The sequence below is a fragment of the Frigoribacterium endophyticum genome, from assembly GCF_011759585.1.
Taxonomy (GTDB): Bacteria; Actinomycetota; Actinomycetes; order Actinomycetales; family Microbacteriaceae; genus Frigoribacterium; species Frigoribacterium endophyticum.
On sequence record NZ_JAAOYV010000002.1, the window covers coordinates 1,141,578 to 1,196,697 of the forward strand.

Consider the following 55,120-nt stretch of genomic DNA (forward strand, 5'->3'; position numbering starts at 1 on the left):
TCTCCAGCCGCACGGTCGTCGTAGTGCCCATGGCACTGGCATTCAAGCTGACCTCCCCATCCTCGAGACAAGTCCCTCAGGCCGTTGGTCGAAGCGAGCATCGCGCAGTCGGGCGCGGCAGCATGGCGCGTCGACGGCCAGGCGTAGGGGGCATTGCCGGCGGGCGGCGCGTAAGTATGGCTCACAGATCGAACATTCGTCACCGCGTCTCCTAACCAGGTGATGGTGGTGTCGGTGGTGATGACGGCGGCCTTACAGGGCCTCGTCGCGTCCAGAGTTGGTCTGCTTCAAATGCCGCCGAGATCAGTGTCGGCTGCTGCTTCGAGCGTCGACTCCTCCGCCGGCGTGCTGCCCGACCCGACGTTCATTCCAGCGTCGAAGGAGTCGGTAGGGCCGGAACCTCTGCAGCCCCTAACGCAAGAGGTGCGACGAAGGCGCCTCCTCCGACGTGCTTCGACACCGCGTCTGCGTCGTGAATCGAACCTGCGACGAGCAGCGTGGATTTTGCGCGTGCGACGCTCTCTCTGAAGTCCTTCGCTCGGGCTCGACGCGGACGGCGTGGCACCGCGACCACAGGAGCGGGCGGCTTCAGTTGGGCGCCGGCGCTTCGCGAGCTAGCGCGTTCGCCTCGAGGCCGATGCGTGAGGCATCATCAGAGGATGGACCGCCCCAGGGTGGTCGAGGTAGCGAACGAGGCTAAGACAGATGTCCGGACGGCCATGGCGGCGCTTCGTCGCCTCGGCGTCGAGGTGGCTGGTCCGACGGTCCGCATCGACGGCGATGTCGCCGATCAGCTGCGGATCGCCCTCGGCCGTCCCTCGACCGCGGCCATAGACCTTGTCCCGCCAGCCGACGTCCCCGCGAGGAAGCTGCCGATGCCGATCGACACCGAGGCCGCCGCGGCCCACGGAGCGCCCAACCAAGCGGCCGAAGTCTCGGCAGCAGGGCATCCTCCGGTCGGAACGCGTTGAGGCTCTGAAGGCGCTCATCCCGGGACTGTACGCAGCCCTTCAGGGTATGGAGGCGGGGTCGCTGCCCGACTCGCCCCTATTGGTCTTCCACGACGGAGAAGCGACCCCGCACTACGGCGTTAGGACTCTGAGCGGTGATTCGTGGCGGCCGCCGGCCGGCAGTGGACCGAGCATGAACACCCTGCTGGATCCCCTACGAGCGCTCGACCGTCACTACGTCGCGAAGGGGTGGACCCCACCCAACGTCGCCATAGCCATCGACGTGACTCGACGACGTGCTTGGCATGGGCGCTCGCTCGCCGCCGTCCGGAAGAACGAGACGGGGCACTTCGACCCCGTTACGTTGCGGGCCCTCGCCCTGGCGTCGACTGGGGAGGCTCCTCGGCTGGCTCGCCGAGCACAGCTCTTCGCCCCTTCCCACGTCCCGTTCCTGCGCGACGGCATCAGCAGCCCCGGCGATCGCCCCGAGGAGACGTTCTTGCTGCACGAAGAGCTCCTCCGGCTCGCGGTGACAGCTTGGACGGTGACGAGCAGCTCGACCCCACGCCCGTCCACATCAACGGTCTCTGGACCTTCGCGAGACCCGTCATTATGCGCCGCCCCGACGGCTCCGACCGCCACGTGCGCGCTGTCTGGTACCGACAGGGCCAGGTCGTCTGGCAGATGCGGACGTACGCGGCCGGCGTGGGCAACGACCCGAAGGAAGTCGGGGAGCGGCTGGTCGGCACTCTGCCCTTTGCCGCGGTGTGGGACGAGGATCGGCCCGAGCAGAAGCTCCTGGCGGCCGTGTGGGCCCTCATGGCACAGGGCGGCGTCACGGAGTCAGAGCGAGACGCGGGACGCCAGGATGGGCACGCCGGGGCGCTGCCTCGCGAGTCGCTCGTCGTCGTTCGAGTGAAGGCGGGGACGGACCACGCCAAGGCGTACCGTGCGGACGAAGGCGTCCCGGGGGAGGCTCGGCCGGCGTGGAGCGTCCGCGGACACTGGCGGAAGCAGCCGTACCCGTCCCTGGGCTACGACGAGGCAGGCGACCCCGTCACCAAGCTCATTTGGATCGCCTCCTACACGAAGGGTGACGAAGCGGTCGGCAGTCGCGGACGACAAGACCATCAGCATCCACGCGTGAGATCTCGTTGAGGAAGCACTCGATGGGTCCGTGTACCCGCTCGTACCTGCAGGCCCGGGTACATCTCTCCACCTCCTCCGAACCGCACCGGTCCGGGGAGGTGGCGCTCAGAACGACCATAGAGAGCTCACCAGCCTGGGTACACCTCGGGTACGCCCCGATCGGCAGCAGCATGCGGATCGGGGCGTCTTGTACCTGGTGTACCTAGCCCTCGAGGCAAACCTTGTAAGGGGACCTTAACTGTTCAGATGCTGAACACGTCAGGACGGCAAGGAAGAGCAAATACCTCTAGTAAATCTTTTTTGAAATGAGTGGGTACACCAGGTACGCACCCTTAAAAAACTGCGTGTTTCCGGACCGAGCGGTGTACCTGCAGGTGTGCCCGATGAGCCATATCGAGCGATACACAGCAGGTACAGTTCCGCTCATAGTCGAGCTGAACCGGTGTTTCGTCCCTGTCGGCGAATGTCCCCCTCAGATGTGTTCTCGGGGGCAGCTCTGCTGCTCCGTTGCGAACAGTGCTCACACCGGCAACCACTTCGAGAACATGCGCTCCGCGGCGGTCCCACTGGGGCGCTCCGGCGCTCCTGCAGGTGGGGACCCGCGCGCAACTACCGCCTGCTCGGAACCACTGAGCCGCGGCTCTTGGGGCGGAAGAGGATGCGGCGCTCGTCGTCGCGGTAGGTCGCGAGGATCTCTGCGCAGTTATGGCAGCCGCACGTCGCGGTGAACCGCGGGAACAGCCGACGGACGTCGTCCGTGTCCAGTCCCGGGTGCGCCGTCACATAGGCCTCGATCGCCGCGGTCCTCTCATGCGGGGTGGTCGGCTTCGGGCTCGTCAGTGGCGGTAAGCCGAATTGCTCCGGGCTCGCGACTGGCTGCGCCGCCTCGAACAGGCGGAGCTGCTCGGCACGCTGGCGCCGGAAGACCTCCTCACGCTCTCGCTTCTCGGCGGCCGCCTGCGCCTCCCGTGCGCGCAGCGCATAAAGCTGGGCTGCGTCACGGCGCAACCCGCCCAGATCACCCACCTCCTCCGGGGTGAATCGGCGCCGGCTGTTCTTCCTGCCTGCAAGATGTTCGACCACATCGTGTGTCCCGTAGAGGCCCTTCCTTGGCGCGCACCAGTGCGATTCCGCAGGCGTCACGTCGAGCACGACAGTGCGGCTGGCGCAGCTGTCGCTGGCCCGGTGGCGGTACAGCCACCACAACTCCGTCGGGGCGATCTCAGCGGCGCAACGGGGGCACCCGAACGTCGACGGGACACCAGGCAACCGGTCTCGCCAGATGGCGAGCGGCTCCGTGGCCTGGAGGCGAGCTGCTGCAGTTGACGGTGCTGCGCCGGGCGCAAGCTCGGCACCGGAGGCCCACCAGGCGCAGCGATCGCAGGAGATCATCCTGCAGGGATCGACATCCCAGACGATGGACCGCGTCTCGCAGGCGTCGCAAATGTGCATTCCCCAGCGGATGGTCCCGGTCACCGTCGCTGGCGGAGTCGGTGACCAACGAAGGGGGCCCTCGAGGACGGCGTGGAGGAACCTGGCGAGGGGCACCTCGGCCGAGGCTCGTGATCGGACGGACACTGCCAGCTCATCAGCCCGCGGGTCGACGCGGAGGAGCGGGACGCCCGGCAAGTGCTCCGTGCTCGCCCTGGCGGTCAGCCAGAAGCACTCGATGTCGTCTCGTTCGTACCGCGCCTGACGCTCGCGGTAGCGCTCCGCGTCCTGAGATGAGATCTGCACCTCGAAGGCCACCTGGCGACCAGCCTTCTCGACGAGCACGTCGGCAATCCAGGACCCGTCCGGAGCCCGCACCTCAGCCCTGGCCGTCCATCCGAGCGCTGCAGCCGCCTCGACGACCGCGGCCTTGACGCGGAGGTGCTCCTTCGTCTCGCCCTTGTGTCCAGGCTCGCAGAGGACCTTGTGAGCGAAGAACTGCGTGCCGAGCTGGGACGTTTTGACGATCGCCGTCTCCCCGCAGCTGAGGACCGGTCGTGGCCGGTGCTCCTTCAAGTCGGCCCAGGCGCCGGGCGAGAGCATCGGCGCCAGCAACGACCGATCGCCCAGGAACGCAGTCAACGGCACATCAACCCCCTAAGGCCCCTAATTTCAAGAAAGCTTGATGCCGTTGGCTGAGCGCTTCTCGCCATCGCACCCTCGAACTTGTCACTTCAAGGGTCTGCGATCTGGCCCTTGGTAAGCCTCAATTATCCCGATTGGGCCTGCCGAACCGTGCCTTAGTTCCCTGGCCTTTTAGCAACTCTTTTCGATCTAGGGCTGTCTACTTATGTGCCGACAAGTCGTGCCAGCGTCAGGAACAGCGGTGCATCTATGTCGGGGGACAACGCCGTGCCGCATCCGCGGATAACCGCGCCGTCAATCGGCAACTCGATGGCGACACGCCGCAAGTCCATATATTCATTCCCACTCGTTAACGAGCAAGATCATGGGTTGGCAGCGATACGGTTGCACTGACATCCGGTTGCGACTGGCACCATGACCTTCATGTCACGTGAAGCAGACAGCCGACAGGATCAAAAAGCGCTGGAACTCTTGAGAGCGCTTCGCGACCTAGAGGCCGATACTGATTACCTTCTCGACGGTCTTCTAGCGTTCGCCCGCAGCCTCGAGCCGGTGCGACGACCTCCGTCCGACGATCCAAACCGGGCCTTCCTCGTATCCTCAGGCGCCTTCACCGAGCATGAACTGGCCGAGGCTGAGGCCTCAGTTGCGCGCGGCTCGCTAGAACTGAGCGCCATGGAATGGTGGCTGACCGCCGCGGCGGAAACGTCTTCCTTGGAGGACGCGGCCACATTCCTCCGTCTCACGATGGATGAGATCGAGGCTGCCGTTCGTGAGGACCGTCTGATGGCCGTCGATATAGCCGGCGAATTGCGAGTTCCGATTTGGCAGTTCAACACGCGACCCGTCGGCCGCACACTGCCGCATCTCGAATCCATCATTCCGCTCCTCCGGGATTGGGACTGGCGGACGGCGGGCCGATTCTTTGCGACTCGCCAGGAAGACCTTCTAGGTCAAGGGCGCAAGAGCCCGGCATCTTGGCTTGAAGACGGCGGAGATGTTGGGGCGGTCATATCACTCATCAAGCACCTACACCGCTGGTGACGCCGTAGGCGGGAGGTCGGGCATACGAAGACATTGCTCCGAGATGGCTCGACGAACGACGGACGACCACCTGATAATGTTGATTATGTCAGTTCTGGGACAGGTGCTGGCAGACCATGAGGACAAGGACATCGATACCCTCGGCCCATGCCGCAACTGCGCTCCCTCATCGAGGGCATAGACGTCTCCCCATGGCCGAGCATGAAACTGAACCGGGCTAACGAACTTTTGGCCACGCTCTTTGGCCAGGTCGGAGTCTGGAACGCTTCCCGTTCCTTCATGGCACCAGTTCAAGTCTCTGTGGATCGCCAATATGTCGAACTGCTAGCGCCTCGCGGAAGTCGTCCTCCAGCTGACGAGTGGGCCCTCGCCCTGGGTGACGCAGTTCACAACGCACGGTCAGCCCTGGATGGGCTGGTTTGGGATCTGGCGCATTTAGACGGCGGAACGCCGAAGCGACCTCGGTCCCTGGCCTTTCCTATCGTGTCTGACGAGCGCAAGTGGCGCGAGGCTGTCGATCGCAACCTGAGCGGCGTGAGTGACATCTTCGTGGAACGAATCAAGGCGGTTCAGCCGTTTCTTCACCCACAGGAAGACGGGGTCGCTTCTTGGCTACATGTACTTTCCGAGCTCGATAACGCCGACAAACACCGAGGGTTGATCGTGGCGGTCCCCATAATCAACGCGCTAAGCATCGAGGGAATGAGCTTGCAGCTCGACATGGCATCCGCGGAGCAGCAAGGATCGTTCCGCGTGGAAAACCGGTTTGATGAGCTGCCAGATGGTGAGCCTCTTGCCCGGCTGTCATTCGGGCGCAGCATCGCAAAAAACTCAGTTGTTCCGGCCGTCGCGCACGTCGAATTTCAACCGTCCGTTCGGTACCGCGACAGCCTGTTCGCCCCGGAACTTATTCGAACGGATGCCCTGGCACATGTAAATGGCGTTCTGTCGTTCCTGAGGACTGGCGTCCAGCCGGAAGATGAGGCGCGAGAAGAAGTGAAGCTAAGCCCCAAACCCAGTGCGGGATAGCCAAGGAGCAACGGAAGTCGACCTGCCCCTTAGATGCTCTACCAACCGTGCAGTAACGCCCACCTCAAGAATTACGCGTCTCGCTCTCGTGTCCAGCCTGTGGCTGATAACGGACCTTATGACCGGCTCCGGCCGGCACCCCTTACCGGGGCGTTGAACGCTTTGCCGTAGAGGCGGTCGGCCTCGTGGTTCAGCTGCGCGACCTCTGAGTCACGAGAGGCGTACCCGGCCATGAAGCCCGCTTCGTAGATGCGGTGTTCGACATCAGTCAGCTCCCACGGATAGACCTCCTCCTCGGGCTCGTCCATAGATGCCGGCGCGTCCTCATCAGTGAGATCCGGGGGCACCTCCTCCAACGCCCAGGTGTCGTAGTCCATCAGTGGACCCGCCTAGTCGTTGATGTCGTCAAGGCCCTGCAGGTGGCTGTCGTCATCGTACTTGTCGCCGTCTGCGGGGTCGTAAGTGGCGTCGTAGATGAAGCGGCCGTGCTCGTTACGAACAGGGCTGGTCCCTTCCGCTGCGGGCCCGGGGGTCGCGGTGCCGGGTGTGGTGGTGTCCGCTCACGGGGTGACTCCTTCGTTCTCGGTGGCGCCGCCGGCGGCGATGCGCGCGATGTGGTCAGGGCGAAACCCGGTCCCGTGGTCGTGCTCGGAAACCACGACCACGGGGGCCCCGAGGTAGCCGAGCTCGCTTTTGACGTAGGCGAGGGCGTTGTCGTTGATGGTGACGTCGACAACCTGGTACTCGAGCCCCCGGGGCCTGAAGGCTCCGGTACGTTGCGGCGCATTGCACGCAGTCCGGTTTGCTGTAGACGGTGATCATCGTGGCTCCCCCCCGGGACCATTGTCCATCTACCTACGGACGAACCGTCCAAGGATCGAGGCTGACGACGCCTCAGATGTGTTCCCGGACCATCGGGACGGCGGCGTCGAGGGTAGGGGTCGGATGTGCGCGGCGGCCCCTCCCCCACGCCCCGCGGTGGCGGTACTGCTCGCACCAACACTTTCTTGATCCGAGACCTCCAGCATTGAGGACCACGAAACAAAAGGGCCCTGGCTCGCGGGGGGGGTGCGGGCCAGGGCCAGAGGGTCAGATGGGGGGATCTGACCCTGCCCTGTCCGAAAACAGGGCGCATTCAAACTACGGGAATAACGCTCGCCCCGTGCGAACGTGCACAGACGTGCGCTTCCGGGACATGCCCGTGGGCGCGCGGCGGACAACGACTGGGCTGCGGCGTAGCGTCCCGGGAGTCGAAGGCGTTTCTTTCGTCTTCTCTGGCCGGTGTTGCTTGCATCCCTGCCCGTGAAGTTCAGGCAACAACATCGGCAGGGGGGCACGGAGCTTGAACGACTTCGTGCCCCTCGCTACGTCCCGGCGCTAGCTTTTCGGCATCCCCGGTTGACGGCCACCGCTTCTGCAAGGATGCGGGCTCTGGCCAAGCCGCATGCACTTCCAGCACAGGCTCTATCGAAGGCCGTGCCCGCAAGGCCGGTCGCGGCTGTCCCGCCGTATGGTCAAGATGTTGGCGCCTCTGTCGCGGGTCCGCCACGGTCAGGGGATGCAGCGGTGGGGTCGACGGGGAGCAGTGTTCCTTGTTTGGGTGGGCGCCCGTCGCCGGAGGAACGGCCCCTGAGGCGGCGTCCGATCCACGGGATCACGTGCTGGACGAAGTGCGTTCGACTCGATGGCGTCTCTGTGGGAGGCAGGTGCTGTTCGGGCCAGGTGGGGGCTGTGACGTTGAGGGCAGTGAGGACTTTGGTGGCGACGCGGTAATGGCCCCGGGTGTTCAGGTGCAATTTGTCGGCGGCCCAGAACTGCGGGTCGTGGAACGCGGTGTCGAACCAGTTGTCGACGACTGTGACGTGGTCGTGGTGTTGCCACGCTTGAACGCCGTGGGCATACCGGTCACCCCTGATCTGGATGAGCCGGCCCAGAGGCAGCTGGTGGGTCATGTTTGCCACGGTGACGAACAGAACGTGAGTGCCGGCGTCTGCTGCTTGATCGATGGCGGCTTTGAGACGCGCTGTGTTGGCCTGGATTGAGACGCGGGGCCGGATGACGTCATTGTTGCCGCCGCTGATGCTGAGCAGGTCAGGTTTCAAGGCGAGGGCTGGTGCGAGTTGTTCGTCAAGGAGTGGGCTGAGGAGCTTGCCGCGGATGGCGAGATTGACGTAGCTGACTTGCTGGGTGGTTGCTGCGGCGAGGCCTTGCGCGACGAGGTCTGCCCATCCTCGAGGTGCCCCGGAGGCGTGTAAGTCGCCGAGGCCTTCGGCGAAGCTGTCGCCGATGGCGGCGTAGCTACGGAATCTGTGAGTCACAGTTTGCCTCGTGGTCTCGCTGGTCGGGGTGTGGCACAGGGAAGTGCCTTATGGGCGGAGGGTGCTCGCGGCGGGGCAGTCGAAGGGGTCACCGCCGGCGGCGAGGCCGACACGGTTGAGGTAGTCGATGACGATTCGGTAGGACTGCAGGAGAGACGTCTGGGTGTAGGGAATCTCGTGGATTGCGCAGTGCTTTTGCACCAGGACGCTGGCTTGACGCAGGTGAGGGCGCGGCATATTGGGGAAGAGGTGGTGTTCGATTTGGAAGTTCAGTCCACCGAACACCGTGGTCATGAGTGCACTGTTTCCGATGTTTCGGGAGGTGAGGACTTGCTTGCTGAGGAAGTCGACTTTGCTTCCAGGCTCGAGGAGGGTCATGCCTTTGTGGTTGGGAGCGAACGATGCGCCCATGTAGAACCCGAAGGCGGCCATTTGCACACCGAGAAACGCGAAAGCCATTCCTAGTGGCAGGAACCAAAGGAGCGCTCCAACGTAGATAAGGAAGTGGGTGCTGATGAGAGCAATTTCGAGGGCCCGTTTGGTGACCTTTTTCCGGGTGAAAAGGGCCCGGTAGGACGTGACGTGGAGGTTCAGGCCCTCGAGGATGAGGAGGGGAAAGAACATGTGTCCTTGGTGGCGGGCGAAGAGGCCGGCGAGACCTGTTCTGGCAGGGTTGCCGGTGGGGGTGAAAATCAACGCGCCGGGGGCGATGTCCGGGTCTCGGCCGGAAGTGTTGGGGTTGCCGTGGTGGCGGGTGTGTTTGTTCATCCACCATGCGTAAGAAATGCCGACAATGCCGGCGGCCAGGACGCGGCCCCATCGTTCGCTGTGCTGCCCTGATTCGAAGACCTGCTTGTGCGCGGTCTCGTGGGCAAGGAAGGCGAATTGGGTGAGGAGTACGCCCACGGCTGCAGCGACGAGGAGCTGGAACCAACTGTGTCCTAGAGCGAACGATCCGGCGATCACGGCGACGAGGCACACCATCAGGGTGCAGAAAAGGATGAGGTAGTAGCCGCGCCGCCGAACCATGAGGCCCGATTGTTTGACTGCGACCAAAAGGGTGGAGTACGAGCTGGTCGGGTTGCTGATGCGTCCTGGGGTGGTGGGCCGGAAACCTGTCGGCGCCGCGGCGCGAATAGTCACAAAATTAGCAGGGGTTGCCACAGTGGCACCTTTACGTTCGGCGAAGCAGAGCACGGCACGAGGCGACACCGGGTCCCCAGACACCCGGCAGGATCAGTCACGACAGCAGCTAAAGCGCGTCCAGACGCTAGGGAAGAAGGCTTACCCAACGGTATCCAGGCACTGTCATCGCTGCGCACCCTGGCGGAGACACGCACCTCCGGATACCCTGTCGCCCGCTTCTGCCTCGCGGGCCTGACTTATCCCGGCTCATGGGAAGTAGGCCCTGGTCTTCACCTGTCTCCAGGAACCCGACCGGTGCAGGTCATCCGTGACACGTGGCGTCCCCCTCGGCGGCTGGCATCGGCTCAGTTCAGGCGAAGATCCGCGCGCAACCGCCGCCATCGTGCGCGGTGCGTCAATTGCGGCGCGGGACCACAAATAACGGTTTCCTGACAGTTCGTCGCGTCTGCTGACGGCGGCAGTATTTTCGTTGATGTTCGACGGTAACCAGGCGTCGAAACCAGGGGGACTGGGTTAGAGCCGAGTTCGCCCGCGGCGGGGCCGCCGCACAGTCACGTTTCGCGATGCCGGCCCCGCCGCCTCTACAACCAAGCCCCCCTGGAGATTCACACTGGGCTTGGGCCCACAATCCCGCCCATTCAGCGGGTGAGTCTTCGCACTTGACCGTCGAGGACGATGTACCCGAACGGTGGCGCCTGGTCCGCAAGTGCTGGTCTGGGTGTCGAGCTCTTCTCGGTGATCCCAGGCTGGGTCGTCGTCGCCGACGGGGTAGCGCTGCCAGAAGTGGCCCCTCCGTCCCAGTGCTCATGTCCATCCGTGCCGTGGGCACACTCGCTGTCCTCGTCAGTGAGGTAGTCAGCAAGATCAAGGCTGAATGGGGTGTCATGCACAACTCCACTGTGCCCGGCGGCGCGACCTATTTCCAGGAGCCGTCACCTGGGTGGGGCAGGGCGTGCGGCCGGGCCGGAGGAACGCGACTCACGCTTTTTCTCGTGCGTAATGTGTTCTGATGCGTGCCCCGGATGGCAAGGGGTGCAAGAAAGAAAGTCCGCGGTCTGGTGGTGGCGGTTTGTTTGTTCACGAGCCCCGGCGGCCGATTCGTTGCCAGGGTCATCACGAGGAGATTTGCATGAGCAACACCACCGGATCCAACCACCCCGGCCGTCTGACGCGCCTGTCCACCGAGACCAAGGCCGCGTTCAAGACCACTGAGTTCATCGCGTACGTCGTGATCCTGATCGGCATGTTCATCGCCGCTGCTGTCACCGACAACGGCGACGACGGTCAGGGCTTTGGCGCCGACCAGGTGTGGCTTTACGCCACGATCCTCACGGTCGGCTACATGATCGCCCGTGGCCTCGCGAAGTCTGGCAGCCGCGAGTTCTTCGACGGCAACGACGACAACCGCGACCGCCGCTAGCACCCACTGCTGAGCTGAACACAAGGAAGGCCCCCCGCTATGCGGGGGGCCTTCCTTGTGTCACCACCACAGACCTGCCGGCAGAAGGCCGACAAGCGATTCGCCCCCGACCTGCTCTCGCGCTACGACTCAGAGGAAGTGGGGCGTGATTTTGTCGGGAACGGGTCATTCGGCGTCGACGGCGAGCTCTTGGAGTCGTACGTGTTTGAGTCCTCGTCAAGGGAATGCCCTGACGCGGCATCAACGAAGCGGGCGCCACCCACTGCCGCTGTGCGGCGGATGAGTTCCTCGACGAGAGCGCTGTCCTCGGGCTCGAGCTCGTCCTCGGGAGCTACTTCGATCATGACCTGGCTTGCGGGACCAAGAAGCAACTGCGCGGTCACGGCGCTACCTTCGTCATCCGCGGTCGGGACCTCGACAATGTCGGTCGTGCCGTTTTGGCCCAGGGCCGCCGCGTACGCCAAAACAGCCTCGGCAATGGCGTCACCCGTCATGACCTTGCTCTCGCCGTAAACGATGTACTTCATCAGTTTCCTCTCGACCTCACGATCCAACCCGTTCTCCGTTCACGAAGTCCGCTCCCCCTCACGTGGCACAGAGCTAAGCCACCCCGCCGGCCCCCGTCTTCTGCACGACCTGGCGCACGGCGCGGCAGCCAGAAGAACACCTAGCGTGCGGATAGCTCATCGTCAACGGGGCGCGAGGCATCGAGGGGAGGGGTTGGGTGAGGACTATGCAGCGCACCACTATGACCGTCAACGACACGGCCTACCTCCTGGCCCAGGACCAAGACACCGCCCGCATTGAGGCGGAGTCGGTCAGCGCTGCACAAGGCGGAGGCGCCATTTTGCACGTCACCGTCGTGGGAAACCGCACATTGGACGTGCTGGTCACCCCCGGAGTGGCAGTGACCTTCGAAACTGTCGACGTCGATGACGATGACCGCGACGACGGAGACACAAACGCTCCCTACGACGTCCCCGACTTCGACGACTCCTACTTCCACCCCGAGACCTCCCCCTAGAGTCCTAACGAACCGCCTCACACGCCGCACCCGGAACAACTAGGCCCCATCAGCCGAAATCTCACCCCGGCTGCGGGAACAACACCACGCTCACAGAGGCCACCAGATACCGGGGGCTCACAGATTCTTGATCGCCACAGTCGCAGGCGCCGCCTCTTCAGCGCCTGTCTTCACGATGAACTTGGCACCCATCGCAGTTTTGACAGTCGACGAGACTGCCTCACCCCACGCATCCTTCGGCGCCTCTTGACGTCGCTTCGGCTGATGCCACCTCTCTAAAGGCGACACCATGGGCTTTCTTCTCTACGACCACGCCACGACTGACATCCGCATCCCGGACCGGACCCTGGCCCACCTTCAAGTCGTCATCGTCAGCAAGCTGCGACGGAACGAAAGTTTTGCGTTCTCCTACGTTCTTGACCCTGAAGCCGGAAGCGGGAGAAACACACTCTGGATGCACCCCGCCATCGGCCTCCGCTTCAGCTTTGAAGGCGTGAAAGTTCCCTCGTTGAACAAAGACTGGCTCCTCGCCCTCACGCAAAGCGCCCACAGCGGCACCGGCCTGCATGTCCTCCCGGAACCCGGTCCTGCCTCAGAGACACAGGTCTCGTAAACCTTCCCCGCAGCTGCGCCGTGAAAGAAGGCGGCATCCCCCGGCACGGGCCTCTCGTATGCCAGTAGCGCCCCGCGCCTGTTCCTGTCAAGGCCCCAGGTGGTGGTGGCGGCAGCCCTTACGTTTAAAGAGCGGGCGCTCTTTGTTGTGCCTGACTCCCCCTCCTCATCGTTGGTGAGTACTTCACCTCACTTATGAGGCCACACATGGAAGGGGCACTGCATGGGCGTTTTCGTTTACGACCGCACAGTCGAACTCGAGCTCGATGACCGCACGCTCGCGCACCTGCAAATCGTCATCATCAACAAACTTCGCCGCTCAGAGAGCTTTGCTTTCTCGTGGAAGACACCCGCGCAAGCAGGTGACGGTCGCAGCAGCGTGTGGCTTCATCCGTCAGCGAATCTGCTGTTCCGGTACGTCGGCAGCCGCCCTCCTCGAATCAACCCCTACTGGATTCAGGCGTTGACGGACTCCGCGAACCAGGGACCCGGACTGCAGGTGGCACCTGAACCACCCCAGCCGTCCTAACCGGCCACACGGAGAAGTACCCAACTGGCCACAACGACACGTGCGTGTTGGAGATGGCCTAGAGAGAATGCGGACATGGCTCTTTCCAATTTTCCTTACGACGACAACGCCATCGTGGACGGCGCCAACGCTGTCACCGCTCTCTCCCAGCAGGTGTCTGGAGTTACGGTTGACTTCCTCACCAATGACGTCTCCGACGCCAGCACCGCGACAGTCACAGCAACTCTGACGTGGGTCATCAGCGCATCTGACGCCGTAGCCATCCTCGACAACGCCCGCCTCACCCCCGCCACCCCGCCCGCACCTCAGTAAGCGCTGATCGCCACCACGGCCGGCCCGGCTGAGCTGTTCTAGGCCCGGGTTCCCGGCAGGAAAGCGGTCAGACCGCGACACGGCCTTGTCCGCCTTCAGGGTGCCCCCTGGTGTGTGTGCAGGTCCATGGGCCAGTCGTGTCGTACGAAAATAGTTCTGATTGTGGAAAGTCAAACCCTCGTTTTGTTTCACCGGTCGGCGTAGGTTGCACTCACGGGCTGGTTACCCGTAATGAATGAAGCATCGGGGATTTCCTGATCGGTTATCCGGTGCTGCCGTTCGGGCCCCACCAAGCCCAAAGGCAGGTGGGGCCTTTCCGCCCTGACACCCACGGGACTCAGCCAGTCCGACCACCTGAACCGATTGGGTCCGGGCCGCGGCAGGTAAATAGCGGCTCTCCAGGTGGGGTGGCCACTCCCCCAGTGCGCGGGTAGACGCAAGCGTTGTGAGGGCATGAGCCTCTAAAACGGCGTGGGCAGTGCTGCTTGGCCTACCCGACCGGCGCACACCGTCCCGAAGCGGTGCCGGGACGAGCAGCACTGCCTCCCACCAGATGCGCCACACGACGCCTCCGTGTAGCCGTCCGGCAGAAGGTCGGTCCACGCGATGGGAGCCAATGTCAACGGGGCATCGAGAAGCGGAGGGCTGCTGTCGTTCCGCGCGTAGCGTCCAGGTATGACTAATTCACAGCCCGACACAGGTCCTGACGCAACTAAGAGCACCGAGGAACTCGCGAAGCCTTCGGAAGTTGACCCGGAAACGGGAACAGACGAGGACGACACCCCAATCGACAACCCCGCCGGCTAACTCAGGCCGCACAAGGGCGCACGCCCTGCATCGGCCCCAGCCGCTCGGCCACACGGCTGGGCCTCGGAGCCTGAAGGAAACGAGATGACGTCCATGGCTAGTGTGAGCCGCTTCATCAACGCACCACCCTCGGCGGTGTTCGACGTTCTCTCCGACGGATGGCTGTTCGCCGGATGGGTCGTAGGTGCCTCCCGCATTCGCCACGTGGACCCCATGTGGCCCGGTGTCGGTTCGAAAGTTCATTACTCAATCGGTGTGTGGCCAGGGGTCATCAACGACTCGACCAGCGTAACTTGCTGGGACCCGTCGCAGCGACTTCAGCTTCGTGCCCGCGGGTGGCCTCTTGGGGAAGCCGACGTCACGCTCTCCGTTCGCCGGCACCGTCGTGGCTCGATTACCCAGATGACGGAACATGCCGTCCGCGGGCCTGCGGTATGGGTACCCAAGGTCCTTCAGGACATCATTATTCGGGCCCGCAATCATGAGGCACTGAAGCGCCTGGGCTGGTTAGCCCAGGGTAAGCACACCCAAGACGCACTCCCCTCGACCTGAAGTCGGCCTCTTAGCGTTGTTGCCTGGCACGGATGGGCGTGCTGGAAGAGCCGCCGTCAAGCCCCCGGGAAAAGTTTCGAGGTGAAGCCCCTGGGGGCCTACCGTGATCGGGTGATGAGGGAAAAGACGATGGAACGGCATGCGGTGATCATTGCGGGGGCAACTTTCATTCTCGCCCAGGGTGCCGACATCGCCGACATAAGAGCGGCAGTTGTTCAAGCAGCGCGTTCCGGTGGAGATCTCGTCGATCTCGTTGTCTATGGCAACGAGAAAGTCAGCGCCCTTGTCACTCCTGGCGTTCCGGTACTGTTCCGCTCTCAGATCGTCGATGCGGAAGATCGAGACACCGGAGATACTGCCCTTCCCTTCACCGACTTCGACTCCTACGAAGCCGCCTTCCCCCTATTTTAACGTCCGCCAAGTCCCGGCGAATCATGCGCGTATCGTGTTACCTCAGGTTGCGCCCGCGCCTACCTCTTCCCCAAAGTAGGCACAAACCAAGGCCCCCCTCATGCCGAACAGCTGGTGGGTCAGCAAGAAGTGCGCCTCTGGATTCGGGTCCAGGGGCATAAGTGCACCGGGAACAAGTTCTCCCGGTGCACCTGTCGCCTCATGAGCTCCCAGCGCACCAACACTCGGGCGCATGCCGTCAGCCCGAGACCACCCATCTGCTCTCTCCCGGGCCTCACTCACGCAACCCCCCACGGAGTTGCTCGACCCTAGGTCGGCAAAAACCCGCCCAGCTCGCAGCCGTGTCGCCGGCGCAACTTTAGCGGGCTTTCGCGATGCCGCAGGCCGGCAAATAGAATGGGGTACAGCCCTTGTGGGGCGTAACGCGGACTGGGGTGGGGACTTATCTGCTCCGATCGGGCATCGTGAATGGAGCCTCATTGGCGTCATTTCGTGACTTCTGGCCTGTTCATCTCGTCTTGTTGCTGCGAGCACACTTCACCGCTGTGCGGCGCGACACATGAGCTGGACCAGGAGACCCCATGCCAAACAGCTACACCCGTGACCCCATCGCCGCAGAGCGCCCCTTGCCCGTCACTCTCGCGAGCACGGTAGAGCCCGTAGCGCCTGGGTTTGTCCGTCACGCGTGGACCGGGACGAACATGGAAGACGCCCGAGCGCACCTCGAAGAGGCCCTCGATGGTCGTCAGTTCAGGGCGCAGCGAGGACGAGAGACGTTTAGTTTCAGGTTCGCCACTGCGGGCGATGCCCGGGCGAGCCTGCAGACGGGGTCGTTTACAGGGCACCTTCGAGGCGTCATTCCCTGGTCCCGGGACTACGTCGTGTCCTGGTTCCCCGTGGGGTCCGTCACGATCAACTACCCCCAGGGGCAACTGACCAGCATCCCGGGGATGCCTTTTCTCACCCCCACCGAGACGTCGTATTCGTTCTCGATGACGCCCCACCGGCACAGCATTGTTCACTTCGATGCCTCGTTCTTCGAGGATGTCGCAGCTACCCGCCACGGTCGAACGGCGCAGCGCATTGTCTTTGACTACGCGGCGACACCCACCCCACAAGCCCTGGCAGCGTGGAAGCACGCGCTGGGTGAGGCAACCCCGCTCATAACCCACCCCGGAACCCCTGCAGCGGAACGCCTCTTAGCCCAAACCACGCTCGCACACGCTCTCCTTGACCTGTTCCCCTGGCAAGCACTGAACATCCCCGCGAAAATTCGCACCGAGCGCACTCAACGACTTCGCCTCGCCGCCGAATATGTGCACGCCTACGTCGACCAAGCCATCACCTCCCACGACGTCGCCACCGCAGCCGACATGCACCCCCGCACCCTGCAGCAGCAAATGAGCACACATCTCGGCGCAAGCCCCACCAGCTTCATCCGGGATGTTCGCCTGGATCGGGTGCGTCTTGATCTCCTCGCGGCTGACCCCGCAACTGCCCGGGTCGCCGAAATTGCGAAGCGCTGGGGCTTTGGCAATCTCGGCCGATTCTCGGCCGCATACTTCACGCGATTTGCTGAATACCCCCGAAACACCCTCGCCCAAGGAGAGAGCGCATGACACCGAGGTCTCCTAGGGGTCAAGATCAGGGCGTGGACGACGTCGACCCTGAAGTGCTCAAGTGGATGACCTTCGATGAGCTTGCCCAACGCCGACGCGACCTCATCCGCGTCTACGACAGGACCCTTCGAAGCGCGACCCCCGACCCTCACGAGGTGCAGCGCCTTAAACGCGCCATCTATGACGTACGAAACGCGCAGGTCGGCCGCGAATAGCGCGTCGAGGCAGCTCGCCCTCTAGTGACCGCGATCACTTTGTCGCCGATCCTCCAGTCTTGGTTGTCCATGCCGCGAATGCTTTTCCGATTTACCTAATCCGCCTTGAGGCGTCTGCCACGATGAGGTCGTACCGATTCACGGCGGTGCACGGCCTCACCCTGGGGCCAAAATCGAAGGTGTACGTCCCGGCAGCGCAGGGCTGCAGAATTGAGTGCCTCCATGCGTCCATGGTCAATCCCCTCTCTTGGGCAGAAACCCACCAACGTCGCAGGTTCCAGGACAGGTCCGCGCCCGGTAGAGCCTGCCCTCGACCTGACGCGATGCGTCCGCCACCGCGCTGCAGTCACGGCATGAGAGACGTATTCGATGCCGAACTGGCGGCCACCGAACCTCTTGATCTTGCGGCCCTCTTCGCGGCAGAAGCCGTCCGTGAGTAACTCAGCGACAGGCCCAGCATCACATTTTGCTGCCGCAGCAGGCCACGCCTATTTCGCTGAAGCGGGGCGCGATTCGCCGGACGGCGCGGGTAGCCTTTACCTCAGCGATAATCGCGTCGCCCCAGTCCGGATCGAGCCATATCCGCGGACTCGGCGCGCCAGCCGCCTTCCCTCCGCTCAGGCCGTCCTTAAGTCACCTGAGGAGTCAGCTTTTACGTACGAGCAGTTCTTGTCCCTGGGCCGGCGCCCTACGGAGGCCCTCCAGGCTTGAGGAGTCTGCATGTGGCCGCCCGGGCGTACGCACTCCACCAGGACAAGCTGCGTCCAAGGCAGAAAGAGTCCACGAAAACATCGACGATGTCCTCTCCCGTAGCTGGGTGACGTTCTAGTTGCGACTTCGATTTGTCGTGTTCCGCATTGCTGATTCGACAAGGGTGGCCACGAGTTCGACGTAGTCAATACCGACCGCAGCAGCCATTCGGGGCATCTGTGACTGCTCGGTGAAGCCCGGCGTGGAGTTGACCTCGTTCAGGACGACGCCGTCGGTGGTCACGAAGGAGTCGAACCGGGCAACGCCGTCACAGCCCAGGGCGTCCCAGAGCGCGCTAGCGGCCCCTGCCACCGCTGCGTGTTAGTCGGCGTCGAGGCTGGCCGGCAGGGTTGACGCTGCGGTGCCGTCGTACTTGCTGGCGCGGTCGAACACGGTGCCTCGCGCCACACCGATCTCGGGGTCGAACCTTCCCGCAGCGTCCCGGTGTGGTCGCGCCAGAGGGCAATGTCGACCTTGCGGCCCGCGAGGAACGCCTCGACGAGCACGCTTGCCCCCTCCTTCGGGGCAATCGTCACGGCCGACGGCAGTTCGGCGAGGTCCGCAAGGCGGGACAGCCCGTTGCTCGAGCCGCCCGCAGTGGACTTGACGATGAGAGGCGGTACGAGGCCGACACCGGCAGCCCGCAAGGCGAGGTCGTCGACGGGTTCGTCACGGCCGATGAGGATGCCGGGCGCTGTTGCGGCTCCGACGGCTCCCGCGATGAGCTTCGTGATCCACTTGTCGCCGGCCAGGGTGCCGGCGCGCACCGGTGAGGCGACGAACGGTGTCCCGGTGCCCAGCTGGCTCAACCCGGTTGACGCCGACATCGAGGCAGCGATCGTCGCCGACGTCGACATGGCGGATCGAGGATCGGAGATACTGCATGCAACGGCGCGTGCGGCTCGGTCAACCGATGCGCATGCACCTGCACGTCGACGAGGGCGTGGCCCGGGACGGTTCCCCGCCCAAGCGCTGGCATCAGGGCTAACCCCCCGAGTGCTACGGGACAACCTCTAGAGACCAGCGGCCCCAGATGGTGGGTTCTGGCCCAGCCCAGGACTGAGGCATCAAGATGCACGCGGTCAGACGCACTTAGAGGGACATTGGTGGTGAAGTCTCGTCCGAGCAGTCGTCGCACGACGTCATCAGCCCTGACATCCTCGCAATCATCTGTAGCTGAGACCAAAAATCCGCTCACGCGGTCGTCCTGACCGGAGGCGCGGTGCCGGTCAGCGGGTCGGCGAGAGCCCCAGCAGCCGGATGACGTCGTCGGCCTCCTGCTCGGGCGTCTGCGTCGCGTCGACGACGATGTGGCGCTCGTCGGCCTGCGGCGGCTCGAGGGTCGCGAGCTGCGAGTCGAGCAGCGAGGCCGGCATGAAGTGCCCGGGGCGCGCGGCCATCCGGCCGCCGATGAGGTCGTTGCTGCCGCGGAGGTAGACGAAGACGACGTCGAGCTCGCGCAGCACGTCGCGGTAGCTGCGCTTGAGCGCCGAGCAGGTGATGACGCCGGGCACGCCCTGCATCGCGTGCTCGATGATCCACGACGAGACGGTGTCGAGCCACGGCGCCCGGTCGTCGTCGTCGAGCGGCACGCCGGCTGCCATCTTCGCGACGTTCTCGTCGGGGTGGAGGTCGTCGCCCTCGGCGTGGTCCCAGCCGAGGCGCTCGGCGACCAGCGCCGCCACGGTCGACTTGCCCGAGCCCGAGACGCCCATCACGACGAGCACGGGGGCGCCCGACCAGCGGCGCGCGGTGCTAGGAACAGGAATCGCACTCGGGGGTGAGGCCGCCATCAGGGAGGCGCCTGTGGTGTCTTTTTCGGAGGTCATGGTCGTCAGATGAAAACGCTGGCGAGCATGACACCGGCGAGGGCTGTGAGGCTGAGGACGCACTCCATCAGGCTCCAGGTCTTGAAGTTCTGGCCCACGGTGGTGCCGAGGTACTCCTTGATGAGCCAGAACCCTGCGTCGTTTACGTGGGACAGGAAGACGGAGCCCGCGCCGATGGCAAGTACGAGCAGTGATGCCTCGGGGGTGGACATGTCGGCAGCGAGGGGGGCCATGATGCCGGCGGCGGTGACTGTGGCTACGGTCGCTGATCCGGTGGCGACGCGCACGAGGGCCGCGACGACCCAGGCGACAAGCAGGACGCTGACACCTGACTCTGACACGGCGTCACCGATGACTGTCCCGATTCCTGTGTCGATGAGCACCTGCTTGAATCCGCCGCCTGCACCGACGATCAGCAGGATGCCGGCGACATCGGGCAGCGATGAACCGAGGGTCTTTGACACTGCTGCCTTGTCCATACCGCCGGCACGCGCGTAGAAGACCATGGCGTAGAGGACGGCCACGGTGAGAGCGACCATGGGGGTGCCGAGGAATTCGAGCAGGTCCACCCAGGTACCGGTTGCTGTGGGCAAGGCCGCCTCGCGGATCGATCGGGCGAGCATCAGCACGACGGGCAGCAGGATGCCGATCAGTGCGTTGACGAAACTGGGTCGCTTCCGGGCCGAGCCCTCGCTGCCGTCCTCCTCTTGTGACAGGAACAGGTCGGGAACCGGCACGGGCGCCCATTTCGCGGCGAGCTTTGAGAACAGGGGTCCCGCGACGATCACGGTGGGGATCGCCACGAGTACGCCGAGTCCGAGGGTTAGGCCTAGGTCGGCGCCGACGGTTGACACGGCGAGCAGCGGGCCGGGGTGCGGGGGGACGAGGGCGTGCATGGCTGAGAGCCCTGCAAGGGCGGGGATAGCGATGCGCATGAGCGGCAGACCTGAACGGCGGGCGACAAGCACGATCACGGGGATCAGCAGCACAAGACCCACCTCGAAGAACATCGGCAGGCCGATCAGGCCGCCAATGAGCGCCATCACCCAGGGCAGCGCTTTTTGAGACGACCGCAAGATGAGCGTGTCGACAATGCGGTCGGCTCCCCCGGAGTCGCTCAGCAGCTTGCCGAACATGGCTCCTAGGCCGATCAGAATTCCGACGCTCGTCATCGTTGAGCCGAACCCGGTGCCGAAGCTCGTGACGGCGTCGCCGGGTGCGAGACCTGCGCCGATACCCACCCCGACCGCCCCTAGCAGCAGCGCGAGGAAGGGATGCACTTTCAGCCACGTGATGAGCGTCACGATCACGGCAATGCCCACCAGGGCAGCGATTATCAGTTGCGCGTCGCTGCCCGAGGGCGTGGGGGCGGCCGTTGCCGCAGGGATGAGGTGCATGGTGTCGCGTCCTTCCGAGGACGCTTCACTGCGACCTCTTCGTCAGGGATTTACTTGCGTACCGACCGGACCAGGAGGCCAAGCAAGCGGCGTGATGCCGCCCATGGATGAGGCCCAGCGATGCGGATCTGTCATCCTTGGATGACACGCAGATCTGAATAATCCGATTAATCAGATTCAGTGAGTGTGCCACAGGGCTACTCCCAGGGCAAGACGGCGACTAGGCACAGGAAACGACGATGACAACGAGGTCTTCTCCCTCATCCCGAGACCGGGGACTGCACTGGCAAGTCATCAATGCCCTCGGGCAGGACATGGTGGCGGGCCGGCTTGCTCCTGGCACGATTCTCAACGTTGAGGCGATGAGCGAGCGGTTCGCTGTCTCTCGAACGGTCCTTCGTGAGGCACTTCGCGTGCTGCAGTCGCTGGGGATGGTGCAGCCACGCCAGCGCACTGGAACGCAGGTACTGCCGCGTGATTCGTGGGACTTGATGAACCCGCAGGTGATCGTGTGGCGTGGCCGTGGGCCGGAGTACTTCACGCAGATGCGTGAGCTGCTCGAGCTGCGACTGGGGCTTGAACCCGTCGCTGCACGCTTAGGGTCGCAGGCGGCCGATGCTCAGCAGATAACGTCAGTGCGCAACGCTGCCCGAACCATGGTTGAAGCGGCCGAAGCTCACGACGGACCGGGTTACCTCGAGGCCGACGTCGCCTTTCACACCTCGCTTCTTCGGGGGTCGGGCAACCAAGTGATTGGACACTTCGCCACTCAGGTTGAAGCAATTCTGCGCACGCGCGTTGAGGAGGCCCGTTACACGATCACTACCTGGACCCCGGCCGCCGCGAGGCAACATCTCGACATCGCCGAGGCTCTCTTGGGGCGCGACGCCGACACTGCGGGCAAGCTCACGGCCGACCTAATCCAGGCGACGATCGATGAATTCGTGATGGAAGCCCCTCGTCCTAGCTGACGACGCCAGTGAGGCAGGTCAGCACCTCGGCAATGGCCCGTTGGTGAGCGCATGTCTCGGGTCTCATCCGGTGGGCGTACCGCGGCGTGAGAGACCAGTCGCTGACCACATAACGGGTCCATTCGTGATGGCTGTCTCGCGCGTTCGCGCGGACGGCCATGCGACGACAGAAGCACTGACGCAGACCCGAGGTGGTCCTTCAGGCGGAGCGTCGGCCACCCTGCGGCCGACGGCGAGAACTGGGCGCCGCCGCGAGGCTGAAGATGCGACGGGAGCACCTCTTCCGTTGGCACCCTGACTCGAGGAGCAACCCCTATGAATAGAACCCGCATCATCGTCGCCGCCTCAGCACTGCTGGTCGCGTCCGGCGTCGCAGCCGTCACGACCGCCGCAGCTGCCCCGTCCAGCCCCGCCACTTCGGTCGAGGACCGGCTCACCGCGGTCGCCACGCCCCTCCTGTCGCAGCAAGCCGATGGCTACCAGGGTAAATGGGCCGTCCAGGGTGACATCCTTGCTGAATCTTTCGAGAAGGACGGCGTGGTGGTCTCCACCGGCACGACGAGCCTGCGGGACGGCCTGGGCACCGACGAGGTTGTGTCGTTTGGGTACGTGGCCGGCTTCGGCGATCCCGACACCGGCGCCCAGCACGCTCAGCTCAGCGGGCAGGCCGGAAGGGACGTCACGGCGGTCCGCGTAGTGAGCGCTTCCGGAACGACGACACCGGCGACCCTCGTCGACGGCATCTGGGCAGCGGTCTGGACGGCCGGCTACTCCTCCGACGAGTACGGCCCGGCTACCCTGGAAGTCGACACGGCCGCCGGCACGACCACCGTGGCGACCGATGAGGTCGACGTGGTCGCAGCCGAGCAGCAGGCAGCCGCCTAGGGCTGAGTGAACCGTCGGACGGGCGGGCCGCACCGGCGGCCCGCCCGTCCCTCACTTCGTGCTGCCGCCCCGGACCGTTCGCTTTCCCGAAGCCCAGCAGATCGGGGGCAAGAACGGTGCCGTGCGCGGTGAGCGAGGCACTAAGGCGGCTGAACGACCGGTGAGACAGCCCGACGCCGTGGACGAACACGGACGCGTCCGGAGGCGGCACAGCAAGTCCCATGCGGAACCATCGCGGGTCGGCAGCCTGGGGAGATGGCGGACGCACACGGGAAGGAGCGGACCGGAACGGGACGAGGGCCTCCTCGGCCGGGGACGAAAATGGCCGACCCGAGCGTATCGGCGCCGCACACTCACACCGTTCCAGGTGTCGCACTGGTCGACGACGGGCGAAGGATCATCGCAGCCGGTGGAGGCGGCAAACTTGTCTCGTGCCCTGCCCCATTCTTCCCCTCCCAGTTCCGTGACCGCCACGCGAGTTCCCCGCGCCCGCTGGCGCGGACGCTCCGTCCTGGTCAGGGCTGTCCGTCTGTGGCGGACCCGTGCCCCGCGCACCTTCACCGAGAAGGTCCGGTACAAGATGCTCCGTGACCATCGCCAGCTCGTGGTGACCTTCGCGGACAAAGCAGCGGTCCGCGACCACGTGGCAACCCTGGGCCACGCCGACCTGCTGCCCCGGGCACACGCCGTCCTCGACGACCCGGACGGCCTGCTCGACCTGGACCTGCCTGACTCGTACGTCGTCAAGCCGACCCACGGCAGCGGCGCTGCCGTCGTCGTCTCGCCCGACGCCCCGGCCGACGCCGTCCTGCCCCGCCCCGAGTGGGGCTGGGTCTACGCCCACGTACGGCCCGGAGCCGCCCACCAGGCCGTGCTGCGCGACATCGCCGCGGCCTGGACGAGCAAGCTGTACGGCCGCGGCCCGAACGAGGAGTGGGCCTACAGCCAGATCCCGCCCCGCGTCATCGTCGAGGAGAAGCTCACCGGACCCGCCGGGGGCATCCCCGACGACTACAAGTTCTTCGTCTTCCACGGCACCTGCCGCTACGTCCAGGTCGATACCGGCCGCTTCGACACCCGAACCCAGGACTTCTACGACGCCGGATGGCAACACCTGCCTCTGAGCGGCGGCCCCGCGTGGGCCGATCCCCCGAAGGAGGCCCCGGACAGGCTCCGAGAGATGGTCGCCATCGCCGAGGACCTGGCCGCCGACACCGACTTCGTCCGAGTGGACCTCTACCTGCTCCCCGAGCGCATCGTCTTCGGCGAGCTCACGAGCTACCCCGCCGGCGGCCACAGCCCCTTCCACCCCGACGAGTGGAACGCCGTGTTCGGCAGCCACTGGACCGTCCCCCGCCGCTACGTCGAGACCTCCTCCCGGCCAAACGTCCCCGCACGCGTACCCGCGCCCCGGCCGTGACGAGACGGCAGTCAGGTCGTGGCGTGCTAGTTGTTTGTCAAGGCCCGGCCTGTGGTGCGCGACGTAGCTACCGTCATGAGTGACCGGCGGAAGGGGCAGCCTCCCGCCGGTCACCCCGCCTCGGTCTGACTGTGCCTGATCGGGATGCACACCAGCGATGACAGGAACGTTCGGACGATGGCCTCGAAGACACGGCCACCGAAGTCAGGGCGCACGTTTGTTGGGCAGATGAGAATCTCGCGGTTGTTCCGTCGGGCAATGACTCTCGACATTGCGCACGTAACGATCTTCATCATCAGGGCGCTGACCTTCAGGACACAGACGAGCCTGTCGGCCCGTTCAGCGCGCGCAGACGCCGCCGTCGCTGCCGCCGGCCTGTCACTCGCAGTGATCGCCTTCCGTCACGACGCCCGGATGCCCGTCGTCGCTGGCCTCCTCCTGAACACCACAGGCTGCGTCGTGACCCTCATGCTGCACGCCCGAAACGAACCTCACTCTCGACGGGCGCCCTGGTCTTGGACCGCGTATCTACTCGTCGGAGGAAATGCCGTGAGCCTGGCCTACCTCGCAGCAGGCTGCGGAACCGACCGACACCGATAGCCAATCCCCTATAGGGCAGGGTTGCCTACCCGCACGAGGCAGTAGCGCCGTGGCGTGGGTGCGTCACTGTGAGACGTCGCGGGCGATGCGGTCAAGGAGTGCTTCGAGGGAGATCTCGAACTCTTCGTCGCTGCGGTCTTCGCTGAGGAGGTTCCGGAGGCGGCGGACCTCGGTGGCATTGTCGAGGGATACGTTCCCGTCACCTTCCGGCACGACCGCCCCGCCCTCGTCGAGCGGTTCTTCCGCGGGGCCAGCTTCAGCCCCGCGGACAACGGATTGCAAGAGGAGCTGGCCGAGGAGAAAGCTGCTGAACGCGCGATAAGCGTCGACCGCAAGAGCATCCGAGAACCCGTTCCTCGTCAACGATCGGAGGAACGTGTCGACGACCTCGATGCTGCGAAGCGGGGGACGCAGCCACGGTGCAGCCGGGTGCCGCGTCGCCACGAGAGGGAACGCCTTTGGGTGCTCCGTCGCGATCTCCCGGACGGAGTGAGCGACCCTCTGCAGGAACTCCTGCCAATGAGCACCTTCTGCCTCCTCAAGGTGGGAGGTGAGCTCGCTCATCAGCGACGCTACGACACCTTCGAGCAAATCCTCCTTGCCGTGGACATACCTATAGAGGGACATCGCCTCGACCCCGAGCTCCACAGCAAGGGACCGCATCGACAGTCCCTGCGGACCCAACCGGTCAATCTGCGCCAGAGCAGTAGCGACGATGAGGCTCCTGCTGAGTCCCGCGCCACCAGGCCGAGTCCCTTTAGTCCGCTCGGTCATGATTACCGCCTCCTGCACATCGGCCCCAGACCCCGGCAGCAACGCACACGAGATCTTTTTCAAGACGCCGTAACCGTATCTCGCCTTACGCTATAAGCTTCCCCACGGCTTACACCGTAAGCCGAGCACGCTCCTCACCGAGCCCTAGGCACCGTTGCCGGGGAAAAAGGAGAAAACCCATGATCGACAGCAGCAGCATTAATGACCTTGCCGGCGCCGACGTTTACGGCACCGACAACGCGAAGATCGGCACCGTGGGCCAGGTCTACGTTGATGAGTCCCAGAACCCCGTCTGGGTCACGGTCCGCACGGGTCTGTTCGGGTCGTCGGAGTCATTCGCTCCGCTGAGCGATGCGACCTTCGACGGCGGCAACCTTCGCGTGGCCCACGACAAGGCGTTCGTCAAGGACGCGCCCCGTGTCGACGCCGACGGTCAGCTCAGCACTGAGGAGGAGGACGCACTGTTCTCCTACTACGGAGACACCAGCTACGCCGCAGCCTCAACAAAGAACGAGCAGCCCCTGTACGACCAGGACGCCGACGTCGCGACCAACGCCGTCACGACCGAGGGCCACGACACGTCGGGCCCGACGACGGACGACGCCATGACCCGGTCCGAAGAGCGCCTGCACGTCGGGACCGAGCGCGTCGAAGCTGGCCGGGCCCGCCTTCGCAAGCACGTCGTCACCGAGCAGGTCACCAAGACCGTCCCGGTCAGCCACGAAGAAGTCACGCTCAGCCGTGAGCCCATCACCGATGCGAACGCTGTCGACGCGCTCTCCGGCCCCGCGCTCAGCGAGGAGGAGCACGAGGTGATCCTCACCGAGGAGCACGTCGTCACCGACAAGGAAACAGTTCCCGTCGAGCGCGTCGCCCTCGGCACCGAGACCGTCACCGAGCAGCGCGAGGTCACCGAGAACGTGTCGCACGAAGAGATCGAGCTCGACAACTCCGGCACCCGCACCACGACCGGCGACGAGACCGTCATCGACCGCGACACCCGCTCCTAGCAACCCCCGGCGGCATCCGCGTCGACCCGAACGGTGCGGATGCCGCCGGCCCCCTAGCCACACCCTCTGTGACACCTGCCAGACCATCTACCCGACATGTGCCCGAAAGGCTTCCCATGGACTTCCCCGCCGCCCTGCAGAACGGATTGGCCACGGTCATCGCGTTCGTTCCGCTGGCTCTGCTGTTCCTGCTCATCCTCGTCGTCGGCCTCATCGTCGCGAAACTCATCGAAAAGGGTCTCTCTCGGCTCCTCACCCGCGTCGGCTTCGACCGTGCGGTCGAGCGCGGCGGCATAAAGAAGGCACTCGCCAACTCCAAGCTCGACGCCTCCGACATCGTGTCGAAGATCATCTACTACACGCTGGTGCTCTTCGTCCTCCAGTTCGCCTTCGGGGTGTTCGGTCCGAACCCCGTCAGCGACCTCCTCGCAGGCATCATCGGATTCCTGCCCAAGTTCATCGTCGCGATCATCATCATCGTCATCGCCGCAGCGATCGCTGCTGGCGCCAAGGGACTCATCCAGAACACTCTCGGCGGCCTCTCGTACGGGACGGCGCTTGGCAACATCGTCGCCGTGTTCATCCTCTTCATCGGCGTGACCGCAGCCCTCGAGCAAATCGACATCGCCACGACGGTGACGACGCCGATCCTGATCACGGTCCTGTCGATCATCGCGGGTGTGATCATCGTCGGTGTCGGCGGTGGGCTGATCAAGCCCATGCAGCACCGCTGGGAGGCGATGCTGACCAAGGCCGAGGAAGAAGCACCCAAGATCCAGCAGCACGCAGCAGCCGCACCCTCTGTCACCAACCAGGCCAAGCAGGCGGCAGACGAGGCGAAGAAGAAGGCGTCGACCACGTCGGCTCGACGCTCCAACTAGCTCCTCGGAAGTAGCGACGGCCCCGCTCCCCTTGAGCGGGGCCGTTGAGCATCAGGCCCGCCATCCCAGACGTATCTGCACCGCACCCACCACGACTTGGACGTGTCCATGACTTCACCCTCGGTTCCTACGCCGCCCCGCCCGCAGGGCACCCAAGAGGTCATCCTGAGCGAGGAACACGTCGTCGTCTCCACGGAGAGACGCGTGACCGAACGCGTACGCCTGCAGCGCGTGATCGTGACAGAACAGCGAACGATCACAGTCGACGTGAGCCACGAAGAGATGCGCCTCGTCCGTGAACCCTTCGGCCCCGACGCCGAACCCGGAGCGGTGCCGGCGGTGGCTGATCGACAGCCCATCGTCATGGTTCTCCACGAAGAGCGAGTCTCGCTCGTTCGAAGCATCGTCCCGGTCGAACGAGTCACCCTTTCCGTTCGTGACGTCACCGAAACGACGACGGTCACGAAAAGCGTGCGCCGGGAAGAGGCATCCGTCGACGTCGATTAGCAGGCCTCGACTCGCCTCCCAGATGCTGTCGAGCCTCCTTCGCTGGCCCAGCCGCAGAGGCGATGACGGCTACTGCCATTAATTTTCGGCTCGGCAGAAAGCTCGAGAACATGCACCAAGACCTCAGAACTACCCTGCACGACCTCGCCTTGGGCGTCCCCGGCGTGGATCACGTTTACCCCACGGGAAGACATGAACTCGTGCGCGTCACCCGCAACGGCACAGAACTGCACATCGGAATTAGAGTCGGGGTGGCCGCCACCCATACGGCGCCTACCGTCGCAAGGAACGTCAGTCTCACCACTCACGCATTCCTGCGAAGGTGCATTCCCGACCTGCTAGCCCACGTCAGCGTGACTGTCGCCTCCGTCGGCCTCCGGGCCGAGTAGCTGACACTTCGATCGATCAGCCCCAGCGCGAACACCTGCACCTTCGTTCACTTGGCCCCAGTAAGCGGTCCTGACCAGGCCGGCCTCGAAGTGTTCGGTGATGTCCCACCTGAGGCACGACCCGAACGGGGTCTGGACGAGCAGACCTCGGGGTGCTCGGATGAGGCAGTGATGGAATCAACCGACGGCGCGCACGACGCAGTTCCTGTCAGCCATGACACCGAGACTCGTGTCCGCATCGTGACGGCCGTGATTACGGCGTTCCGCACCAAGGCGTTCCACGAGACCACCTCTACCGTCGTCGCCGACATCGCCGGCCTCCCCGTCGACACCATCGAGCGTTTTTTCCCCCGTTGGGACGGTCTAGTCATGGCCGCCGTCGACCGCTGGAACGCCGAGCGGATGGAGCCGGTGATCCCCGTGATGCAGACTCACGGCACCGTGCGGTTCCTCCGAGGCATCGTCGAGCAGAACGTCCGGGACCCCTCACTCATGCGCCTCCTCACGTCATTGCTGAACGTTGCGGCGACGCCGGATCATCCAATGGCCCCGACCCTGCAGCACGAATGGCACAAGTTCCACGCATTGGTCCTGCGAGGACTCGTGCACGACGTCACCGTCGGCCGCGAACCAGCGACCATGCAACCGGAACGCGGAGCCGAGCAGCTCATCGCTCTGTACGAGGGCCTCCAGATGCAGTCCATGGTCCGGCCGCGCATGGACCTGCTCGCCTCGTACGACCGAGCCATGACGCGCCTGAGGGCCGGATGGACGCAGGATTACGTCGAGCAGGTTTGGGACCTCGAGCGTTAGCACCGGCCCGCAAACCGATCCCCTATCGGACGCGCAGCGATGAAGCCGACGCACATGAGGGCCGCGAGGTGCAAAGCTCATGACACGTATCGGGGCAATGTGTTCGGGGGACGCTGTGCAGCAGCAGCCAGAGGGCGTCGAGCGGCGGACGGAGCCGGTCACGGTCCGGGGGGCCGTCTGGAAGCCCGTCGCGTGGACGATCGCCGCGGCGGCGGTCATGGTGTTGGGCGTCCGGATGGCCTTCGCGGTCGAGTTCTATGGTGATGCCGTCTTCACTCGGGTGGCGGCCAGTGCGTTCACGATCGGCATCGGGTTCGGCGCTGTGGTCTTTGGCACCCTGAGATTGCGAACGCGGGTGCGGGTGTTTCCCGACCGGCTGGAGGCGGTCGTCGGCCTCGGCCGGAAGGACGTCGTCCTACCCGGCGACGTCGTCGTCATCCGACCGACCGGGGCAGGTCACGTCGGCATCGGCGGTGTGACCGGACGGAGGCGGAGGGGCTTCGTTGCGAACCGGTTCGACCGTCACTACGACGTGCTCGCGGATTGGCTCCGCGACAACGCGGCCGGGCCCTGGGCCTCGTACCAGGATCTGCTCGGCAAGCTCACCCATCTGACCCGTCCCCGAGTCGCCTACGACCTGGTCACCAGGGTTCTCGCGTTCGTCGTCCTGGTGCCGAGCCTGGCGCTACTCCCGGCACTCGTGTCCCTCGGCGCGTACGACGACGCGCACATCCGCACCACATCGTGCACGGTCGAGTCCGCAGCGGGCGGCATCGTCTCGAACCGATCGTCCAGGGGCATTGGTTCGTCGCATTCGGCCGTCTTCTTCGAGACGAACGACTGCGGCCAGCTCACCTTTGATCGCGGCATCAGCTACGACAATCGCGACGAGATCGCCCGCCACTACGACGAGGCACCCGGCCCCTACACGTTCGAGGTCGGGGCCGCATCGTTCTGGATCCGAGAGAACATGCCGTGGGTCCCCTTCTCCCCTGAGGTGTACTCCATCGGCTCACCGAGATGAGGACACGCATTGTCGCGATCTTCGCCGCATTGACGCTCACGCTCACCGGATGCACCGGGAGCACCCCGACGGACGTCGTGGACCCCGAAGGTGCCCGGGAGGCGGTGGTCACAATGGTCGACACCTCGGCGCACGCCCTCGGGGGCGGCTGGCAGGTCTATAGCGGACCCGCCGTCGAGAGGTGCACGAAAAGCGACGGCGGAGACGGGGCCGCCTACGCTTACATCGTCATGCGCGGGCCCACCGTCGGCGATCCGGAGGCCGACGTGGCCGTGCTCGACGAGCTGTGGTCGGGACGCGGCATCACGACGGAGACGTACCAGAGCGAGGGCAGACCGCCGCACCTCGGCATCCGAGGCGTAGGAGGCCCGACCACGAGCATCGACCTGCTGGCCGATCCGCGTGGCTACAGCATCTCCGCCGTGTCCGAGTGCGCCGACGGCGACGAGTCGGAGATGCAGGGCGACGGGGAGTGACGCTCGCGCGGCGCACGCTCGGGTCACCGGCGCGTCAGGGGCGCTTGGGGTCTGGCAGGTCCGCCCAGGCGGTCTTGGTCTTCGTGGTCCGGAGCTCCGGGTAGACCTTCACCATCACGTCCGGGACGACCTCCCACGAATCACGGTCCATCTCTTGGCGGAAGGCCTCGAACACTGCCGCGTGTTCGGGCTCGAGGGAACGGAAGCGGCCTTCGGGATCGCGCGCGAGACGCCGAGCCTCGCCCGCTCGGACGAGTTCGGCACGCTGAGACTCCGTCAGCGGACGCAGCGCACCGGCGAGGACGAGCCAGTCGACCACCTCCTGCATGTCGCCACGCGACGGCCCCCTCCCCTTCGTCTCTTCAGCAACTCCGGTCGAGGCATGCGTAGGCGAGATGATCCATGGGACGACGAAGCTCGGCGAGGCCGCTCCGAGTCCATCCAGGTCTCGAGCTCTCTCTTCCGCAAACCAGGTCTCGTAAATGAGCCAGCCCTCGCACAAAGCGAAGGCGGCGGCCGCGGCAGGCGTGGGCAGCTCCGGGTAAGAGATCGTGGCCGGACCGGTTGGAGTGGTCGGGCGAGACCGCTGGCTCCATCGGGGCAGCCTCATCGCGGGGAACTCACCGTCATGCGCTCACGGTACCGGTCCCCTCACGACGTGCACACGAGCATTCAGTACTCGGGTCGACGAGGACCCCGACGACGTGCCGACTAGCCGTTGCCGAACTTATTGAGACCTTGCCGGTACCGGCATCGACGCAGCTGCCGCGTTAGCCGATCCCTTTCGGACACGATGACCGCACCCGGCTGGAACGGGACGCCTAGGCCCTTTTGCTGCGAAGCGCGGCGACGTGGCCGGCAGCCAGGGCAGCGCCGACGAGGAGCAACGCGACGAAGGACGTCACACCCGAGCCTGGCCCCCCACCATTCGCAGCGAGACCGATGAGGCTCACACCGATCGACAACACCGCTAGGGGAGTCACGACCCAGGTGGCGGCACGACGTGACGCCTCACTGTCGACGGCCTGCAACCTGAACAGGCGCAGGGCCTCGAAAGAACTCGTTCGGGCGTGCGGCGCCAACAGCGCCAGCGTCGCGGCCGCGACAGCGGCAAACGCGATGACAGCCCACACGGTCACGACAACTCCTTTCGACAGCCCACGTTAGTCACCAGCTCGAGGAGTGGCCCCCGAAGGCTCGCCCACCCCACATGCCTACCGGTCCTCCGAAAGACGGGGCCTGGGCTCTCACGGATCTTGCTGGAGACTGAAACTGTGGCCTCTTCGTGGTCGGCGGCGAAAGCTCACCAGTATCTGCCGACGACGTGAACAGTCAGCCCGTTGAGTGTGGCGTCGGCGTAGACGAACCGTGGGTCGGAGAAAGAACCCAGGATGGGGCCGCCCTTGTCCTCGATCTCAGCCGTGAGCTCTGTTGCAGTCATTCCTGGGGGCGGAGCTACGTAGAACGTCGACCAACACCGGTCGTCGCGGCAGTGCCTCTCCGTGTCAACCACGACGGAGCCAGCGGGAAAGCGCATCGCCGCGGCCTTGGGAACATCGCCGCTGGTCCGGCTGAACTCGAAGAGGAAGCACAGACCCCAGAACACCAGGAGGGCAACGACGCCGAACGCGATGGCGGCCCGCTTCACCGACGGAACAACGCCCGGTCCTGCAAAAGACACCCTGGCCTTGGTCACGTTTGCAGCCCTCCACACAGTTCTGCAGCGAGCCTCGACCGTTCTCCTTTTCAGCGCCCCGGGTGATCGCTGACTCAGTGGGTGGTCGAGCTCCTCTGGTCTCATCGAGCCGTCGTCACTGCTCTTGACGTCAGTGTGGATCAAGACGACCGTCCGGAACAGAGGGAATTCCGAGATAGCGCCAGCGTCTCAGGCATTGCGCTTACTGGTTGCCGGTTATCAAGCGCCCACAGGGGCGGGTCCAGTCTGCCTTTCCAAAACAAAAAGCCCTGCCATAGGCAGGGCTCTTTGTCGTGCGTTCTCTACTAGCTAGTGACGCCTGCGTTCATCCCTGCCGCCCCCAAAGAGATGCCGGCGATGATGCCAACCACGATGAAGACCAGACCGATGATGATCGCGGCCAGGGCAAGACCGCTGCCCTTCTCGCCCGTGCGCTTGATCTGCGACCGAGCAACAAAGCCGAGGATCACACCGACGAGCGGCACGATGAAGGCAAGGATGATGCCCACGATGGCGAGGACATTGGTGCGGCCGGTCGAAGCGGCAGGGGTAGAGGTAGAGGACATTACGGCTCCAAGAAGGGTCGGGTAGCGATCACGGCGACAGCAAACGCGGAAACCGAGTTGCACATCAAATTAGCGCCACCATCGCTACCTAGGTCATCAATCCACGCGCGGCGGTGAGACGCGCCTCGAATAGGGCCCACTTGGCGATCGGCTATCGGGCGCCCTGTGGTGTGGTTGAAAGTGCAATGCGCTCCGAAGGTCCGATTAGATACGTGCATGCCCCGGTCAACCTGCCCCTTTGAACGAGGTGCCGCAACCGCTGCCTGGCACTCCTTCCAGCAAGTGAAGCGATGAACACATCAGAAGTGTCGGCTCTGGTAATCGCATTGCTGTTCATCCTCGTTGGGCTCCTCCTCGCGGTATTCCACCAGCGTTTTTCGAGACGAGTCAAGAGTGAGCGCGAACGCCTAGGAGTCCAGGTCGGCTCCGAGAGCCACCCGACTATGCTTCTTTTCGTAGGCCTCTCATTCGTGGCCCTCTCCGTCGTGCTCCTGGTCGGCACGTTTGCAGGCACTCTCTCCGGCTGACTTCGCCTGCAGAGCAGCCCAGTCACCGATCCCCTATCGGACGGTGCGGTCGAATACTGCGATGAGGTCGTTAGCCAGGGCCCGCCCTTCTGCGCCGGCGCTGATGTTCTGGAGGGCTCCGTCGCGAACGAGGGCGACGAGTCCGTGCGCGAATGCCCAGCTCACGAGCGCCATGGCTGGCTGATCGACCTCCTTCAAAAGCTCGGCCGAGAAGACGACGCCTACCATGCAGTCGCCTTGATCATGATCGAGTACGGCGACGACGTCGCTTTACGCGCCGAAGAGACGGCAGCGGAAGACGACGCCGATAACGCCCTTGTTGCCGCGGGCCTCGAAACCGACGACGACACTGATGTCGACACCGATGACGAAATCGTGGACGTCCCCGCCTCTGCGGTCGACGAGGCCCTCAGCAACCTTCCCAGTGTCGCCATCCGGCACGACGCCGTTCCCGGAGCCCTGCAGCCATCGCGCTTCCTAGGGCTCATGGTGAAGCGCGTCATCGATGCCACGCCCGTCGACCGGCACGAAGCCGCTCGCGATCGACTTGAGAGCCCGCGGCAAGAAGACACCAACAGCTGAACGCTCACGCCGTCGCAGGGTCGGACGTAGACGGTATTGTCCCGATCATGGAAATGGTTGAAGCCGGTGCGATGGCGCTGGCGGCCGCAGTGGGAGTGGCTTTCTTGGGCCTCGTAGCCAAGAAGGGGGCGGACCTCCTTTGGGTGATCGTGTCCGCGCTTGGACGGGCTGCGTACTGGGTCACCGTCGGCTGGTGGGTGAACCGAATCAAGTCGGCGATGTTCTAGGTGCCTCCGCACGCACCCTGCTACAACCTCAGCTAGGAATGAACGGCCAGTTGATAGTTCGCGGAACGTGGCTGAACACTAAATAGCACCCAGTTGTGTAGACCATTTTGCTCCGTCGCCCGGGGTGAAGCGCTGGGACGAATCCTCCAAGCCGTTACGGCTTCCACGCTTGCATCCCCTTCGTTCCCGACCAGGTACCCCGCTACGATCTAGGAAACTCCAAGAGGGGGAGCAATGCTCACGACCGCGGCCGTACGAAACCTCGTAGGCGAATTCGACCATACGATCACGCTTGAACCGGGATGGCAGTTTGCAATCGCGTACGGCCTCAACGGCGTAGGAAAAACAAAGTTCCTTGAACTCATCAACGCCTCGATGAATTTGGATCTAAATCGCTTATCAACAGCTTGGTTTTCGTCTCTCACTCTGGTTTCGGATAATCAAGATGAGCTAGTCGTGCAGAAGATATTAACGCCTGCAGTAAACGACGGTGACGAAGAACCGACAGAAAGTGTTATTTACAGGCTCCGGACCTTCGAGGACGGAGAAGTCGTTGAATGGCTGGCGCCCATCGAAGAGGATCTCATGATCCGTCGCCAGATCCAACGCATATCACCCTATGTCCCCGTCCCTGGGTCGCCCACTCTTTGGCGAGACCCTGGTGATGGAGAAATCATTGACTACTCCGAGCTTCGAGAGCGCTACGGATCTCACGTCCGCACTCGTCGACCTTCGTCACGACTTGCAGCTCCCGAAGTTCTTCAAAACTTCATGCAACAAAATAAGACCTATCTCATTGAAACCCAGAGACTAGTAACTATTCCTTCGCGGACAAACGGGTCCCGAATTGACAATCAACTTTCCCCCAAATGGAATGTTGAAGCTTACGCTGGTGACCTTAAGCAACGAATCGAAAGAGCTCTTGCTGGGAATTCACTTGCATCGCAGCGTCTCGACCGTTCGTTTCCGCGCAGAATCATCGATCAACACGTCGAAGATGCTCTGACCGAAGAAGATATCCGCAAGCAGTATCAGGAACAGGATATGCATCGCCGTCGGCTCGTTGACATCGGGCTGACCTCTGCTGAGATGGACGTCCCCCTTCCGACAAAAGAGTTGAAGGGGTGGCAACGAGCCGTTCTCACGACGTATCTTGAAGATAATGCCCTAAAGCTCGGTACATTTGATGATCTTCTAGCGCGAATCAGCTTGCTGGAGGAACTCGTTAATGCCCGTTTCTTGCGAAAAGCAATTGTGGTTGACGCAAAGGATGGGCTGACGCTTAGGTCCCTCAGTTCAAAACACACAATTCCAGCGAGCGGCCTTTCTACTGGCGAGCAGCACGAGCTCGTGCTCATGTACAATTTATTGTTTCGGGTAGAGCCGGGGACATTGGTACTCATCGACGAACCAGAGATTTCTCTTCACGTTACGTGGCAAAAAAGTTTTCTGGCCGATGTGTCCCGGGTCGCCGAGCTACGCGGATTCTCCTTTGTAGTGGCAACCCACTCGCCGCAGATTATCGGGCAATGGTGGTCCAGAACAGTCGAACTGGGGCCGGGCGAAGATGCTGAATGATCTTGACGGCAATGACCTGTTCAACACATTGATGTTGGAACGCGGCCATTCGACGCAGGCCTGCGTTGTGGTTGAGGGCGAGACCGACTTTAACTTGTTAGCAGACTTTCTACGTAACGAATCGTTGGACATCGTTGTGGGGTACGGAAAGCAAAGCCTTCTAGACGCCAGTCATAGTGCCAGTGTGGAATTGCCAAAAATTGTCTTTCTAGTCGATGCAGACCTTGATCGACTCACAGGCGCAATTGATGGCTATTCTTCAAACGTTGTCGCGACCGATTTCTACGATCTCTACATGGATGCCCATGCCCAGGATCCCGAAGGTCTTGTTAGAGTTGCTCGCCGATTTCTGGAAAAAGCGACAATATCGACCGCTGATGGTATTGATCGAGCTTTTGAAGCAGCAGCGGCTGTTGGGGCTGCAAGACATGTCTCAAAAGCCGCAACCTACGATCTCAATCTTCATGATTTTCCGGTCCACCTCGTCATGAGTGCATCAGATGGGCGGACCGAGATATCCAAAGTAGTTGATCTTGCTTTAAAGCGCTCTAAACCTGTGGGCACGACCGCCGAAGCGCTTTCGGCGGAAATCAGCGAGCGTATGAGCGCCCCAGATTGCGTTTTTATCGTGAACAGCCATGATTTATTGTCGGCTTTACATTTTTGTTGCACGCGGTTTGGAACCGGACGAGTTAGCCAAACAATGGATCAACTCTTTGAACTCGCCATTGATAGATCAGTCTTTGAGGCGATGCCAGTAATCAAACGATTGGAAGATCGTTTGGCGAGTTAGAGCAAACCTACGTAGTGGCAGTCAATTCGTGATGCCCGACCATAAATCGATCGCCTACCGGACGTCGGTCCACAGCCTGTCTTTAGTGGGTGAGTGCGCCTATTACGTTCGGCCAATCCATACGCGCTAACGCTTCCATAAACCCGGACGGACTTGATGCAGTGCCAATTTCGTTCCGAGTGCGAAGGTCGAAGACTAATATCAGATAGGAACCGCCATCCACATTTTTCGGACCGTGGAAGTCGAATCGGACAGGGTTCCCGTCGATTGAGCCAAGTAACGCAGTAAGAACGTCTGGAATATGGACTTGCTCGCGAGAGAGCGAAAAGTCTAGACGGCGGGGCTTAAGCTCCGCCGCGATCCATCTTTCCATATCGGACGTTGTCATACGCCTCTCCTCGATGGTTCTCACATTGCGCACTAATCAGAGCACATCAACGCGCTTGATGCACGGTAGGGACGAATAAGCTTGAAGCGTCCGTAAAAACTGGACACGCATGACTATGGAGATGACTAATGGCCCAGAAGACTCTTATCCAGCTCGTCGACGATCTCGACGGTACCGCTTTGACCGACGGGGCAGGTAGGACGGTCGCGTTTGCTCTTGAAGGAGTTTCGTACGAGATCGACCTGAGCCTGGCCCACGTCGACGAGCTGACCGGGGTTCTTGCCCCGTACATCACGGCCGGTCGGAAGGTGAGCGGGCGGAAGAGCGCCGCTCGCACCTCGGGGTCGAAGTCGGACCCGGCAGAACTGCAGAAGATCCGCGACTGGGCCGGCAAGAACGGGCACACCGTCTCTAGCCGCGGCCGGATCTCCGCCGCGGTGCGTGACGCCTACAACGCCGCCCAGTAGCCGGTGCCTGGAAGCTACGAGGTGGGGACGACGCTGGTCTATCCCCACCACGGTGCCGTCACCATCACGGACCTCACCACCCGAGACATCAAGGGCACACCCACCAAGTACATGACCCTCCGGGTCCACAGCAGCGACCTCGTCATCCAGGCCGCGATCAACAAAGCAGCAGACCTCGGGGTCCGGGACGTCATCGACCAGACAGGCGTCGACAAGGTCCACGCCCTCCTCCAGGCCGGCGAGGTCGAAGAAGCCGCGAACTGGTCCCGGCGCTTCAAGGACAACCAAGCCAAGATGATCAGCGGCGACGTCTACAAAGTCACCGAAGTCGTCCGCGACGTCTGGCGGCGAGAACAAGCATCAGGTATCTCCGCGGGAGAGAAAAGCATGCTCTCCCGTGCCCGGCAGATCCTCGTCTCAGAGCTCGCCCTCGCGCAAGACACCACGACCGACGACGCCGACACCAGGCTGCTCGAGGTCCTGCAAACACCCACCCTGTAAGAGCGCATCACGCACGGCTGCCGGCGGGCCGGCGGCGCCCGTTACGAGGCGACTGCGAGGGTCACCTCGTGTTCCCGTCAGACTGCTCAAGTCCTGCCGGGGGCGAGGCGCCCCACGCCCTGAAACGCGTGGGGCGCCTCACTCCCCCACAGGACCCTCCGCAAGTCCCCGAGCAAGCGCCCGGTAAAGAGTGGTCCGGTCGATCTGCAGATCTCGGGCCACCTTCGCCTTCGGCACCCCGGATTCGATTATCCGGCGCGCGTCGACCAGCTGCTCGGCGGTCAGTTTCTGCGCACGGCCCTTGTACTTGCCTGCCGCCTGCGCCAATCGGATGCCCTCCCGTTGCCGCTCCCGGATGAGGGTCCGCTCAAATTCCGCAAACGCCCCCAGAAGGTTCAGCATCAGCCGGCCGATCGCATCGTCCGTGTCCCGGCTGTAGGTCTGCTGCTCCTTCACGAACACCACCGAGGCACCCTTGCCCGTGATCTCGTCAACGATCACCCGAAGATCCCCCAACGACCGGGCCAACCGATCCATCGAGGCAACCTTGACGATGTCGCCCTCGCGGACGTACCGGATGCAGTCAAGGAGCGCGACCCGGTCCACACGCGACCCACCCGAGACCTTCTCCTCAAAGACCCGGTCGACTTCGCCAACCGCCTCGAGCTGCCGGCCGAGGTTCTGATCTACCGAGCTGACCCGGACGTACGCGACAACCTGCGTTTTGTGCTGCACCATTCCTAGACCCTGACACACACCTGTGGCAGAAGGAACGAAACACGCTCTAACGCCACGCGCGCCGCGCCTTCAAGCTCCCGTTGCTCTGGGGTATACCCCAAACCGGCGGCCTAGCTGACGGCGTCAGCGAGGTGAGCGCCCCAGACCTTGTAGGTGTCCCGGTATCGGTGCTCTTCAGATTCGGGCCGCCAGACCGATCGGGTGAGTTCTTCGGGGAAGCTGACGACGTCGACTGAGGCGTAGTCGTCCGCGAGTGCTCGAGTGCGAGCGTTCAGGACCCGGCCGTGGAGACCGGCGGCCAAACGAGCCGGGGCAGACAAACTTCCCGCGTTGTCCAGCGGAGGGATCTCGCCGACGAGGATCTTGCCCCCTCGGGGGAGCCCTTGAAGGAGGACGTCGAAGGTCTCACGAAGAGATGCCTCCCATGTGAAGGGCGAGATGACGCGGAGAGCGTCACTGATTCCGAGCAAGATGACGACGCGGTCACAGCCGGCCAACCGATCACCCTGCTCGACGACTACAGCCGCGGCTCCTCGGACACTGGACGACGGGACCGAAGCGATCGACCACGCCACCCCTCTGCCCGTCGCTGCTGCTCGTCGCCGCGCGAAGAACGCAGGCAGGGAAAGTTCATGCGTTCGTACGCCCAAGGTCAGCTCCCCCAGCTCTCCCACGAACAAGACCCGGTCAGGATCGCAGCCCTCGACCATCCCGTCGCTGGCATCTTCCGGGTATACGTCTCCACCGGCATCTCGGCGTCGGAAGATGAACTCGGCAATTCGAGCGCCACGCAGCGGAAACGTGGCGAGAGCACGCAGGGAACTCAGAACGGTGAAGGGCATGAGAGTCCTCGGCCCAGAACGTGCAGGTCGGGTGCTGCGTGCTGTGGGCTAGTTGTCGGGGACGTTCACCGTACAGACGACCCCAAGCCACCCATCAGCTTGCACCCCGATCAAGCCTGATCAGCTAGAAGACGTCCGGTCAAGGACCGGCTATTGGGCACAGGTTGCACCTCATAGGAAGGGGCCTTGGGCCTGCGATCTGTAAAGGCTCTGAAGGTGTGACCTTCTTCTCCCTTCAGCGAGCAGCGTTGTAGGTGGGCGGCACTTCGTCGTCCGCCAGCAAGGAGGAACCATGTACTTCCACGCACAGACCTGGATCAACGAAATCGCCGACGGCGAGCCCGACCCCGCCGCCGCCAACGCGCTGCAGGAAGGCCTCGGCGGCCAGTTCGGCGAGATGCGCACGATGATGCAGTACCTCTTCCAGGCGATGAACTTCCGCGGGCCCGCGGCCAAGCCGTACCGCGACCTCATCCAGGGCGTCGGCACCGAAGAGATCAGCCACGTCGAGCTGATCGGCACGACCATCTCGCGCCTGCTCGACGGCAGCCCCGAGTACACCGGGAAGCTCACCGACCCGCTCGACACCCCCGGTGCCGGCGGCGCGACCCCGCTGAACATCGCCCTCGACACGGGCAACATCCACCACTACCTCGTCGGGGCCCAGGGCGCCCTGCCCGTCGACTCGGTCGGCAACCCCTGGAGCGGCAGCTACGTCTACAACAGCGGCAACCTGCCCCTCGACCTGCTCTACAACCTCATGCTCGAGTCGACCGGCCGCCTGCAGAAGAGCCGCATCTACGAGATGACCGACAACCCCGTCGCACGCAAGACGATCGCGTACCTGATCGTCCGCGACCAAGCGCACGAGAACGCCTACGCCAAGGCCCTCGAGACGCTCGGCGTCGACTGGGGCAAGCTGCTGCCGATCCCGAAGACCAACGCGGAGGCGTTCCCCGAGGTCAAGGAGCTCGTCGACCTCGGGCTCCAGAGCAAGCAGTACACGTTCGACCTCGACGGCAAGTCGGAGGCCGGCAAGATCTTCCAAGGCACGTCGCCGTCGGGCGACGGCACCGAGTTGTCGTCGACGGAGCAGGCGCCGAAGGGCGCGCCGTCGACGATCTCCCCCGAGCGTCTCGAGGAGTTCTCGCCCGGGCTCGACAAGGACCTGCTGTCACTCATCCAGCAGACCGCCGAGATGGAGCTCGCCGACATCGAGAGCTTCTACGGGCCGACCGGCAAGTAGCAGGCAGCACCGGAGCCGCCTCTCCGCCGAGTGCGGAAGGCGGCTCTCGGTCGTTGTGCCCGGAGCCGGGGGTTCTCCGCGATGCGCTCACGTAGAAATGGGGCCGGGCCTGCGCGACCAATGCGTCGTCGACCACCAGGAAAGCGGAATCCGACTTCGCAATCGCACCGCTCCCCCGCTGCCCTAGGCGTTATTGCGTGGGACTTTTCCGCGAAGCGAAGAGGCCGGACACGGCGGCTACGACCAGTGCGAGGTTGACGGTGGCGCTCATCCAGAATGGGATGCCATCGGTGGTCTGGGTGCGGAAGCCGATGAGGGCGTTGTAGAGCACGTGCACGACGACGGCGCCGAGAATCGTGCCGGTGACGCGGCGCGCGAGGTAGCACGCCGAGCCGAGGAAGAAGGTCATGACCACCTGGAAGACAGCGCCACCACCGACAGCGTGAGCGAGAGCGAATGCGGCAGAAGAGACAAGCCACAAAGCCCATTCGGGCGCAACACGTCGAAGGCCTGCCACGACGACGCCTCGGTAGACCAGTTCCTCGACGAGAGCGACGGCGACGATGGTGGTTGCCAGGGCAAGAAGGAAGTTGCCGGTGTCGGGGTTGATGGGCGAGGTGAACGAGATGAGTGTCGCGGCGGCGAACACGATGAGTGCCGCGATACCCCACCGGGATCGTGTTCGGTCGGGGTCGGCAAGAACGGATCGCCAGCCCCCAAGGGCCGTTGCCAGGACGATCAGCACAATGAGGATGATGCCGTCGCCCGCCGCTTGACGGAGCAGGGTGCCCGTCGAGCTGAAGACGCTTTCCCCGTCTTCGCGACCAGGCAGCAACAGGCCCAAGACAAGGGTGAGAAGCGGAACGAAAACAATGAAGGCGACGCTGATTATGGCGGCGACAGAGTTGCGTGTGACACGGGCGGGGAAAGCGTTGCCCTGAGTGGGCCGGTTCGCGGCGAGGTCGGTTCGTGACGTCATTGGGAGTCTTTCCGGTGAGTTGTGTCGAGTCCAGCAGCAGCGGTGGGTGGTGAGCTCTCAGTCGTCTTCAGGGGTCGCACCAATGACGGTCATCGATTTTGCACTTAGCGACGGTGGGACCCGCAGCCCCCTGACTGGTGACAATCCCCAGTGGACAGAGCGACGAATCCTTCACGTACGAGCCGAAAGGCTCAACCGCTGACAACGTTCCTCCTACCCGGCAGGCCCATCATGTCCTTCGCAGCGCCCACACCGGCCGCAACCCACCCATAGCGCCTCCCCCAAGCCAATACCGGTGCCCCGGTTGTCGTCCGTCTCGACTCGTCGAGGTACCCCGTGACCCTGACTTACGCGACCCTGAACGCCTGGACCGTCAGCGAGACCTTCGGGTCAGAGCACGTGATCCACGGCCACCTCATGGAAGGACGAAACGGCCGATTCATGGTCCTCAGCGTCGGGCAAACCGAAGAATACGGCTACTCCTGGCAGGAAGCCCTCACCACCCATCTCGGTCAACACTGACAACAAAGCCACAAGAAGACGATCTTCTTCTCTTCGGCAAGGTCCCTCCTCGAGTACGCCTGGAAATGCGTGTCTTGGGCAGCCCTGCACCTCTGGCCGCAACCAAAAGGTCTTCTAAATCCGGCTGACATGCCTCTAGGTGCGAGGCCGACACCGGACTACGTTGTGAGGGCAGCCCGGACCTCGCTGCCGATGGTGGGGTGCCTGGGTCCGCTCGGGTTCCCCACCGGGAACCGACCGCACGGGGTCCCGCGTCAGCTCGACCGGCTCATGAATGGCGCGGAACGTTCGCCATGTCCTCGGACTAAGACGTCACGGGTTCTGACTAGGATCACCGACATGACCGACTCCTCGCTTGTACCCACCGGTGAGCCCATATCGGACACCGCGGCCCTGACCGAGGAACAAGACGCGCTGGCAGAGACAGCGCGAGACGAAGTCGAGGCCTTCCTGCAAAGCCCTGCCGGGGGCGTTCATGAAGCGGCCGTCGCAGCGACGACAGCGATTGAACATGCGGTCGGCGCTGACGTCTCGGTCGACGAACTTTCCGCAGTCCTCGAGGCAAGCCCACAAGCGGTGCAGGCAATCCTTAACCACGACATCAATCTTGAGGACCTGCACCCGGAGAACAACACCGACTAGCTCAAGAACCTCTGCAACCTCACAACGCGGTTCAGACGTCGCGCGGTTCAGGTGCCGGCGGGCAGCGGCGCTCGGAACCAGTCCAGCAGAGACCGCACCGACGGCTCAAGAGTGGTTCGACTTCGGGCGTCGTCGAGAGGCGCACCGGCGACCTCACCGTAACCTGGGATGTCTTCGGCAAGGAGATCGGTTGTAGTCCGGTAGCCCATCGTCCAGGACCCGAAGCGGCGCTCGGTGATGCTCTCGCGCAACAACACGTCAAGGTCCGTGTGCCTCCGATCGGCGCTGATCCGGGCGTACCGGTGGCGCACCGTGTCTTCGGATCCTTCAAGGACCTGTACGAAACGACCCTGCTTGTGCATGAGGTACCCCGACAGTCCCAGGCGCCGATTGTTGGCGCGGCTGTTCATCAGTAGGGTCGCGAGGTCGTTGTCAGAAAACGGGCTGGTCGCAGCGCTGGTGTACACGAGCGAAATCAAAAGAAAACCTTCCCCTCAGACGTCGGTTCAAGCCTGACGGATTCTGACATCGCGTGCCACACCCCAAGCGGGGCCCATTTGCCGGCCGGTCACCCCCCGGCAGGTGCCGAGTAACGTCCACATCGTCTCCCGAAGTCTCTACTTCGTGGATCTCACGGTCACCCGGAACGCTTACCCCTCATTCCGCGGTGGAGACTGGCGCCCTTTGGACCCGAACCGGAGGGCGCCACTCTCGACATCAAGACACAATGACCCCGCAGTGTCACAAATGGCGTACCTTCTGCGCGAAGCAGGCGGTAATTAGGTACCTGTTTCCGGGGTACAGGATTCGGGTCCGCACCTCGAGGTGGGGCCACCACATAGGGGTATGTGACGCCGGCCCCACCACCGCCCCACGTTTCAAGTCCCCGGGAATGCCGACTTTCGAACAACCCTGTCCTTTGGAAGGGTGATCGAGCCGAGGAGTTCGGGTCTTTTCGGCAAGTGGAGGTGTCGGCCCTGTCGTCGGGGCCGGCACCTCAGTTCTCGTCCCCTGCGTCGCCGCAGGTTAGAACTGGTGGATCTAAGAATTCGAGCCGGTCTTCCTCCAGTGCGCCCGCCCCGGAAGAACTACTGTTCTCGCGTCTTTTTTTCCTTTTCTAGGGCAGCAAGGACAAGGTTCCCGCGGCTTTAGGCCTGCGCGGGGCGCCTCCCCCGGAAGCACTAGTCCGACAGCCCCCGCGCGATAGCCCGGTATATCGTCGTCCGATCCACCTTCAGATCTCGCGCGACCTTGGCTTCAGGAACACTAGAGGCGACTAATTGACGTCGGTCAACAAGATGCTCGTCCGTCAGTTTCTGCGCCCTGATTGAGGTCAGCGATAGCCCGGCGACTACTCGGGCCCGCTTCCTGACCTGAGTTGTGACTGATCAGAGTTGACTTGAATGCACCGGTGATCCCCGCCGGCCTCCGCACTGGTGCGGAGTTCCCCTCAGAACGGGCGGTCCCTGTCATGCAGATCGATAAGAAGCTGATCCTCCAGCACCTTGACGGCCTTGGTAAGCACGACGAGGCCGCGCGAGCGCACGACGAACTCCCCGACACTGTCGACACAGACACCCACGCAGACCTCCTTGCACAGTTCGGGATCGACCCCGGGGACATGCGCGGAAGCCTCGGCGCCCTCTTCGGCAAGTAGCAAGGAAAGGCCACTCATGAGCAACCCCACTCCCCCCACAAGCCCACCCCACCCCGACACAGTCGACCCCGACCACGGCACTGAGCCCGACGGAACACCCGTCGAAAACCCTTCAGGCTGACAAGAAACAGCAAACGCCCCTCAAGTCGAGGGGCGTTCTGCTTGCTGGGCCGCTACTTAGTGGAACCGTGCGAGGTCTCGCTGTCGTCGCTTTCTTCCGAGTCATCCACCAACCCCTCCTTGGACCCATCGGGAAGGTCCTCGGTGTAGGCACGCTGTTCCTCGGTCATCTCAGTCGACCCGTCCGGAGTCTCACTAGGTGTCTCTGATTCGCTCATACCCCAAACTAACCCGCTCAAAACGCAATCAGTAGGCCTTGACGGACCCAAACAAGTCGGTCGAGAACGCCCGTGAGAGCCGTGGAACCTCCGGTTACGGAGCCTTAGTCCTCGCACGGATGCCGTGTCGCGCACCCGCCCACTCCGCACCATCGGCCGCCTAGGACGCCTGGTAGATGACCGCCTAACGGACATGTGCTGGTCACAATTGCAGGGGCATGCGATCGCTGAGCTTTACAGCGCTGGTGCCGGCCCGAGGAGCCAGGCGAGAGCTTCGGCGAACGAGGCCGTAGTCACTGTGGTTGCTGCTTTCGTGTTTGTGACGAGGAACGCTCCGGCCTGGCGATCGACGAAGCCGACTTCCGCCCCTCCGGCGCCACGCACAACCCACCGTCCGGGAGCTATGCCTTCGAAGCAGGCAGGCATGAGTGCTGGCCCTTTCGGTTGGTGTTATGTCTGCAGGGAGCGAAATGAGTGAGTGGCACGCCCTCGTGGTGTGTGCGTGTCGTGAGGGCGCGCCCCGCCACGTAAACCATTCGGAGACAAGGCGGCGGTCTTTGCGTGCCGCAGTGGCGGCAAGCAAAGCGTCGCGGTCCTAGCTGCTGAGGGACAGCGCGAGGAGCATCGCCCCGATGGCGACGACGGCGCCGAGGACTGTGAAGGTAGCGACGACGAAGGTGACCGCTTCGCGGCGGGTGCGCTCGGGGGGCACGTAGGAAACGCGACGGTGAGGTTTCTGGCGCTGCGAGGGAGGCAAAGTGGCGGTGTGGGTCATGCTCAGAACGCCTGGTCGTAGAGGCTGCTCAGCTCGGGGCTGTCTTCGCCGGTGAGACCGCACGACTGGATGACGTTCTCCGTCGTCGACACCAGGTACGTGCCCCCGTCCTCGAACACCGGTGCGGCACCGTCGACCGGCACGTCCGAGTCGCCCTGGGAGACGGTGACGGTCTGCTCGACGTCGCCGGTGAAGACGTCGTCGACGCGGAAGGTCACGAGGCCGTCCGCCGTGGAGGTGACCGTGCCCCGGAACGCGAGCGTGGACGACGCCAATGCTTCCGGGGTGACCTCGGCGCACATCGCCGCCGGCCCACCCGCAGCCGGTGCAGAAAGCGCGGTGACCCCGCCTCCGGTGCTTCCCGGCCCGGTGAGGACGACACCGCCGATGATTGCGGCCGCGGCTGCTGCGGAGATGCCGGCGACGGCGAACAGGCGACGCCGGTTCCGGGCCGGGGCGGGAGTGGTGGTGGTGGTGGTCATGGCGGTCTCCTTTAGACGCTCGAGCTGCCAGGCCGGCAGTGGGGTCAGGTCCGAGACCGGGTCCGCGTCGCGCATCCACGCGATGACCTGGTTGTCGTCGTGTTCATCGTGGTGACGGTTGTTGGTCATGACGGGTCTCCTTCCTTCACTGCTGCATGTCCCACACCCGGGGCCATCTTTCGGATCTTGTCGGCGAGTTTCTTCTTCGCCCGGTGCAGCCGGATCGAGACCGCGTTCGGCGTCATCGTCAGCACCCCCGCGATCTCAGACACGGCGAGCTGTTCCCAGACATGCAGCCGCAAGATCTCCGCGTCCAGCTCGCCCAGCTGACCGAGTGCTTGCCGCACAAGGCCCGCCCGCGGGTCCCCGGTGTCGTGTTCGGGGACTGCTTCGGGTGGCGGGTCGACAGTGATGATGCGGGCCACGAGCCGCTCTTGGCGGCGCATCGACCGGAGCGCGTTCTGGAGCTGCAACCGGGCCGCCCCGATCGCGTACGGGATTTCATCCCCCGCCGGGACCTCTGCCCCGCGGCGCCACAGCACGACCAGGACCTCGCTGAGGACATCGTCTGCCGTCGCCTCATCGACCCGCCGGTACAGGTACCTCCGGACCGGCTCGAAGACGACCCCGGCGACGTCGTCAAACCGGGCACGCTCACTTTTCTCTGACACACTCACACCCCTCCATGTCCGGCACCGCCCACTATCTTTCACACCCCAGAAAGCCTGTGAACTAGCCGACGAGACAGGTCATGGGTGAAAGCCGGCGCTGCTCTAGGACATGTGGTGGTGAAAGGCCAGAACCGGCCCCACCACTAAAGTCACGAGGAGCATCCCATGACCACGATCCGTACCCGTCGCAGCATCATCGCCTCCCTCACCCTCGTCGGAGCAGCGACCGCGGCCCTCATCACGGGCGCTGCCGCTCAGGCCGCCACCGAACCCGACACCACCTCCGTCGTCTTCCAGGACACCGGCAGCCACAAGACCGACCCGGCCCTCCGCCAGGATCCCGCGACCGGCTCTTGGTTCTACGACGACGTCGCCGGCGACGCGCCCACCAACGTCCCCGCCGAGGGTGCCGGCGATTCCGCCGACCCGGCCACCGACCCCACCCTCCACCAGGACCCCGCCACCGGCCCCTGGTACTACGCCGACGTCGCCGCCGCCGACGCCGCTGTTGGCCAGATGTGACCCACCCCACAAGAGAAGGCCCGGCTCAGAAATTGAGCCGGGCCTTCTCATGGGCATCGAGCCAGGAGCATCTGCTGAAGGCATACGGCCGGGGCAGTCGCCCAGCAGAATGATTTCGACCGTACGCCGACCCCGAGGCTCGCTGCTGAATATGGCTTGATCGGGTGGTGAAGATTTTCGTACTGAGGGCAGCAGCTGTAGGTGCCTGGTTGCTTGTCGCGGGACCTCTTTTCCAGGGGCTGCTAGAGCTGTGGGACATTGCCCGATCCGGACCCGCGTGGACAGACCGTAAGCGCGTCGATCGAGCACTGTGGCTCGCTCCCCCTGTTCTCTACCTCGTCCAGTTGGCCCGGCTCCGCCGCGTAACAGCAGCCTCCACCGACAAGGTGTCGCCCAATGATTTCTCGAACCGAGCAACTGGATGGTTCGCTGTCTCGGCCGGCGCGCTACTGGTTGCTGTCAAAGAGTCGTGGGACCTCACCGAGGCTTACGAACTTTCCCTCGGCACGTATTGGGTGATCGTGGCGCCGACCTTGACCGCCTGCCAGATGAACGTGACCGTTCGGATGCTTCGCCTGGCACAAGACGTGCAAGAACCCTCAGCAGATCAGGTCGGGTAGCTACCCAAAACGACTAGGCGGGTCGTAAGTTGCCGGCTTCCGATGCGAAACAAAGTCTTGAGCAGGAATCTCGGCAGGGCAAACACCCCAAGCCGCTCCTCCGAACACCCCTCGTCCTCAACGCGTGGCAAAGCGCCCGTGAGAGACGCGTCAAGGCCCCCTGCGAGGGTGCAGACCGAGTCTGGGTAGGCGGCATATCGTGATCTGGTGAACAGTGGAGAAGGCACCATGGAACGGCACACGGTGAACATCGCGGGAACGACTTTTGTCCTCGCTCAGGGCACCAACATCGACACCACGAAAAATGCCGTCGTTCAAGCTGTACGAGCTGGTGGGGATCTTGTCGATCTCGTCGTGTTCGGGAACGAAAAAGTCAGTGCACTGGTGAGCCCAGGGGTAGCGGTGCTGTTCCGGTCACTGACAGTCGACACGGATAACCGGGACACCGGCGATACGGACTTCCCGTTCGCGCACTTCGACTCCTACGACAGCCTCGAAAACCTTTAGACCGGCGATGTGCCAGCGGGGCTGCGGCCGGGCTTTGATGCTTCGGGGACGAGTTTGAGTCCTGCGCCCCCGTTGCTGGAGTGGAGAATGCGGGTCACCCATTCACGGCTGATAGCTGGTTCCCGACTGCCGTCGAACTGAAACACCACCGTTACAGCTGGCGACACCCAGACGCTCAGGCGACCCGAGCCTCTCTCCGGCGACACCGCCCAAGAGAAAAAGAAACCCGTGCCGCTTTCGAGCTTGAGGGCGAAGGCGACCCTGATGTGCGCCAGGGTTCGATCATCGAACTCGAAACCATGCTCACCGACGTACAAGCGGCCCACAGCGTCCCCTTCCCATGCTCACAGACACAGGCTACCGAAGCAGAAGCTAAGCCTTGAGAGAGGTTGACCCAAAGGGGCGCCCGCCGGTAGACGGTCACCTCTGTTACACCAGCGGACGCCCGAAATGCGCCCAAAACACCAGCTAGTTCACCCGTCCCCCACCCGCAGCCGTGTTTAACACTGGGGACGCCCCTTGTGAAGCGATCAGGCGCAAGGGGAGAGGGGCGGGGGACCTCACCACTCCCCCGCCCCTGCTCACCAAATCCGAAAGTTTGACCGTTGCAACGAGGATCAAAGGCGCAGACACGGTGCATGAATGTGCACGCGTGCCCGGAACCTGACGGCAACGCCGTACTGTGCTGGCCATAACCTGGCTGGCCGAAAGTGCCTATATCTACCGCGATGTTCCGGTCGGATCGTCCAGCGGCGTCGGTGGATGGCTGTTGACTCTGGAACCAGAGACCGGCGATCCCACCACTGTCATCCTGCCGACCCGCGATCGCCACCACGATCCCATCCCAGAAGCCGACGGACGTCTAAGAGACGAGGGTTACCGGGCCGTCGAGTGGCGCTCGAGCGGAGCAGAGCGTTGGGCTACGGACCTTGAGGTGCTAGACGGAACGTAAGTCCGTAGTTACTGAACTACGGACGTTTTAGTCGTCGAGCTGTGCGCGAACGCAGCGGGCGATGGCCCCCTGTAGCTCGTGGTTTTCCAGCAGCTCTGCGACGAGGGCGCGGGTGACGTGCACGTGTGCGACGCGGACGCGGCCTTGAGTCTCTGCGAGGGCTGCGGCGTAGTCGATGAGGCCTCGGTAGACCTGGGGAGACAGGTCTGCGGTGATGCGTACGGGCTTGGCTCGAATGACGTTCGGGCGGGGTGCTGGCGTCGCGTCGGCGGCGGGCCCTCCGGGCTGGCTCTGCTCGGGCGTCGTCGACGCGGTTCTCTGCTTCGCGCGGGCAGCTCGTGCTCGCAGCTCTTCCGCTTTGGTCATCGTTCTGCTCCCAGCGTCTCGATCTCGTCGGCGGCGTCGGCGTACTTGCCGAATTGGGTGACCGGGCCACCGAAGGCCTAAGCGATGGGCTCTCGCCGAGGAATGGTCGTCGACAAGACCGTGTGGCCCTCATCGCTCATCAGCTCGCGAAACTTTGACGTGCTGTTGGTGACAGTGCGGTTCATCAGCACGGCGACGACCAGTGGCGTAGCGCGCAGCGACTCCACGTCGTCGATCGCGGCCCACACCCCGGGTAGGCGCTCGTAGTCACCCGTGGTGGGGGCCATGGACTTGATCGCAATGTGGACGATGCGGAGGACTGAAGCGACGATGCCGGCCTGCTCCACGAGCGGAGACTGATCAAAAGCAATGAACCAAACCCAGTTTTTGCCGATACTCATCGGCCAGAATTCGTCACCGGCGAAGGGGGCTGCTGAAGGCAGGTCTGAAGTGCTGAATGTTCGGGGACAGATTGTCACGCCAACATCCCTTATGGCGAGCAACACCGATTGCGCGATATTCCGCTCCGTGCCGAACGCGATACCCGTCGAGTTCGAGATGGAGGCCGGAACCGGAGATCGCGAAGAACCTCGGGTGCGGGGAGCTGACGGCCCTCACACGCTTCAGCTGGGCCGCCACGCTGGCGGTAAGCCCGCCAGTCCGAGGGTGTGAAAGTGGTTGGTCACACTTGGTTACAGCATGTGCGTTACTGCTGCGTTACCGTTGCGCTCTCGCCCGAACGAAAAGAGCCCCGAGACCCTTGCAAATTCAAGGATCTCGAGGCTCTTTTTCTGGCGGGTTGTTTGCACAACCCCTGAATCGCCGCGGAGTCGGGCCTTGGACACCCGACTGAAGCTGAATTTCCCCCGAGCGTCGCTGCGATTTCCCCTGCGGGCTCCCTCAACCTCGTAAGCGCACTGGACTTGCCGTGGCCGCGCCTGCGATCGGGCAAGCCTCCCCACGGCGCCAGATGGTTGACGAGTTGACCTGGGCGGTGGCGGGCCGCCCCGCGGCCCAGTGGGGGATCCTCGAGCATGAGCACCCCATGCGCGGACGCAGGGGGCGCACCGAGGTCACCGCGCCGTGCGGCCTCTCGGACGCTTTCGCGTTCGAGAGTCGGGCCGTTCCCTTAACCTCGTCCCATGAGCAGCTCGACGATTCGGTCTCAACTCGAGCGGAAGCGCGCACAAAAGGCCGATGCCGAGAAGAAGGCGTCGGCAGCGCGAACGAAGGAGAACGCCAAGCGCGCCGATGCAACGAAGGCTCGGGCTGCGGCATCCAAGACGAGCAACGACTCGACGCGAAAGTCACGATCGCGGGACGCGGACAGGTACGAGCAGGACGCCAATACCGCTGGCAAGGACGCCGCCGCTTGGCAGACCAAGGCGAGCAAGTACCTGGTTGAGGAAGTGGCTTTACAAAAGCAGCTGTCAACCGCCGAGAGGTCGGAACAGAAGGCGTCGGAGCGGAAGCGTGAGCAGACCGACACAGCCCTAGAACGGCAACGAGCTCAGCAAGTGACGGCAGCCAGAGCTGAGACGGGCCGTCTGCGCGACGAGACGGCGATGCGCTTCGACGTGCACGAGAGAGCGATAGCCGAACTTCGACAGCCGAAGAAAGAGCGCCTCCGCATCCTCGTCCTCACCTCGTCAGGCCGAGATGACCTCCGTGTCGGACGCGAGCAAAAGCAAATCCAGGATGCAGTTCGGTTCGCGTCTGGTCGCGATCAGGTTCGGCTAGACGTCCGGCCGGCTGCGACGGGTGAGGACCTCTTGAACGGTCTCACGCAGGGCACCCCTCACGTCGTCCACTTCTCCGGCCACGGCAACGAGGACGTCATCGTCTTCGAAGAGGATGTCGACGCCCACAATGACGGCCGCGCGATGTCCGGCCGGCTACTTGGCCGTGCTCTACAAGCTGTCGACGAAACTCCCCTTCTCGTCGTCCTGAATGCGTGCAAGACCGCGGAACAGGCTCGTCGCCTCACAGAAGGCATTGCGGCCTTTGCTATCGGTCATTCCGATTCGATCGGAGATTCTGATGCGATCAACTACGCGGCGCGCTTCTATGCGTCCATCGCGGACGGACAGTCCATCGGCGCTTCGCACGATCTCGCCAAAACAGCTCTCGAGATGATGGGGCTGCCTGATCATGATCTCCCGCAGCTGTATGCCGCTGTGGGCTACAACCCCTACGAAGCTCGCCTTGTGCTGTCCGAACTACCTTCGGATTCTTGAGTCCGACAAAGCCAGAAGGAATGGTGAGGTTCAACGCGGACGGGCGGCGCTAAGACGACGCATAGCTCGCTTCCGCTCTTCAGCCTGGTATTCCAGGATCCACGTGCTGGGCGAAACAACCTGGATCAGGCCTGGGAGTGAAGCGTTGAGGAAGCCGGTGTCACGAGTGATGCACACGCGGTCGACGTAGCCATCATCAGGATCGTCGGCATCCCGGGCGGTTGCGTACACCGTCCCATCTTCATGATCGAGCGGCGGGTCCCCGTAGGCGCTCACGATCTCACCCACCGTGTCACCCTCCGAGCGAATGACGACTTCCCAAACGAGGTCCTCGAGCAAGGTCTGGGCATCGGCGTCTAGCCATCCAAGACCTGGGTTCCCGACGCCCGATGTGGGATGGGCAGCCTTAGATGCGACCATGAGGTTGATGTGGTCGCTCGTCCAGACACTCAGGCTGCGCCCGTCTGCGTGCTGGCCGCCCGCGCAGGCGAGGATGGTCAACACGCTGTCAAGTCCCGGATCCCTACGGTGCGGAACTCCATCGGCTCGCGCCCGGACCCCTGCTGCTTCGAGCCGCTCCCAGGTGAACGGCGCGCCGACGACTCGGGCGGCGTCGAGGTAGACGTTCACGTCCAGGATGACTACAAGGCGTGAAGCCCTAGCTGGCGATCCCGTCCCTGCGTCAGTTGGCACGCCTAACGGGCCGCGAAAGGCGGAATCGTGACTTTGCTGCCTCGTAGGCGGGACCAGATGTCGTAGCAAATTGAGCAGTGCCGAGCGACGGATGCTCAATCGCGGCATGTTCGGAGGCCCGCAACCGCCCAGCCTTGCGAAGCTCCGCTACCCGCCGGTACGCGGCCCAGTCGCTTCCGATCTCCGGCTGAGGCAGTTCAATGTTCAGCGAACCCTCGCGGTAATGCTTGTCCCACACTCGGCCCGGCTCATGGGTCAGTGCCCAGAGCGCGCCCCCAGTCATATCTCCAAAAAGCGACCACACGTCTTCGACGTCATCGATGACTTCCTCACGCAACTCCTCAACGCTGATGGCTGAGGTGTCGATGTGAGCTATTGGCTGATCGTGGTACTCCTTGTACAAGCCGTAGAGAGGCTTGACCACGGGGCCGTTTTTCCAGGCCTGAACCGGCTCTCGGAACGTCGGCGCATGTCGCTCTGACAGCCCCTTGCTCTGAACAAGGAAGACGAGCTTTTGCAGTTGCAGGTTGGTGAGACTTCGACCATCGTGGTTCGCGGCGACGAGCAGACGTGACGCAATCGATGCAGCAGCAACGGTTCGCTCCACGGTCAACCCCCCATTCGTCATGATTCCCATCAACGAGATCAACTCACACTACGCGATGTTGATTCCCTCCAGCTGTAAGCCATGCGGCATCTTGAGTGCATGCGCCAGCCAAGAGACGAGGGAAAACGCAGCAGAACTCAGGCCGTTACAAGGAGCTTGCCGAGGGAATCGAGGGCCCCAGGGACGAGCGCGTAGTACGCCCAGATCCCGCGCTTGTCGCGAGTGAGGATGCCGGCGTCGACGAGCACCTTCAGGTGGTGCGACACAGTCGGCTGGCTGAGCCCGAGAGGTTCGGTGAGGTCACACACGCACGCCTCGGCCCCGTCGTGCGCGGCAACCATCGAGATGAGCCGGAGCCGGGCCGGGTCCGCGATGGCTTTGAGGCTGCGGGCCAGCTTCTCGGCGTTCTCCGCGTCCATCGCCTCGCGGGCCAGCGGTGCGCAGCACGCGGTCACGTCCGTGAGGGGCAGGAGTTCGGCAACGGGCATGTGAACACTCTTCCACACAGATTGACAGTCGTCGATGGGTTGGGGCAGGCTCAACACATCGACACTCATCGATCTACGGAGCTGCATGACGACCACCACCACCGCGCCTGCCCGGCTCGGGACCGCTGACCGCTTCCTCCCCGTGTGGATTCTCGCCGCCATGGGCGTGGGGCTGCTGCTGGCGGTGTTCGTGCCGGCTTTCGGTGAGCTGCTGCACTCGTTCCAGGTGGGGCAGGTGAGCGTCCCGATCGCGGTCGGGCTGCTGGTGATGATGTACCCGGTGCTGGCGAAGGTCCGCTACTCCGACACCCGCGCCATAGCCGGCGACCGACGCCTCCTGGTGTCGTCGTTGGTGATGAACTGGGTCGTCGGCCCTGCTCTGATGTTCGCCCTGGCATGGGTGTTCCTGCCGGATCTGCCGGAGTACCGCACGGGGCTGATCATCGTGGGCCTCGCCCGGTGCATCGCCATGGTGCTGATCTGGAACGACCTCGCCTGCGGCGACCGAGAAGCTGCCGCGTTCCTCGTCGCCCTGAACTCGGTGTTCCAGGTCGTCGCGTTCGCCGGCCTCGGCTGGTTCTACCTCCAGATCCTCCCCGCCTGGCTCGGGCTCCCGGTCACGAGCGCGTCGTTCAGCATCTGGTCGATCACCCTCAGCGTCCTGGTTTTCCTCGGCATCCCCCTCCTCGCCGGCTACCTGTCCCGCCGCATCGGGGAAGCGACCAAGGGACGCACCTGGTACGAGACACGCTTCCTGCCGAAGATCGGCCCCTTCGCCCTCTACGGGCTGCTGTTCACGATCGTGATGCTCTTCGCCCTCCAGGGACAGCAGGTCGTCGACCGACCCCTCGACGTCGTCCGCATCGCCGTCCCGCTGCTGGTGTACTTCGCCGTCACGTTCCTCGTCGCGTTCTTCACCGGACGGGCCATCGGCCTGGCCTACGAGCGGACGGCGACGCTGGCGTTCACAGC

The 55,120-nt window shown here is 63.7% G+C and carries 64 protein-coding genes and 1 pseudogene (1 of these 65 running past the window's edge); 36 read left to right on the top strand and 29 right to left on the bottom strand.

Features of this window, described 5'->3' with window-relative positions; translation table 11 throughout:
• The first annotated feature begins 659 nt into the window (after positions 1-659).
• Positions 660-971: a hypothetical protein gene (locus tag FHR77_RS12690; RefSeq protein WP_167260724.1), complete on the top strand. Its 312-nt coding sequence runs from the start codon at positions 660-662 to the stop codon at positions 969-971.
• A 516-nt stretch (positions 972-1,487) separates the two neighbouring features.
• Entirely contained in the window at positions 1,488-2,108 is a 621-nt protein-coding gene (locus tag FHR77_RS12695; protein WP_167260726.1) for a hypothetical protein, read from the top strand.
• A gap of 600 nt (positions 2,109-2,708) precedes the next feature.
• Here the strand turns inward: FHR77_RS12695 and FHR77_RS12700 are convergent.
• Complete coding sequence (locus FHR77_RS12700) at positions 2,709-4,172, bottom strand: competence protein CoiA family protein (protein WP_167260728.1); 1,464 nt, start codon at positions 4,170-4,172, stop codon at positions 2,709-2,711.
• A 417-nt stretch (positions 4,173-4,589) separates the two neighbouring features.
• On the opposite strand from FHR77_RS12700, the gene FHR77_RS12705 reads away from it, so the two are divergent.
• Positions 4,590-5,219 carry a hypothetical protein gene (locus FHR77_RS12705; protein WP_167260730.1) on the top strand — a complete coding sequence of 210 codons (630 nt, stop codon included), beginning with the start codon at positions 4,590-4,592 and terminating at the stop codon, positions 5,217-5,219.
• Positions 5,220-5,366: 147 nt separating this feature from the next.
• The gene (locus FHR77_RS12710) at positions 5,367-6,248 is read left to right on the top strand and encodes a hypothetical protein (protein WP_167260732.1); all 882 of its coding nucleotides are present in this window, start codon (positions 5,367-5,369) and stop codon (positions 6,246-6,248) included.
• A 116-nt stretch (positions 6,249-6,364) separates the two neighbouring features.
• Here the strand turns inward: FHR77_RS12710 and FHR77_RS12715 are convergent, their stop codons facing one another.
• The 4 genes and pseudogenes from FHR77_RS12715 to FHR77_RS12730 form a co-directional block, all read right to left on the bottom strand.
• A complete protein-coding gene (locus FHR77_RS12715) occupies positions 6,365-6,625 on the bottom strand; it encodes a hypothetical protein (RefSeq protein ID WP_167260734.1) in 261 nt (86 codons plus the stop codon).
• A 183-nt stretch (positions 6,626-6,808) separates the two neighbouring features.
• Positions 6,809-7,070: pseudogene (locus FHR77_RS16775) on the bottom strand (glutaredoxin domain-containing protein).
• A 692-nt stretch (positions 7,071-7,762) separates the two neighbouring features.
• Positions 7,763-8,566, bottom strand: coding sequence for a GDSL-type esterase/lipase family protein (locus FHR77_RS12725; protein ID WP_167260736.1), 804 nt, complete (start codon positions 8,564-8,566; stop codon positions 7,763-7,765).
• A gap of 48 nt (positions 8,567-8,614) precedes the next feature.
• Positions 8,615-9,763 carry a fatty acid desaturase family protein gene (locus tag FHR77_RS12730; protein ID WP_341777367.1) on the bottom strand — a complete coding sequence of 383 codons (1,149 nt, stop codon included), beginning with the start codon at positions 9,761-9,763 and terminating at the stop codon, positions 8,615-8,617.
• Positions 9,764-10,841: 1,078 nt separating this feature from the next.
• Between FHR77_RS12730 and FHR77_RS12735 the strand changes: the two genes are divergently transcribed.
• Positions 10,842-11,132: a SoxR reducing system RseC family protein gene (locus tag FHR77_RS12735; protein WP_167260738.1), complete on the top strand. Its 291-nt coding sequence runs from the start codon at positions 10,842-10,844 to the stop codon at positions 11,130-11,132.
• Between the two features lie 122 nt (positions 11,133-11,254).
• Here the strand turns inward: FHR77_RS12735 and FHR77_RS12740 are convergent, their stop codons facing one another.
• On the bottom strand, positions 11,255-11,659 hold the full coding sequence (locus FHR77_RS12740; RefSeq protein ID WP_167260740.1) for a hypothetical protein: 405 nt from the start codon (positions 11,657-11,659) through the stop codon (positions 11,255-11,257).
• Positions 11,660-11,880: 221 nt separating this feature from the next.
• Here FHR77_RS12740 and FHR77_RS12745 point away from each other — a divergent pair, with 221 nt between their 5' ends.
• The 7 genes from FHR77_RS12745 (at position 11,881) to FHR77_RS12775 (ending at position 17,213) form a co-directional block, all read left to right on the top strand.
• Positions 11,881-12,156 carry a hypothetical protein gene (locus FHR77_RS12745; protein ID WP_167260742.1) on the top strand — a complete coding sequence of 92 codons (276 nt, stop codon included), beginning with the start codon at positions 11,881-11,883 and terminating at the stop codon, positions 12,154-12,156.
• A gap of 289 nt (positions 12,157-12,445) precedes the next feature.
• Positions 12,446-12,769 carry a DUF7882 family protein gene (locus FHR77_RS12750; RefSeq protein WP_167260744.1) on the top strand — a complete coding sequence of 108 codons (324 nt, stop codon included), beginning with the start codon at positions 12,446-12,448 and terminating at the stop codon, positions 12,767-12,769.
• Between the two features lie 222 nt (positions 12,770-12,991).
• A complete protein-coding gene (locus FHR77_RS12755) occupies positions 12,992-13,297 on the top strand; it encodes a DUF7882 family protein (protein ID WP_167260746.1) in 306 nt (101 codons plus the stop codon).
• A gap of 75 nt (positions 13,298-13,372) precedes the next feature.
• The gene (locus tag FHR77_RS12760; protein WP_167260748.1) at positions 13,373-13,609 is read left to right on the top strand and encodes a hypothetical protein; all 237 of its coding nucleotides are present in this window, start codon (positions 13,373-13,375) and stop codon (positions 13,607-13,609) included.
• 1,473 nt (positions 13,610-15,082) lie between these two features.
• The gene (locus FHR77_RS12765; RefSeq protein WP_167260750.1) at positions 15,083-15,379 is read left to right on the top strand and encodes a hypothetical protein; all 297 of its coding nucleotides are present in this window, start codon (positions 15,083-15,085) and stop codon (positions 15,377-15,379) included.
• A gap of 950 nt (positions 15,380-16,329) precedes the next feature.
• The gene (locus FHR77_RS12770) at positions 16,330-16,998 is read left to right on the top strand and encodes an AraC family transcriptional regulator (RefSeq protein WP_167260752.1); all 669 of its coding nucleotides are present in this window, start codon (positions 16,330-16,332) and stop codon (positions 16,996-16,998) included.
• Between the two features lie 32 nt (positions 16,999-17,030).
• The gene (locus tag FHR77_RS12775) at positions 17,031-17,213 is read left to right on the top strand and encodes a hypothetical protein (RefSeq protein ID WP_167260754.1); all 183 of its coding nucleotides are present in this window, start codon (positions 17,031-17,033) and stop codon (positions 17,211-17,213) included.
• An 825-nt stretch (positions 17,214-18,038) separates the two neighbouring features.
• On the opposite strand, the gene FHR77_RS16455 is transcribed toward FHR77_RS12775, so the two are convergent.
• From FHR77_RS16455 to FHR77_RS12795, 4 genes are all read right to left on the bottom strand, one after another.
• Positions 18,039-18,275 carry a D-alanine--D-alanine ligase family protein gene (locus FHR77_RS16455; RefSeq protein ID WP_167260756.1) on the bottom strand — a complete coding sequence of 79 codons (237 nt, stop codon included), beginning with the start codon at positions 18,273-18,275 and terminating at the stop codon, positions 18,039-18,041.
• Positions 18,203-18,820 carry a D-alanine--D-alanine ligase family protein gene (locus FHR77_RS12785; RefSeq protein WP_167260758.1) on the bottom strand — a complete coding sequence of 206 codons (618 nt, stop codon included), beginning with the start codon at positions 18,818-18,820 and terminating at the stop codon, positions 18,203-18,205. The genes FHR77_RS16455 and FHR77_RS12785 overlap by 73 nt, the downstream gene beginning before the upstream one ends.
• A gap of 372 nt (positions 18,821-19,192) precedes the next feature.
• Positions 19,193-19,792, bottom strand: a complete 600-nt coding sequence (locus FHR77_RS12790) for a gluconokinase (RefSeq protein WP_424956022.1) — start codon at positions 19,790-19,792, stop codon at positions 19,193-19,195.
• A gap of 5 nt (positions 19,793-19,797) precedes the next feature.
• On the bottom strand, positions 19,798-21,189 hold the full coding sequence (locus tag FHR77_RS12795; protein WP_167260760.1) for a GntP family permease: 1,392 nt from the start codon (positions 21,187-21,189) through the stop codon (positions 19,798-19,800).
• A 239-nt stretch (positions 21,190-21,428) separates the two neighbouring features.
• Here FHR77_RS12795 and FHR77_RS12800 point away from each other — a divergent pair, with 239 nt between their 5' ends.
• The 3 genes from FHR77_RS12800 to FHR77_RS12810 all read left to right on the top strand — a co-directional run bounded on the left by FHR77_RS12800 (position 21,429) and on the right by FHR77_RS12810 (position 24,465).
• Positions 21,429-22,160 (top strand): FadR/GntR family transcriptional regulator, encoded by a 732-nt coding sequence (locus FHR77_RS12800; protein ID WP_167260762.1) that lies wholly within the window; start codon positions 21,429-21,431, stop codon positions 22,158-22,160.
• Between the two features lie 315 nt (positions 22,161-22,475).
• Positions 22,476-23,045 (top strand): hypothetical protein, encoded by a 570-nt coding sequence (locus FHR77_RS12805; RefSeq protein WP_167260764.1) that lies wholly within the window; start codon positions 22,476-22,478, stop codon positions 23,043-23,045.
• A gap of 463 nt (positions 23,046-23,508) precedes the next feature.
• Positions 23,509-24,465, top strand: coding sequence for an ATP-grasp fold amidoligase family protein (locus tag FHR77_RS12810; RefSeq protein WP_167260766.1), 957 nt, complete (start codon positions 23,509-23,511; stop codon positions 24,463-24,465).
• 663 nt (positions 24,466-25,128) lie between these two features.
• Here FHR77_RS12810 and FHR77_RS12815 read toward each other — a convergent pair.
• Positions 25,129-25,902, bottom strand: coding sequence for a TetR/AcrR family transcriptional regulator C-terminal domain-containing protein (locus FHR77_RS12815; protein WP_243861667.1), 774 nt, complete (start codon positions 25,900-25,902; stop codon positions 25,129-25,131).
• 116 nt (positions 25,903-26,018) lie between these two features.
• On the opposite strand from FHR77_RS12815, the gene FHR77_RS12820 reads away from it, so the two are divergent.
• The 6 genes from FHR77_RS12820 (at position 26,019) to FHR77_RS12845 (ending at position 30,939) form a co-directional block, all read left to right on the top strand.
• A complete protein-coding gene (locus tag FHR77_RS12820; RefSeq protein ID WP_167260768.1) occupies positions 26,019-26,849 on the top strand; it encodes a DUF2382 domain-containing protein in 831 nt (276 codons plus the stop codon).
• 116 nt (positions 26,850-26,965) lie between these two features.
• Positions 26,966-27,730, top strand: a complete 765-nt coding sequence (locus FHR77_RS12825; protein ID WP_167260770.1) for a mechanosensitive ion channel family protein — start codon at positions 26,966-26,968, stop codon at positions 27,728-27,730.
• Between the two features lie 108 nt (positions 27,731-27,838).
• Entirely contained in the window at positions 27,839-28,237 is a 399-nt protein-coding gene (locus FHR77_RS12830) for a YsnF/AvaK domain-containing protein (protein ID WP_167260772.1), read from the top strand.
• Positions 28,238-28,797: 560 nt separating this feature from the next.
• Positions 28,798-29,439: a TetR/AcrR family transcriptional regulator gene (locus tag FHR77_RS12835; RefSeq protein ID WP_167260774.1), complete on the top strand. Its 642-nt coding sequence runs from the start codon at positions 28,798-28,800 to the stop codon at positions 29,437-29,439.
• Between the two features lie 115 nt (positions 29,440-29,554).
• On the top strand, positions 29,555-30,463 hold the full coding sequence (locus FHR77_RS12840) for a hypothetical protein (RefSeq protein WP_167260776.1): 909 nt from the start codon (positions 29,555-29,557) through the stop codon (positions 30,461-30,463).
• Positions 30,460-30,939: a hypothetical protein gene (locus FHR77_RS12845; RefSeq protein WP_167260778.1), complete on the top strand. Its 480-nt coding sequence runs from the start codon at positions 30,460-30,462 to the stop codon at positions 30,937-30,939. Before FHR77_RS12840 ends, FHR77_RS12845 begins: the two co-directional genes overlap by 4 nt.
• Before the next feature lie 34 nt (positions 30,940-30,973).
• Here the strand turns inward: FHR77_RS12845 and FHR77_RS12850 are convergent, their stop codons facing one another.
• The 5 genes from FHR77_RS12850 to FHR77_RS12870 all read right to left on the bottom strand — a co-directional run bounded on the left by FHR77_RS12850 (position 30,974) and on the right by FHR77_RS12870 (position 33,956).
• Positions 30,974-31,267, bottom strand: a complete 294-nt coding sequence (locus FHR77_RS12850; RefSeq protein ID WP_167260780.1) for a hypothetical protein — start codon at positions 31,265-31,267, stop codon at positions 30,974-30,976.
• 493 nt (positions 31,268-31,760) lie between these two features.
• Positions 31,761-32,078: a hypothetical protein gene (locus FHR77_RS12855; protein WP_167260782.1), complete on the bottom strand. Its 318-nt coding sequence runs from the start codon at positions 32,076-32,078 to the stop codon at positions 31,761-31,763.
• A gap of 164 nt (positions 32,079-32,242) precedes the next feature.
• A complete protein-coding gene (locus tag FHR77_RS12860) occupies positions 32,243-32,779 on the bottom strand; it encodes a hypothetical protein (RefSeq protein WP_167260784.1) in 537 nt (178 codons plus the stop codon).
• A gap of 161 nt (positions 32,780-32,940) precedes the next feature.
• On the bottom strand, positions 32,941-33,201 hold the full coding sequence (locus tag FHR77_RS12865; RefSeq protein WP_167260786.1) for a DUF4190 domain-containing protein: 261 nt from the start codon (positions 33,199-33,201) through the stop codon (positions 32,941-32,943).
• A gap of 560 nt (positions 33,202-33,761) precedes the next feature.
• Complete coding sequence (locus tag FHR77_RS12870) at positions 33,762-33,956, bottom strand: hypothetical protein (RefSeq protein ID WP_167260788.1); 195 nt, start codon at positions 33,954-33,956, stop codon at positions 33,762-33,764.
• A gap of 9 nt (positions 33,957-33,965) precedes the next feature.
• Here FHR77_RS12870 and FHR77_RS12875 point away from each other — a divergent pair, with 9 nt between their 5' ends.
• From FHR77_RS12875 to FHR77_RS12900, 6 genes are all read left to right on the top strand, one after another.
• Entirely contained in the window at positions 33,966-34,310 is a 345-nt protein-coding gene (locus tag FHR77_RS12875; RefSeq protein WP_167260790.1) for a hypothetical protein, read from the top strand.
• A gap of 47 nt (positions 34,311-34,357) precedes the next feature.
• Complete coding sequence (locus FHR77_RS12880) at positions 34,358-34,537, top strand: hypothetical protein (RefSeq protein ID WP_167260792.1); 180 nt, start codon at positions 34,358-34,360, stop codon at positions 34,535-34,537.
• Positions 34,538-34,771: 234 nt separating this feature from the next.
• Positions 34,772-36,115 carry an AAA family ATPase gene (locus tag FHR77_RS12885; protein WP_167260793.1) on the top strand — a complete coding sequence of 448 codons (1,344 nt, stop codon included), beginning with the start codon at positions 34,772-34,774 and terminating at the stop codon, positions 36,113-36,115.
• A complete protein-coding gene (locus FHR77_RS12890; protein ID WP_167260794.1) occupies positions 36,105-36,908 on the top strand; it encodes a hypothetical protein in 804 nt (267 codons plus the stop codon). Before FHR77_RS12885 ends, FHR77_RS12890 begins: the two co-directional genes overlap by 11 nt.
• A 516-nt stretch (positions 36,909-37,424) precedes the next feature.
• The gene (locus FHR77_RS12895; protein WP_167260795.1) at positions 37,425-37,763 is read left to right on the top strand and encodes a histone-like nucleoid-structuring protein Lsr2; all 339 of its coding nucleotides are present in this window, start codon (positions 37,425-37,427) and stop codon (positions 37,761-37,763) included.
• Positions 37,764-37,766: 3 nt separating this feature from the next.
• On the top strand, positions 37,767-38,264 hold the full coding sequence (locus FHR77_RS12900) for a CarD family transcriptional regulator (RefSeq protein ID WP_167260796.1): 498 nt from the start codon (positions 37,767-37,769) through the stop codon (positions 38,262-38,264).
• Positions 38,265-38,402: 138 nt separating this feature from the next.
• On the opposite strand, the gene FHR77_RS12905 is transcribed toward FHR77_RS12900, so the two are convergent.
• A complete protein-coding gene (locus tag FHR77_RS12905) occupies positions 38,403-39,002 on the bottom strand; it encodes a recombinase family protein (RefSeq protein ID WP_167260797.1) in 600 nt (199 codons plus the stop codon).
• 110 nt (positions 39,003-39,112) lie between these two features.
• Entirely contained in the window at positions 39,113-39,844 is a 732-nt protein-coding gene (locus tag FHR77_RS12910) for an SGNH/GDSL hydrolase family protein (protein WP_167260798.1), read from the bottom strand.
• Between the two features lie 292 nt (positions 39,845-40,136).
• Between FHR77_RS12910 and FHR77_RS12915 the strand changes: the two genes are divergently transcribed.
• Positions 40,137-41,090: a manganese catalase family protein gene (locus FHR77_RS12915; RefSeq protein ID WP_167260799.1), complete on the top strand. Its 954-nt coding sequence runs from the start codon at positions 40,137-40,139 to the stop codon at positions 41,088-41,090.
• 190 nt (positions 41,091-41,280) lie between these two features.
• On the opposite strand, the gene FHR77_RS12920 is transcribed toward FHR77_RS12915, so the two are convergent.
• Complete coding sequence (locus FHR77_RS12920) at positions 41,281-42,069, bottom strand: CPBP family intramembrane glutamic endopeptidase (protein WP_167260800.1); 789 nt, start codon at positions 42,067-42,069, stop codon at positions 41,281-41,283.
• Between the two features lie 336 nt (positions 42,070-42,405).
• On the opposite strand from FHR77_RS12920, the gene FHR77_RS12925 reads away from it, so the two are divergent.
• Together FHR77_RS12925 and FHR77_RS12930 are read left to right on the top strand one after the other, a co-directional pair.
• Positions 42,406-42,591 (top strand): hypothetical protein, encoded by a 186-nt coding sequence (locus FHR77_RS12925; protein WP_167260802.1) that lies wholly within the window; start codon positions 42,406-42,408, stop codon positions 42,589-42,591.
• 339 nt (positions 42,592-42,930) lie between these two features.
• Positions 42,931-43,233, top strand: coding sequence for a hypothetical protein (locus tag FHR77_RS12930; protein WP_167260804.1), 303 nt, complete (start codon positions 42,931-42,933; stop codon positions 43,231-43,233).
• Between the two features lie 47 nt (positions 43,234-43,280).
• Here the strand turns inward: FHR77_RS12930 and FHR77_RS12935 are convergent, their stop codons facing one another.
• The gene (locus FHR77_RS12935; RefSeq protein WP_167260806.1) at positions 43,281-43,700 is read right to left on the bottom strand and encodes a BLUF domain-containing protein; all 420 of its coding nucleotides are present in this window, start codon (positions 43,698-43,700) and stop codon (positions 43,281-43,283) included.
• 944 nt (positions 43,701-44,644) lie between these two features.
• Here FHR77_RS12935 and FHR77_RS12940 point away from each other — a divergent pair.
• Positions 44,645-44,890, top strand: coding sequence for a hypothetical protein (locus FHR77_RS12940; protein WP_243861671.1), 246 nt, complete (start codon positions 44,645-44,647; stop codon positions 44,888-44,890).
• Between the two features lie 933 nt (positions 44,891-45,823).
• On the opposite strand, the gene FHR77_RS12945 is transcribed toward FHR77_RS12940, so the two are convergent.
• The 3 genes from FHR77_RS12945 to FHR77_RS12955 are packed head-to-tail and all read right to left on the bottom strand — an operon-like array spanning position 45,824 to position 47,156.
• Positions 45,824-46,003, bottom strand: coding sequence for a hypothetical protein (locus FHR77_RS12945; protein ID WP_167260808.1), 180 nt, complete (start codon positions 46,001-46,003; stop codon positions 45,824-45,826).
• A gap of 2 nt (positions 46,004-46,005) precedes the next feature.
• Positions 46,006-46,614: a hypothetical protein gene (locus tag FHR77_RS12950; protein ID WP_167260810.1), complete on the bottom strand. Its 609-nt coding sequence runs from the start codon at positions 46,612-46,614 to the stop codon at positions 46,006-46,008.
• Positions 46,611-47,156, bottom strand: a complete 546-nt coding sequence (locus FHR77_RS12955; protein WP_167260812.1) for a sigma-70 family RNA polymerase sigma factor — start codon at positions 47,154-47,156, stop codon at positions 46,611-46,613. The genes FHR77_RS12950 and FHR77_RS12955 overlap by 4 nt, the downstream gene beginning before the upstream one ends.
• Positions 47,157-47,321: 165 nt before the next feature.
• On the opposite strand from FHR77_RS12955, the gene FHR77_RS12960 reads away from it, so the two are divergent.
• The 3 genes from FHR77_RS12960 to FHR77_RS12970 all read left to right on the top strand — a co-directional run bounded on the left by FHR77_RS12960 (position 47,322) and on the right by FHR77_RS12970 (position 48,805).
• Entirely contained in the window at positions 47,322-47,678 is a 357-nt protein-coding gene (locus FHR77_RS12960; protein WP_167260814.1) for a hypothetical protein, read from the top strand.
• A 164-nt stretch (positions 47,679-47,842) separates the two neighbouring features.
• Positions 47,843-48,298 carry a hypothetical protein gene (locus tag FHR77_RS12965; RefSeq protein WP_167260816.1) on the top strand — a complete coding sequence of 152 codons (456 nt, stop codon included), beginning with the start codon at positions 47,843-47,845 and terminating at the stop codon, positions 48,296-48,298.
• Positions 48,299-48,505: 207 nt separating this feature from the next.
• A complete protein-coding gene (locus FHR77_RS12970) occupies positions 48,506-48,805 on the top strand; it encodes a hypothetical protein (RefSeq protein WP_167260818.1) in 300 nt (99 codons plus the stop codon).
• Here the strand turns inward: FHR77_RS12970 and FHR77_RS16780 are convergent.
• The 3 genes from FHR77_RS16780 to FHR77_RS12980 all read right to left on the bottom strand — a co-directional run bounded on the left by FHR77_RS16780 (position 48,802) and on the right by FHR77_RS12980 (position 50,602).
• On the bottom strand, positions 48,802-49,131 hold the full coding sequence (locus tag FHR77_RS16780; protein ID WP_481797695.1) for a DUF7882 family protein: 330 nt from the start codon (positions 49,129-49,131) through the stop codon (positions 48,802-48,804). The two genes, FHR77_RS12970 and FHR77_RS16780, sit on opposite strands and share 4 nt — an antisense overlap.
• 653 nt (positions 49,132-49,784) lie before the next feature.
• Entirely contained in the window at positions 49,785-50,123 is a 339-nt protein-coding gene (locus FHR77_RS12975) for a DUF2274 domain-containing protein (RefSeq protein WP_167260820.1), read from the bottom strand.
• Positions 50,124-50,200: 77 nt separating this feature from the next.
• Entirely contained in the window at positions 50,201-50,602 is a 402-nt protein-coding gene (locus FHR77_RS12980; RefSeq protein WP_167260822.1) for a hypothetical protein, read from the bottom strand.
• A gap of 663 nt (positions 50,603-51,265) precedes the next feature.
• Here FHR77_RS12980 and FHR77_RS12985 point away from each other — a divergent pair.
• Positions 51,266-52,360: a CHAT domain-containing protein gene (locus FHR77_RS12985; RefSeq protein ID WP_167260824.1), complete on the top strand. Its 1,095-nt coding sequence runs from the start codon at positions 51,266-51,268 to the stop codon at positions 52,358-52,360.
• Between the two features lie 30 nt (positions 52,361-52,390).
• On the opposite strand, the gene FHR77_RS12990 is transcribed toward FHR77_RS12985, so the two are convergent.
• The 3 genes from FHR77_RS12990 to FHR77_RS13000 form a co-directional block, all read right to left on the bottom strand.
• The gene (locus FHR77_RS12990) at positions 52,391-52,990 is read right to left on the bottom strand and encodes a hypothetical protein (protein WP_152970200.1); all 600 of its coding nucleotides are present in this window, start codon (positions 52,988-52,990) and stop codon (positions 52,391-52,393) included.
• A gap of 52 nt (positions 52,991-53,042) precedes the next feature.
• Positions 53,043-53,690, bottom strand: coding sequence for a Panacea domain-containing protein (locus FHR77_RS12995; RefSeq protein ID WP_082059913.1), 648 nt, complete (start codon positions 53,688-53,690; stop codon positions 53,043-53,045).
• Positions 53,691-53,797: 107 nt separating this feature from the next.
• Entirely contained in the window at positions 53,798-54,148 is a 351-nt protein-coding gene (locus FHR77_RS13000; protein WP_043594596.1) for an ArsR/SmtB family transcription factor, read from the bottom strand.
• A gap of 85 nt (positions 54,149-54,233) precedes the next feature.
• Here FHR77_RS13000 and arsB point away from each other — a divergent pair, with 85 nt between their 5' ends.
• Positions 54,234-55,120, top strand: the 5' portion of a protein-coding gene (gene arsB / locus FHR77_RS13005; protein ID WP_055811503.1) for an ACR3 family arsenite efflux transporter. It continues 199 nt past the right edge of the window; the window shows 887 of its 1,086 coding nt (coding positions 1-887); the start codon lies at positions 54,234-54,236; the stop codon falls past the right edge of the window.

Bases quoted from the DNA above. Each gene is read 5' to 3' on its own strand.
- FHR77_RS12770 (WP_167260752.1), top strand. From the start codon at position 16,330: ATGCCTTTTCTCACCCCCACCGAGACGTCGTATTCGTTCTCGATGACG.
- FHR77_RS12690 (WP_167260724.1), top strand. From the start codon at position 660: ATGGACCGCCCCAGGGTGGTCGAGGTAGCGAACGAGGCTAAGACAGAT.
- FHR77_RS12850 (WP_167260780.1), bottom strand. From the start codon at position 31,267: ATGCAGGAGGTGGTCGACTGGCTCGTCCTCGCCGGTGCGCTGCGTCCG.
- FHR77_RS12890 (WP_167260794.1), top strand. From the start codon at position 36,105: ATGCTGAATGATCTTGACGGCAATGACCTGTTCAACACATTGATGTTG.
- FHR77_RS12885 (WP_167260793.1), top strand. From the start codon at position 34,772: ATGCTCACGACCGCGGCCGTACGAAACCTCGTAGGCGAATTCGACCAT.
- FHR77_RS12835 (WP_167260774.1), top strand. From the start codon at position 28,798: ATGGAATCAACCGACGGCGCGCACGACGCAGTTCCTGTCAGCCATGAC.
- FHR77_RS12735 (WP_167260738.1), top strand. From the start codon at position 10,842: ATGAGCAACACCACCGGATCCAACCACCCCGGCCGTCTGACGCGCCTG.
- FHR77_RS12765 (WP_167260750.1), top strand. From the start codon at position 15,083: ATGAGGGAAAAGACGATGGAACGGCATGCGGTGATCATTGCGGGGGCA.
- FHR77_RS12865 (WP_167260786.1), bottom strand. From the start codon at position 33,201: ATGTCCTCTACCTCTACCCCTGCCGCTTCGACCGGCCGCACCAATGTC.
- FHR77_RS12985 (WP_167260824.1), top strand. From the start codon at position 51,266: ATGAGCAGCTCGACGATTCGGTCTCAACTCGAGCGGAAGCGCGCACAA.
- FHR77_RS12795 (WP_167260760.1), bottom strand. From the start codon at position 21,189: ATGCACCTCATCCCTGCGGCAACGGCCGCCCCCACGCCCTCGGGCAGC.
- FHR77_RS12995 (WP_082059913.1), bottom strand. From the start codon at position 53,690: ATGGGAATCATGACGAATGGGGGGTTGACCGTGGAGCGAACCGTTGCT.
- FHR77_RS12915 (WP_167260799.1), top strand. From the start codon at position 40,137: ATGTACTTCCACGCACAGACCTGGATCAACGAAATCGCCGACGGCGAG.
- FHR77_RS12870 (WP_167260788.1), bottom strand. From the start codon at position 33,956: ATGGTAGGCGTCGTCTTCTCGGCCGAGCTTTTGAAGGAGGTCGATCAG.
- FHR77_RS12800 (WP_167260762.1), top strand. From the start codon at position 21,429: ATGACAACGAGGTCTTCTCCCTCATCCCGAGACCGGGGACTGCACTGG.
- FHR77_RS12760 (WP_167260748.1), top strand. From the start codon at position 13,373: ATGGCTCTTTCCAATTTTCCTTACGACGACAACGCCATCGTGGACGGC.
- FHR77_RS12755 (WP_167260746.1), top strand. From the start codon at position 12,992: ATGGGCGTTTTCGTTTACGACCGCACAGTCGAACTCGAGCTCGATGAC.
- FHR77_RS12715 (WP_167260734.1), bottom strand. From the start codon at position 6,625: ATGGACTACGACACCTGGGCGTTGGAGGAGGTGCCCCCGGATCTCACT.
- FHR77_RS12705 (WP_167260730.1), top strand. From the start codon at position 4,590: ATGACCTTCATGTCACGTGAAGCAGACAGCCGACAGGATCAAAAAGCG.
- FHR77_RS12895 (WP_167260795.1), top strand. From the start codon at position 37,425: ATGGCCCAGAAGACTCTTATCCAGCTCGTCGACGATCTCGACGGTACC.
- FHR77_RS12825 (WP_167260770.1), top strand. From the start codon at position 26,966: ATGGACTTCCCCGCCGCCCTGCAGAACGGATTGGCCACGGTCATCGCG.
- FHR77_RS12785 (WP_167260758.1), bottom strand. From the start codon at position 18,820: ATGTCGACGTCGGCGACGATCGCTGCCTCGATGTCGGCGTCAACCGGG.
- FHR77_RS12920 (WP_167260800.1), bottom strand. From the start codon at position 42,069: ATGACGTCACGAACCGACCTCGCCGCGAACCGGCCCACTCAGGGCAAC.
- FHR77_RS12960 (WP_167260814.1), top strand. From the start codon at position 47,322: ATGACCACGATCCGTACCCGTCGCAGCATCATCGCCTCCCTCACCCTC.
- FHR77_RS12745 (WP_167260742.1), top strand. From the start codon at position 11,881: ATGACCGTCAACGACACGGCCTACCTCCTGGCCCAGGACCAAGACACC.
- FHR77_RS12905 (WP_167260797.1), bottom strand. From the start codon at position 39,002: ATGGTGCAGCACAAAACGCAGGTTGTCGCGTACGTCCGGGTCAGCTCG.
- FHR77_RS12740 (WP_167260740.1), bottom strand. From the start codon at position 11,659: ATGAAGTACATCGTTTACGGCGAGAGCAAGGTCATGACGGGTGACGCC.
- FHR77_RS12830 (WP_167260772.1), top strand. From the start codon at position 27,839: ATGACTTCACCCTCGGTTCCTACGCCGCCCCGCCCGCAGGGCACCCAA.
- FHR77_RS12710 (WP_167260732.1), top strand. From the start codon at position 5,367: ATGCCGCAACTGCGCTCCCTCATCGAGGGCATAGACGTCTCCCCATGG.
- FHR77_RS12750 (WP_167260744.1), top strand. From the start codon at position 12,446: ATGGGCTTTCTTCTCTACGACCACGCCACGACTGACATCCGCATCCCG.
- FHR77_RS12975 (WP_167260820.1), bottom strand. From the start codon at position 50,123: ATGACCAAAGCGGAAGAGCTGCGAGCACGAGCTGCCCGCGCGAAGCAG.
- FHR77_RS12945 (WP_167260808.1), bottom strand. From the start codon at position 46,003: ATGACCCACACCGCCACTTTGCCTCCCTCGCAGCGCCAGAAACCTCAC.
- FHR77_RS12845 (WP_167260778.1), top strand. From the start codon at position 30,460: ATGAGGACACGCATTGTCGCGATCTTCGCCGCATTGACGCTCACGCTC.
- FHR77_RS13000 (WP_043594596.1), bottom strand. From the start codon at position 54,148: ATGCCCGTTGCCGAACTCCTGCCCCTCACGGACGTGACCGCGTGCTGC.
- FHR77_RS12880 (WP_167260792.1), top strand. From the start codon at position 34,358: ATGGAAATGGTTGAAGCCGGTGCGATGGCGCTGGCGGCCGCAGTGGGA.
- FHR77_RS12805 (WP_167260764.1), top strand. From the start codon at position 22,476: ATGAATAGAACCCGCATCATCGTCGCCGCCTCAGCACTGCTGGTCGCG.
- FHR77_RS12930 (WP_167260804.1), top strand. From the start codon at position 42,931: ATGACCGACTCCTCGCTTGTACCCACCGGTGAGCCCATATCGGACACC.
- FHR77_RS12910 (WP_167260798.1), bottom strand. From the start codon at position 39,844: ATGCCCTTCACCGTTCTGAGTTCCCTGCGTGCTCTCGCCACGTTTCCG.
- FHR77_RS12950 (WP_167260810.1), bottom strand. From the start codon at position 46,614: ATGACCAACAACCGTCACCACGATGAACACGACGACAACCAGGTCATC.
- FHR77_RS12790 (WP_424956022.1), bottom strand. From the start codon at position 19,792: ATGACCTCCGAAAAAGACACCACAGGCGCCTCCCTGATGGCGGCCTCA.
- FHR77_RS12820 (WP_167260768.1), top strand. From the start codon at position 26,019: ATGATCGACAGCAGCAGCATTAATGACCTTGCCGGCGCCGACGTTTAC.